Genomic DNA, 57,259 nt, shown 5'->3' with positions numbered 1-57,259 from the left:
TCGCCGCGGGACTGTCCCTGTTCGGCGCGGGCATGGGCGGGGGCGAGGTGGCGATCAACGTGGACGGCGCCGATGTGGAGCGCATCACCGGGACCGTGGTGCTGCCCACCCTGCACGGCTGCTTCAGCCTGGGCACGGTCATCGGGGGTTCGGCCGGAATGGCGGCCACCGCCGCCGCGATCCCCGTCCCCTGGCATATGGCGGTGGTCGCCCTGGTCGCTACGGGGATTCTGGTCCACGTCCTGCGTGCCGTTCCCGCGGGTACCGGCATCAGCGCCGCGCCGTCGACACCGGGTCCGGGTCCCGGTCCCGGTCCCGGTCCGGCGCAACGGTCCGGGCCTCAGGTGTGGAAGGACCGGAAGCTGCTGTTGATCGGTGCCATCGTGCTGGCCATGGCGCTGGCCGAGGGCGCCGCCAACGACTGGCTGCCGCTGCTCATGGTCGACGGCCACGGCCTTGACGCCGCGATGGGCTCGCTCGTCTTCGTGGGGTTCGCGGCGGCGATGACGCTGGGACGCTTCAGCGGCGGGTTCTTCCTCAGTCGTTTCGGGCGGCCCGCTGTCGTGCGCGCGAGCGCCGTCTCCGGTGCCGTCGGACTCCTCCTGGTCATCTTCTCCGACAATGCTGCGGTAGCCGCAACAGCCGTACTCTTCTGGGGACTTGGGGCATCCCTCGGTTTCCCGGTGGCCCTGTCGGCAGCGGGTGACTCGGGCCCCGACCAGACCGCCCGCGTCTCACTGGTCGCCATCATCGGCTACGTCGCCTTCCTCGTGGGGCCACCGGCCCTCGGGTTCCTGGGCGACCACTACGGGCTGCGCTCGGCAATGGTGGTGGTTCTGGTGTTCGTCGCCTCCGCCATCCTCATCGCTCCCGCCGCCGACACCCGTGACCGCACGCCCACCGCGGTGGACGCGGCCCCGCGCACGCCGCCCAGCACCGATCCCGCGGGGCAACACCAAAGAGACCGCTCATGAGCCCGTAGGAAGCGTTCGGCACGATCGGCGTCCTCCTCCCCCGCGACATCCCCCAGGCCGACCTCATCGCGTTCGCGCAGGAAGCGGACGACTACGGTTTCGGCGAACTGTGGGTCGTCGAAGACCTCAGTTACCGCGGAGGGCTCGTCCAGGCGCCACTGTGCTGGCCCGCACCCGCCGGATCCGTGTCGGACTCGGACTGCTGCCCGCCGCGGCCCGAAACGTCACCTTCGCCGCGATGGAAATGGCCACTCTCGCCCAGTTCCACCCCGGCCGCCTCGACATCGCGGTCGGACACGGCATGCCCGACTGGATGCGCAGCGCCGGAGCCTGGCGTTGGTCCGTGCGCATGCGCAGTGGGCGCTCGGCGCGCGCGGGTTCTCTGTCCACCACCTCACCCGCACCCCGCGCGGTACCCCGCCAACCCGACGTGGACCGGCGCCGCCCAGACGCTCGTGCTCTACCTCGCCGTCTACGCGGCGTGGGCGTACACCACCTGGGCGGTCACCCTCGTCCCGGCCGAGGACCCGCGGACCCGGCGGATGCTGCTGGCGGTCATGTTCGCGGGACTGTTCATGAACGCCGCGATCCCGCGGGCCTTCGGCGACGCCGGGTGGGTCTTCGTCGCCACCTTCCTGCTGATCCACATCGGCCGGACGGTATGGCTGCTCACGGTCGGCCTCGACCCTGTCAACCAGGAGCATTTCCGCCGCGTCCTGGTCTGGTTCGTCGCCCCCACCCCCTTGTGGGTGACCGGGGCCGCGGTCGACGGCGGCGCGCGGCTGGCGTGGTGGGCGGCGGCGATCCTGGTCGAGCTGGTGGGCACCTGGGCGGCGCATCCTCTGCCCGGCCGCAGACTGGACTCCCGGCAGGTCACCTTCGCCGGTGGGCACCTGCTGGAGCGCGGACGCCTGTTCGTGATCATCGCGTTCGGCGAGACGGTCATGACCACCGGCACCGCGCTCACCACCGCGCCGTACGAGCCGATGACCCTGCTGACCAGCGGTGTCGCGCTCACCGGCACGGTCGCGCTGTTCTGGCTGTTCTTCAGCCACTCCGAGCGCGTCGTACGGCACTACCAGAGGACCGAGGACCCGATGCGGGCCGGGCGCAGCGGCGTCATCAGCCTCATGGCCTCCGTCGCCGGGTTGATCGCCGTTGCCGTGGCCGACGAACGTGTCATCGCACATCCGGCGGAGCACGCCGGCATCACCACCAACCTGCTGCTGTTCGGCGGGCCGGCCCTCTACATCGGCGCGCAGACCTGGCACGGGGCAACCCTCTTCGACGACCTGCTCTGGTCACGGCTGCTCGCACTGTCCGCTCTGGTCATCGGCTGCGCCGTCACGACGCCAGCCCCGGCATACCTGGCCGCCGTCATCGCCGCCGCGATCGTCGTCGCCCTGGCGGTGTTCGAAGAGCGCCGTCCGGCGAGTGACGAGCGTGCGAGGCCGATCCCATCAGGCCCCCGGACCGCTGACAGGAACACCTGCCCTACGGCACCCGCGGCCGGCCTGCCCGTCGGCAGGGAGCATCGGCAGGCCGTTCGGTGAGACCAGCGCGCCTTTCTCATTCGCCCTGTTCACCCATTCGCCGGGAGGATTTCGTGACTCCTCCCCCGGCTGAAGCCGGGGGCTTCTCGCTATGCCGGGTTGGCGTTGCGACGGACCAGCCCGGCCCGTAGAACGTTGGTGGCTGCCACGGTGTCGGCGTGTGCGGTGTGCCCGCAGGCGACGCAGTGGAACTTTTCCTGGGTGGGCCGGTTCTCCTTCGCGGTGTGCCCGCATTCGGGGCAGGTGCGGGAGGTGTTGCGGGGGTCCACGGCGATCACTTCCCGTCCGGCGCTTTCAGCCTTGGCGTGCAGGATCGTCAGGAACACCCCCCAACCGGCATCGCTGATCGACGTGTTGAGCCCGGCCTTCGCCACTGCTCCGTTGGGCAGGAACGCGCCTGCCCGGTCGGGGTCGGGCTTCGGTGCGGGGGCCTTGCTCATGTTGCGGATCCTGAGGTCTTCGTGCGCGATGACATCGTGCGCGCGGACCAGGCCGAGGGCCGTCTTGTGGGCGTGGTCGAGGCGCTGGCGCCGCACCTTTGCGTGCAGCTGGGCGACTTTTCCCACGGCGCGCCGGTGGTTGGCGGTGCGCTTGTCCCGGCGGACACGCGGGAACCGGGACAGGGCCTGCTGCGCGGCTTGCAGTTTCGCGGCGGCCTGACGCCCGCAGCGCGGGTTGGGGACGAACTCGCCGTTCGAGTCGGCGAGGAAGTTCGCGATGCCCAGGTCGATGCCGGCCACGCTGCCGGTCGGCGGCAGCGGCTGCGGCTGGTCCTGTTCGACGGTCACCACGACGAACCACCGACGGCCCTCGCGCTTGACCGATACAGTCTTGACTCGGCCGGCCACGGCGCGGTGCTGGTTGACCTTCACATGCCCGACGCCCTGGAAGCGGACGCGGGTAGTCGCATCGTGCGGGGTGGAGTTCCACCGGCAGCCGTCGCCGTCCTTGGGGAAGTCCACCGTGTCGAACCAGTTCACCCCACGAAAACGCGGATAGCCGGGCGTGTCACCGGACTTGACCCGGCGGAAGAACGCGGCGAACGCCTTGTCCAGGCGGCGCAGGGTGGCCTGCTGCGAGCTGAAGGACCAGCGGCCCTGACGCTCCGGGTCGAACGCCCGGATGTCCTTGAGCTGCCCGGACTGCATGCCGTACTTGACGCTGGTCTTCGACGGGTGCCGCCAGGCGTCACGGCGTTCCTGCAGGGCCGCGTTGTAGAGGGAGCAATGATCCCGCAGCATCTCGCCGAGTGCCTGGGCCTGGCGGACGGTGGGCCGCAGGAGGAACTTGTATGCACGGATCATCCAGCCCACCCCCTCCGTCGAGTTCACTCGATCCTACTACACTTGGTGTATGTCACCGCGCTGGGAACCAGATCCCGATGTCCGAAGAGGAAATCATGTCGTTTTCAACCTCCACGCACACTTGGTGTTTGTCACGAAGTACCGGCGTGAGGTCTTCAACGACGAGATGCTGACGCGCTGCGAGGAGATCATGCGCGAGGTGTGTGAGAGCTTCGGCGCGGAGCTGCGGGAGTTCAACGGCGAAGACGACCACGTCCACCTGCTCGTGAACTACCCGCCGAAGATCGCCCTGTCCAAACTCGTCAACAGCCTCAAGGGCGTCAGCTCCCGCTACCTGCGCGCGGAGTACACCGACCGGATCAACCGGACCGGGACGGGATCCGTCTTCTGGTCCCCGTCCTACTTCGCGGGATCCTGCGGCGGCGCACCACTGAGCACCGTCAAGGACTACATCGACAACCAGAAGCGACCGACCTGAGCCTCACCCCGTAGACGCAGAGAACTCCGGCGCTACGCGCCTCCGCCCCGAGGATCGCATTCCCGCCCGGCCTGAAGGCCGGGATTCCCTGCGAAGAACAAGGGATGGCACGTTTCGCAGATCGAGTGGTCATCGTGACCGGGGCCGGCGCCCCTGACGGAATCGGTGCCGCGGTGGCCAGGGGCTGGTCGCGGAGGGTGCGTGCGTCGTGTTGGGCGCGACGTCCGAGCGGGTGCACCAGCGAGCGGCCGAGCTGGGGCCCGCCGCCGTCGGTGTGATCGCCGACCTCACCGTCGACGGGGCCTCGGACGCCCTGGTGCAGGCCGCGCTGGACCGCTGGGGCCGCGTCGACGTGCTGGTGAACAACGCCGGCATGACGTCCGTGGCATCGGGCTGGGACGCGGGCGACGACGTCGCCGATCTGTCTCTGGCCGACTGGGAAACGGCGCTGTCCCGCAACCTGACCACCGCTTTTCTGATGTGCAGGGCCGTGGTGCCGATCATGCGGGCTGCCCAGTACGGCCGTATCGTCTCGATCGGCTCCACCACCGGCACGGTCAGCGCGATGCCGGGGCAGGCCACGTACACGGCCGCGAAGGCGGGGCTGCTGGGGCTGTCCCGGGCGCTCGCTCTTGAGGTGGTGTCGTACGGCGTCACCGTGAACGTCGTGGCCCCCTGTCGCGACCGGCTCCCAGCTGGAGTTCGAGGCAGCGGCCGCCGCGGCGGGCCCGATCGGACGCAGTGCCACACCGGACGAGATCGCGGCTTGTGCCATGTTTCTGGCGCACGAATCGGCGTCGTTCATCACCGGATCGGTACTCGTGGCCGATGGCGGGCACGGCCTTCCGGAGACGTGGCCGCGGCCGTGAGCCTCGTGGGCTTGGCTGCCGAAAACCTCTGAACGATCGATTCGATCGTCTTGGAAAATGAAATCGATGGCGATGGGAGCATATTGCGCGTGAATCAATCGCGTGCTTAGCTGTTTGCGCACCTAGGAGGTGACGTCTTGGACGACATCGATCGGGCCATCCTGCGCGAGCTGCAGACCGACGGTCGCATTCCCTACGCCGATCTCGGCCCGAAGGTCGGCCTGTCGGCGTCGGCCGCTCGGCAACGGCTGCAGCGGCTGATCGACACCAAGGCGGTGCAGGTCGTCGGTGTCACCGACCCGATGGCCATGGGCGGGCAGGCCATGGCGCTACTCGGGCTCAGCGTCGACGGCGATCCGCGAGCGGTGGCCGACGAGCTCTCACGCCATGACGAGGTCGTCTACACCGTCCTGACCGCCGGCACCTTCGACTTGTTCGCAGAGGCCGTCTGCCGGCATCCGCGTGACCTGCTGGACTTCGTGAACGACGTCGTGCGTCCCATCGAGGGCGTGACAAGGGTGGAGAACTTCCCCTACTTCGGGATTCACACGCACCGGTTCTTCTGGAACGTCGGCTGAGGGCCGGTCGGCGAATCATCCCCTCCTCGTACGAGCCACCTGGCCCGACCAGGCCCGTACGCATCGCCTCCGTCACAGGCTGCCGAAGCTCACGACGGGGATGACCCCACCACCTGCGGACTGCGGGCAGCCGCGTCATGCGCACCGCCTCGGCCACTCCACCGCACCCTCCATCCCCCCGACTGCCGAGGACGGACGTCATGACGCACCATCAGCCACGCACCGTCGACTTCTTCACCCGCGAGGCCCTCGCCGCCCCTCAGGTGACACCGGACCAGGCCCGGCGCATCGCGGCCGCGAGCTTCGGGATCACCGCGCGCACCGAGTCGCTGGGCAGCCAGCAGGACGCCAACTTCCTGCTGCTTCAGGACGACGGAACGCCCGCCGCGGTCCTCAAGATCGCGAACCCGGCGTTCAGCGCCACCGAGATCGACGCCCAGGACACCGCCGCCGACCTGATCGCCGCCGCCCACCCGGACCTGCGCCTGGCCACGGTCCTGCGTACGCCGGACGGCGCCCCGCAGACCGCCACCGTGCACACCGACGGCGGCCCGGCGACTGCGCGGTTGCTGCGCTATCTGCACGGCGGGACCCTGTCGGGGCCGCGCCACCTCTCCCCGCCCACGGTCGCCGCCATGGGACGCGTCGCCGGCCGTGTCAGCACCGCGCTGCACGCCTTCCACCATCCCGGGCTGGAGCGTGTGCTGCAGTGGGACCTGCGGTACGCCGACCGCGTCGTCGGCCTGCTCCTGGAGCACATCCCGGAAGCGGCGCGCCGCACCGCTGTCCTGGCGGCGACGGCCGAGGCGTGGACAGAGGTGGGGAAGGTCGGTGACCAGCTCCCGCGGCAGGCCGTGCACCTGGACCTCACCGACGACAACCTGGTCCGCTCACCCGACAGTCGTCTCCCCCTGCCCGACGGGATCATCGACTTCGGGGACGTGACGGCGAGTTGGGCGGTGGGTGAACTCGCGGTGACCCTGTCCTCGATGCTGCACCACGACGGCATGGAACCCCACCAGGTGCTGCCCGCCGTCCGCGCCTTTCACGAGGTCCGCCCGCTGTCCGCCGAGGAGGCTGCGGCCCTGTGGCCGCTCACCGTGCTCCGGGCCGCCACCCTCGTCGTGAGCGGTCGGCACCAGGCCGCGGTCGACGCGGACAACGCCTATGTGCTCGCCAATCTCGACCAGGAGTGGCGGATCTTCGAGCAGGCCACCGCCGTGCCGTCCGCGGTGATGACCGGCCTCATCAACGAGACCCTCGGCCTGGCCGAGCGCCGCCGGACTCCCGCCCCGCCGCCGGTCAAACCCCTGGTGGCAGGGCCGACACTCGACGATGTCGCCATCCTCGACCTCTCCACCGAGGCCGAGACAATGGACCACGGAGCCTGGCTGGAGGAGAACACCGCGGACCGCATCGCCGCCTCTCTCCTCGCCCAGGGCACTGATGCGGTGGCCACCGAGTACGCCCAGGCACAGCTCAGCGCAGCCACGGTGCTGTCCCACAGCTCACCCGCGACCATCGCCACCGGCATCGACCTCTGGCTCCTGCGGCCGACCGTCCTGCAGGCGCCCTGCGACGGCGAACTGCTGCACGCCGGACCCGGCCACGCGGTACTGACCTGCCGGCCGCACGTACTCCACCTGAGCTTCACCGACGCCGTTCAGCCCAGCCTGCCCGCAGGAACATCGATACGCGCAGGCGACCAGCTGGTCTCCCTGCCCGCGGGCGCACACGTCCACGTCTCCCTGCGCCAGCCCGCCGCCCCGGCCGTTCCGGCGCTGGTCAGGCCCGAGTACGCAGCCGGCTGGCTCGCACTCACCGCCGATCCCTCCCCGCTCATCGGCGCGCCCGCCACCGGCACCCCGGCGCAGCCGGACCTGCTCGCCCGACGCGACGCCGCCTTCGCCACCGTCCAGGAGCACTACTACGACAACCCGCCCCGCATCGAACGCGGTTGGCGGCACCACCTGCTGTCCACCGACGGACGGTCCTACCTGGACGTGGTCAACAACGTCACCCCCCTCGGCCACGCACACCCCCGCGTGGAACAGGCGGTCTCACGGCAGTTGCGCAGGCTCAACACCAACTCGCGCTTCCACTACGCGGCCGTCGTGGAGTTCACCGAACGGCTGGCCGCGCTGCTGCCCGACCCACTGGACACCGTCTTCCTCGTCAACTCCGGCTCCGAAGCGGTCGACCTGGCGATCCGCCTGGCCGTCGGCGCCACCGGTCACCCGGATGTCCTCGCCCTCCGTGAGGCGTACCACGGCTGGACCTACGCCTCCGACGCCGTCTCCACCTCCGTCGCCGACAACCCCAACGCCCTTGCCACCCGGCCGAGTTGGGTCCACACGGTGGACTCGCCCAACTCCTACCGGGGACACCACCGCGGCGAGAAGGCGTCCGCCTACGCGCCCGAGGCCGTCCAGGCCATCGACGACCTCGCCGCAGCGGGCCGGCCGCCGGGCGCCTTCATCAGCGAGTCCTACTACGGCAACGCGGGCGGCGTCGCCCTGCCCGACGGATACCTGGACCAGGTGTACAAGGCGGTGCGCCGCCACGGCGGCCTGGCCGTCGCCGACGAGATCCAAGTCGGCTACGGCCGTCTGGGCACCTGGTTCTGGGGATTCGAGCAACAGCAGGTCGTCCCCGACATCGTGTGCGTCGCGAAAGCCATGGGCAACGGTCACCCCCTCGGCGCCGTGATCACGTCCAAGGCCATCGCCGCCAGATACCGCGACCAGGGGTACTTCTTCTCCTCCACCGGCGGCAGCCCCGTCTCCAGCATCGCCGGTCTCACCGTCCTCGACACCCTCCGTGACGAAGACCTCCAAGGCAACGCCGTACGCAACGGCCTCCGCCTCAAGAGCAGGCTGCAGACCCTCGCGCACCGCCACCGCGTCATCGGCGCCGTTCACGGCTCCGGCCTCTATCTCGGCGTCGAACTGGTCCGCGACCGGGCCACATTGGAACCCGCGACGGAGGAGACAGGCGAGATCTGCGACCGCATGCTCGAACTCGGCGTCATCGTTCAGCCCACCGGCGACCACCTCAACATCCTCAAGATCAAGCCGCCGCTGTGCATCGACTCCACCGCCGTCGACTTCTTCACCGACACCTTCGACCGCGCCCTCACCGAACTGGGCCACCACGACGGAAGCGATCACGCCCACTGATCACCACCGGCGCCGTACGAAACGCACCCCGGTAGGCCGGCGGGGGCGCCCCGATCGCCGTGCGCAGACGCTGCCGCAGGGGGTCCCCGTCGCGAAGCCCACCCAGCCCGCGACCGGGCCACGGACAGATCGCCGGACTCGAGCAACTGCCGTGCCCAGTAGGCCCGTTGCCGACTGAGCCGACGTCCGGCACTGCTGCCGACCTCCTCCTTCAAGCGGGTGCGAAGGTCCGTACGCTCATCTCGCGCGTGCCCGGCCAGATCCGCGGGCGTCAGCGGCTCGTCGAGGCACTCCAGGGCCGGCCTGGAGGCAGACGTCCAGTCCGGACGCGGCCCTGCTTGCCGGCCCAGCGGCTCCCTCGTCCAGGACACGCCGGCCGCCGAGATGCTCGGGCGCCGTCGCTCCCCTCACCGACAAACGCCTCGACGTACTGACCGATCGCGAGCGTGAGGTGTTGGCTCTGGTCGCCCGCGGGCTGAACAACACGCGGACCGGTTCGTCCTGGCGGATGACCCCGTCGGGCGCTCGGGATGGTTTCCGACGACACAGCCGCTGCCTAGGTTCTGCACATGTCGATCATGCGCGAGTTCCTTCGCCGCCCCCGACTCACCGGAGCCGTCGCCCCAGTTCCGCCACGCTCGCGCAGGCCATGACGGTCGGCCCGGAACTGGAACAGGCGGACGTCGTGGTGGAGTTGGGGTCCGGCACCGGCGCGATCACCGAAGCGATCGTGCGACGGCTGGCTCCCGGGGCGCGGCTGGTCGCGGTGGAACTCAATCCGGTATTCGCCCGCCGGCTCGCGGACCGGTACCGGGACAGCACCGTCGAGGTGGTCCACGGTTCCGCCGAGGACCTGGCGGCACTCTCCCCGTGCCCGGTCGACGTCATCGTCTCCGGTCTGCCGTGGACCGTCATGCCGCACGAACAGCACTGCCGGATCCTCGACGCGGTGGCCGGCGTACTGCGTGAGAACGGCCGGTTCAGCACCTTTGCCTACGTACACGCGGCCTGGACACCCCCCGCCCGCCGGTTCGCCGAAGAGCTGACGGCGCGGTTCTCCAGCGTGGAGCGCAGCCGGGTCGTATGGCCGAATCTCCCGCCTGCGTACGTGCACCGCGCGGCCCACCCGATCCACACACCACATCCCACCCCTGCTCGAATGCCGGCCCCCACTCGAACCCTTCAGCACCGGAGCACACCATGACGCAGCACAGCATGTTCAGCATCGAGACCGTGGCGCCGAAGATCCGCAGGGTGACCTTCACGAATCCGCCGGTGAACGTCGTCGGCGCGGACACTGTCGTCCAACTGATCGACGTCGTCGACGAGTTGAGCCGGGACGAGGAGATCCAGGTCGTCGTCTTCGACAGCGGCACGCCCGGATACTTCTTCAACCACGCCGATCTCGGCCAGGTGCCCGAACTCCTGGCGCTGAACGCCGCGGACGGGACTCCGACGTGGGTCGAGCTCGTCACCCGCCTGACCAGTGCCCCGTTCATCAGCATCGCCTCCATCCGTGGGCGCACCCGGGGCGGAGGCGACGAGATCACCCTGGCTTTCGACCTGCGCTACGCCAGCCGTGAGGAAGCCTTCTTCTGCCAGCCCGAGGTCGCGATCGGCATCGTCCCGGGCGGTGGCGGCAGCGACCGCCTGGCCCGGCTGCTGGGCCGGGACCGCGCACTCGAAGCGATCCTCACCAGCGAGGACTACGACGCCGAGCGCGCCGAACAGTACGGCTGGGTGACCCGGGCCGTCCCCGACGCCGAACTCGATGACCTCGTCAACGGTGTCGGGGCACGTATCGCGTCCTTCGACAAGGCGTCCGTGCTGGGCGCGAAGGCGCAGATCAACCGGTCGACACTGCCGCCGGTGGCCGATCTGCGCGCGTCCTGGGCGGAGTTCGCGGAGTCCGTCAACTGGCCGGGATTCCAGGCACGCGTGCCGCAGCTCGGGAAGGCCATCGCCGAGATCGGTCTCGACGAGATCGAGCGGAACCTCGGCCACTACGCAGCCCTCATCAACCAGCAGGGCTAGGCACCGGGGAAGCGGCCGGGCGCAGCTGCGCCCGGCATGTCCCGCAACCGACTCCCTCCACACATCCTCGGGGAACGAGGAAGGACCTTGTCTGGTCGCCGTCGCCGCGGTCTTCTCCGCCGCCGCTGTGCTCGCCCTGACCTCCGTGCACAACCGCCCCCACCAGGACGACCTGCCTGATCTTCCCGGCCGCCTGACCTGCGGCTGAACCACGTCCAGGCACGGAACACCCACCCCCGATCCGATCAGCAGCCACCCCTCCCCCGCACTCAAGGCAACAGGGATTCTCATGGACCTCTCCACCAGCACTGTTCTCGTCACCGGAGCCAACCGTGGCCTCGGCCGCGCCCTCGCCGCAGAGCTGCTCAGCCGCGGCGCCACCGTCTACGCCGGTGCCCGCAACCCCGACCAGGTCGACCTGCCGGGCGTGCGGCCGATCGCGCTCGACATCACCGACCCCGCCTCCGTGGCGGCCGCCGCCAAGGCTGCCGGTGACGTCACCGTCCTGATCAACAACGCAGGCATATCCACCGGCGGCGACCTGCTCGCCGGGGACCCGGACAACATCCGCCGGGACATGGACACCAACTTCTACGGCACCCTCTCCGTGGTCCGGGCCTTCGCACCGCAGATCGAGGCCAACGGCGGCGGCGCGATCCTCAACGTCCTGTCCGTCCTGTCCTGGTTCACCTTCCCGGAACTCGGCTCCTACTGCGCCGCCAAGTCCGCCCAGTGGGCGCTCACCAACGCCCTGCGCGTACAGCTCGCCGACCAGGGCATCCGGGTGGCCGGACTGCACGTCGCCGGCATGGACACCGACATGTCCCGGGACCTCGACGGACCCAAGACCGCCCCCGCCGATGTCGCCCGGCTCGCCGCAGACGGCCTCGCCGAGGGCGCCTACGAGATCGTCGTGGACGACATCAGCCGCCAGGTGCAGGGCGGGCTGGCCGGAGGGGTCGCCGCTCTGTACCCGCAGCTGCCCTGACCGACAGCCGACCCGCATGCCGATGAGTGAGACCACCGAACGTTCATCGCCACGACGACCGCCGTCGGTGGCGCCGTGAGGGACTCAGCCGAACAGGGCCAGACCCGCTGAAGCCAGGCGAAGTGCGAGCGCGACGTTGACGATGTCGGTGATCCGGTTGGTGCAGCGGAGTTTCCACAGCAGCCACCAGGCCTTGAAGACGGCCATGGCCTGCTCGCCCAGCGGAGCGGATGCGGGCAGCGTCCGGCCCTCGCCAGGTTCATCGAATCCGTGGCAGGCAGGCCATCTGAGTGGATCTGCGGCCGCAGCCGAAAAGGGTTTCCATGGCCGGGTACGGACTTACACATGATGTGACATTTGGCGCCGATGGAAGAATGCCTACTTGCAGGAGCGGAGTGGCCATGCCCGACCACACGCAGTTTCGGCGGGCGACCGCCTGGATGAGGAAAACTGCCGTCGAGGAAGTCGCCACCTCCCGCGCCTCGGCTGCCCTGGACGACACATCCGGCCTCTCCCCGTTGGAGCATGACATCGCCGGCGACGGCTGCGGACCCGGCTCCTCTGCGCTGGAGCCGGGGCAGCTGTACCGCAGGATCAGCGGCAGGGATGACCGGGCGCGGCCCGTCAGCGATGAGGAACTGGCGGCGCTCGGCGACCCGATGGCGGTCGAGTTCTTCCGCGTGGGCACGTTTCCGAGCACAGTGCAGGAACTGCTGTCCAAACTCCCCGCGACGGCCGCCGCCTCACGCAAGGTGTATCTGGTCAGCGAGGCCGGACAGATCCCGCCGGATGCCATCGCCGAGCGTGACATGCGGTTCGTGATCACCACCGCCGTGGCAGGCAGCCAGGTCGATCTTCTGGTCAGCGCCCAGGCTGGGGGCGACCCTGGGGAGGGATTCCTGCAGGTTGCGGCGTGGGATCCCGGGGCGAGGGTCTTCAACTTCTATGCCCGGTTCGACTCCAGCTGGGTGTGGGCGGGCAACTCCTGGCACGCACTGGAACCGGACTCACGGGGCAAGGGCTGCTTCGACAGCCACGTCAACGGCAGCGTCGTGATGAAGGAGCTGAGGATTCCCTGGATCAACTGGCAGTCCGAACGGGCCACGATCCGGCACGCCGAGGATGACCCGCTGCACCGTGACCACCTGTTCCAGCAGGTCATCGGAGCCCAGCAACTGGAACTGACCGTCAGGTCCCTCGTCACCCGGTGGACGGCGGCCCGTCTGGCCACGGTCACCGCGAACGGCGTTGTGGACCACCCCGACCGGCTGCTGCGCCACCTGTTCACCAGCACCACGGTCAACCTCACCAGCACCGACAGACAGAGCAGCAACATCACGGCGGACGGTCCCGACCTGATGCCGCCCACGGGCTTCTGGCTGAACCAGGACGTCCTGTTCGACGACCTTCTCCTGTTTACGCAGGCCGCTCCGCCCAGGGCAGCGGCCGCCCGGTACGTCGCCAGCCTGACCCAGTTCGGCTTCGGGCTGGAGGAAACGCCCAGCTCCTTCTCCCAGCCAGGCGACACGTTCTTCGCCTTCGTGGTCCCCGAGGCCGCCCACGAGGACAACGAGGTGGTCCGGCAGATGGTCCGCAAGGGGCTCGTCTCGGCGAAGTTCGCCGCTTGCGCGCTGATGGTGGACTTCCCCAACCCGGTATTCAGCCCTGCCCGCAGTCACCTCATGCGATACGTGCCTACCGCGCCAACCCAGACGGTGGAGTTGTGCGACAAGGTCGCCCAGGCCATCTCGGACGCCGCGCAAACCCTGCCCGCCGACAGTCCCGAAGGCCGCTTCGACGCGCACTGGCGCGTACCCGACGACGCCTGGCGGACGGTGTTCGGACAGAGGGTGGACGCGTATCTGCGCGAGGTCACCGAGCGAATCCGCACCGAATCCGGCTTCGACGACTACGTCCGGCTGGCCGAGTCCCGCCGTCGACAGTTCCGCCTCATGAAGCTGAATGAGTTCGAGCTCACCCTGCCGGTCACCAACATTCCCCTCGGCGCCCCGCCGCTGGCGATGCGCGAGGACGCCACCGTCGCTGAGCTGAGCTGACGCCATCCCCTCACGAGCAAGGACAACGCCATGGCCAGACTGGATGCCTACGGACCTCCCGGCAACCTCGACGATCTGGACGACTTCGGCCGCAAGGCCTGGAACACGTTCATCTCCGACACGGTCGACGAGGCCGTTGAGGGCCCCGATCCCCAAGAGGTACTGAACAACAGTCCAAGACCGCAGTTCTACAACCTGACCAGCACGGACACGGCCGCGGATTTCGAGCGCGCCCCCATCAGATGGACCGCGTTCCCCCGCATCATCAAGATCACCTCCATTTCCGACCTCCAGCGCTGGCAGCGCGCCGACGCCAGCCGTGACGTCCAGGACGAGTACTGCGAGTGGAGCGTCACCCGCGACGGCTCAGGAAAGATCACCCAGGTCATGTTCACCTGCGAAGGCCCCGAGTACTGGGAGATCCTGGCGCAGACCGACCCGGACAAGACGCTCACCCTCTACCGGAAATACATCAGTCCGGACGTGCGCAAGGAGGACCTGTTCTCGCCCAGCGGCCAGTACCAGCCACGCAACAAGTGGAACAACTCCACCAGCCACGGCGCCATGCACTTGATTCAGCCGAGCAACACCCTGGGCGCAGAGATCGAGCTGGCGGCGGCGGCCACCATCCGGCGCGTCATCAACGGCCAGGAACTGATCGCCGACCAGGAGCTCATCACCTGCAGCAAGTACGGCGCCGCGGAGCGCAACAGCGATCCGCACATCGGCGCAGGAGTCAACGCCCTGGCCCGCCGGAAGGCCGACATCAGCCTCGCCGACCCAGTGGGCCTGTACTTCGACGACCTGTCCACGGATGGCTGGGAGACCCCGGACGGCTCCGACCCCAGGAGCTACTGGACCTATTTGAGAGGCGACTCGGAGCACCGTGTCCGCGCCGTCTACGAAGTGCCCCCGGACAAGGGCTTTGGCGTCGGGGACATCACCATCGGCGGAAGGCCCATCGAGTTCGGAGCCCAGATCGCCGACTTCATCACCATCAGGCTCACCGGCATCGCCTGCCGGTTCGGCGACTCCACGGCCCAGCCACAGACCGCCTGTACTGAGTACCCCGCGGTTGACATGCGGGAAGAGGGCTTCAACGCAGCCGCGTTCTCCGCCTCCGGCCGCTTCCTGGATCCCCGTCCCACCCTCTCCCACCGCTCTTCCCGCGTCACCTGACAGGTTCCATCGCGAAGCGCGACGAGAGTGCCTGAAGCCGTTCGACGCGTCGCAAGATCCAGTAACGACGTGTTCGTCGACCTGCTTTGTTTCCTCGTCACCTTGCGAGGGTGACGTTGTTCAGGCGGGCGAAGGTGTGCTCGACGCGGGCAGCGCGGACTTTGTGGTGGGAGGCGTTGTGTTTCTCTTTCCAGGCTGGGAGTTCACTCTGACCGGGTTCGCGGCGTTGCGGAATGACCAGGCCATGCCGCGATAGCCATGGACCCTGGCCGCAGGCTGTCGATCAGTTTGCGGCCACCGCGACGACGGCGATGATGCGTCCGCGCCGCTCGGCGATGCCGGCGCGGGTGGTGGTGAGCCGGCCGCGGCGGCATGGGGTCGGCCCAGCCCACGAGCATGGCGATGGTCATCGGGCCGACGCTGCCCGGCACGGGTGTGATGCGTCCGGCGATGCCGTCGAGGCCGGCGGTGCCGACGTCGCCGTCGAGGCCGGACGGCGTGCGGTGGATGCCGACGTCGACGACTTTCCTCAGCGACACCGAAGCGACACCGAAGATCCCACGATCGGTGCAGCGTTGACCTGCTTGATCCCCACCGCTCACGGGCGCAGCCGGCCGGGCGAGCCCCGGCCGGCTGTGGGTCCTGAGTCCTGACGACGTGGCCTAGCAGATGCCGGTGAGCTTGGTGTCGCTGTATGGGGTGCTGTCGGAGGAGGTGGTGACGATGTGGCAGCCGGGCTGGACGTCGTCGACGCGCAGGAAACCGTTGTCGTAGGTGGCGGCGACGCTGCTGCCGTCCATGAAGACGCTGGTCGTACCCTCCGTGCCGCCGGGCAGGTACACCGAGGAACTGGTGTTGGCCGGGATGTTCACGCTGATGTCGACGCGACCGCCGCTGGTGGTGTCGAAGGCCGCGCCGATGGTGCCGTGGCCGGTGGGCACCGTGACGTCGGCCCAGGTGACCGAGGTGGGCTGGGGCTTGATCTGGAAGGTCGCGAAGCCCGGTGCGGTGGCCCGGATGCCGAACATGTCCTGGGGGATGTTGAAGGCGGGGGCCGCCGCCCAGGGGTGTGAGTAGGTGGTGTTGGACTTCTGCGACAGGGTCCAGGCCTCCATGGTGGCGCCCGCCCCCGCGTTGATCATGTTCATCCAGCTGTTGGTCCCGGTCGAGGTCAGCAGGGTGTACGCGAGATCGGGCCGGTTGCCCTCGTACATGGCCTGGATGAGGAAGCCGGCGCAGTAGACGCTGCACGCCATGCCGCGGGTGCCCAGGTAGGTGGCCACCTGCCCGGCCTGCGAGGAGCTGGCGAGGCCGAACGCGGTGGCGAAGGCGCTGGCCTGGACGGCGTAGTGGTTGATCACGGTGCCGTCGTTGTTCAGTCCGTCACGGTAGGCGCCCTTGGACGAGTCCCACATGTTCGCGTTGACCGCGGTCTTGATGGCGGCGGCCTTGGCCGTGTACGTAGCGGCGTCCGAGGTCTTGCCCAGTGCGGTGGCGATGTCGGCCATGTCCGCGTAGGAGCGGTAGGCGATGGCGTTGATGACGGTGTTGTAGGAGGTGAAGACGTAGCCGTCGCGCTGCGAGGAGGGCCAGTCGACGATGTCGCAGTCGTTGCAACTGCTCGCGCCGCTGCTGCCGGTGGTCTTGTGGATCAGGCCGGTCGAGGAGTCGTACCACTCGTCGGGGAGCTTGCCCTGAAGGGTGGTGTAGGCGGCGGACAGCGGCGCGGTACTGCCGGTGGCCTCGTAGCTGTCGTGCAGGGCCAGGATCGTGTACATCGGCCACTCGGTGGGCCAGGTCCGGTTGGAGAGCAGGAGGCTCAACGAGTAGTCGCCGAGCGCCGAGTCGCCGCCGGTGTAGAGGTTGCCCAGAAGCTGGAGGTAGGAGTCGGCCTCGTAGTAACCGCGCTCACGCTCCCAGGAGTCGACGTAGAGGTTCTGGTTGCCGGTCTCGATGGTGTTGCGGGACAGCGCCCAGACCTTGTTGAGGGCGCTGTCGGAGGAGTTGAAGACGCCCGCCGACTCGTCGAACGGGTACAGGTACGCCTCCGCGGTGAAGTCGGCGGCGGTCAGGCCGGTGGGGGCGCCGATGACCTGGACGTACCGGAAGACACGCGGGCCCCAGGTCTCCAGTTGCTGACTGCCCGCCTTCAGGACCCACTTGTCCTGGTAGGTGTTGCCGGCCGCGGTCTGGTACTTGACGGTGTTGGTGCCGGAGGTGACCTGGCCGTAGCGGATGTCCACCACCTGTCCGGCGGTGCCGCTCAGGGTCAGGGAGAGGCCGCCGATCCAGGTGCGGCCGTAGTCGATGAAGTAGTTGCCGCTGGAGTACTCGGTGACCGAGGCGGGGGTCTGGGATGTCTGTCTGACCTTGGCGGTCGGCGTGGGCTGCAGGTTACTGAAGGAGCCCTTGGTGACCGCCGACGGCCAGGCGGCGGCGTTGAAGGCGGCCGTGGCGAAGCCGAACGGGTAGCGGCGGGCGTCGAAGTTCTCCTTGGGCGCCGTGTAGTAGCTGGTGCCGATGGAGCCGACGTTCGGCAGGATCCGCGTGCCGTCCAGGGCCTTCCAGCCGGCTCCGGTGCCGTAGGTCTTGCTGGTGCCGTCGGTGTACCGGACCACCAGCTGTGCCAGGAATCGCTGGTCGCTGGTGGTGTAGGCGAGTGCGCCGATGGTGTTGGCGGCGCCCGCGTTCAGCAGGGAGGTCACGTCGTAACCGTCGTAGCGGGTCTCGGAGCCGACCGGCCGGGTGGGGCCGACGCCGACGTAACTGCCGTTGACCCACAGCTTGTAGACGAACTGACGTGCCGGGGTGGTGGAGGCTCCGGTGGCGTACAGGTGGGCCCAGGCGATGGACTTGCCGGAGGCCAGGTTCGTGGTGCCGCGCAGGAACGTCCAGCTGGGTACGGTCAGCAGTCCGGTGCCGCAGTTCTTGCTGGTGCCGATGACCAGGGCGGCGCTGGTGATGGTGCCGCAGCTGAAGTCGGCGTTGGACGAGTCGCTGAAGTCGTTGCTGTACAGGGAGCTGCCGTTGGGGTCGGTGACGGTGATGTCGTCGAAGGTGGCCTGCTCGGTGCTGCCGGTACGGAACCCGATGCCACCGGAGGAGTAGGTGGCGTCGGTGGTGGTGTCGACGAGGGTCCAGGTGGTGTCGGCGGCGGCCTTCAGATACGTGGTGAAGGTCGAACCGGAGGCCACGATCCGGAAGTTGTAGGTCGAGCCGGTGGTCAGGGCGATCGGCAGCGCCACGGCGGTCTTGAGGGCCGTATACGTTCCGCTCTTCTGGACCTGCGGGGCGAGGGTGTTCACACCGTTGCCCTTGAACTGCCACAGGTAGAAGTTGCTGGTGTCCTTCTCACGGAAGGTGACGCTGGCGATGTTGGCGGTGATGACGAAGCTGCCCTGGAAGGTGTAGTCCGTCCAGGCGGTGGGCAGCCCGGTGACGCAGTTCTTGCTCTTGTCGACGAACAGGGCGCCGCCGGTGATGGTGCCGCAGCCGAAGTCGGCGTTGTCCAAGGCGCTGAAGTCATTGCTGTAGAGGGAGTTGGCGCTGGAGTCGGTCACGGTGATGTCGTCGAAGGTGGCCTGCTCGGTCAGACCCGTGCGGAAGCCGATGCCGCCTGAGTTGAAGGTGGCGTCGGTGGTGGTGTCGACGAGGGTCCAGGTGGTGTCGGCGGCAGCCTTCAGATACGTGGTGAAGGTCGAACCGGAGGCCACGATCCGGAAGTTGTAGGCCGAGCCGGTGGTCAAAGCGAACGGCAGCGCCACAGCAGTCTTGAGGGCCGTGAACGTTCCATTCTTCTGGACCTGCGGGGCGAGCGTGTTCACACCGCCGCCCTTGAACTGCCACAGGTAGTAGTTACTGGTGTCCTGCGCGCGGAAGGTGACGCTGGCGTACTTGGCGTTGATGACAAAGCTGCCCTGGAAGGTGTAGTCCGTCCAGGCAGTGGGCGCGCCGCTCCAGATGGGGGTCGCCGCGGACCAGGTGGTGCCGGGCCCCGTACCGAAGGCTGCGGTGGCCGACCAGGCGGAGGCGGCACCCGAGGAGTCCCAGGTGCGGACCCGCCAGTAGTAGCCGGAGGAGGCGGTGAGGGTCGCGCCGGCATACGTCACGTTGCTGTCGGTGGTGGAGGTGACCTGGCCCGAGTCCCACACGTCCGGCGTCCCGGTCAGAGCCGAGGACGTGGTGGCGACCTGTATCTGGTAGGCACTCTGCCGGTCACCGCCGACATGCCAGCCGAGGAGCGGCGCGGACCCGGGGGCGACGTCTGCGGGAGCAGCCAGTCCGCCGACGGTCAGGACCGTGGGCGCGGCGGTGGCGGCCTGCGCCGAGGGCATCAGTACCGTCACTCCGCCGACGAGAGCGAGCAACGTGGTGAGCAGGGCCATGAGCGAAAAGCGCCGACCTCTGGCTCTTCGGTGGGACGGTGCGACGGGCATGGGCGCAGTCCTTGATACGTTTCAATCACGGAGCCGGGCCTCCCCGGCAAAGGGGGATGTGAGGTGGCCGACATACTGAAACGGGACATCCGGACCTGTCAACACTTCCGTAACGTGGCCTTCATCGTCGGTCCACCCGCGACGACCAGGCCACGCTCACGTGCGACCCGCTCAGCGATGCTCGGACAGGAAGGCGGCCGTCAGTGACTGCTACCCTTCCGGACCTGAGGGGCGGCCTGATCGAGCGAACCCGGTCCGACACCCTGCCCACAGACCACGCATACCTCTGGTGCTCCCACCCCAAGGCCCCAAGAGATGCCAAGGCTCCAACCAGCGACCTCAGGGCGGCTCGCTCCACCGGAGCTTGTGCTGTTCGGGAACTTCAGGTCCCGGGTGACGTGCCAGTTGTCGGAGGCGGGGCCTGGGCGGCGATCCTGTGGTGTTCGTGCTCAGCCAATTCGGACAGGGCGAGGGTCCCGCAGGCAGCCGCCAGGGCTTTCACCTGTTCCAACTCGGCGAGTGCTTCGGCGTGGCGGCCGGAGGCGGACAGTGCGGTGCCGGCGGTCAGCCGGGCCGTGGCCTCGTTGAGGGGCATCCGGGCCGCGCGAAACTCGGCAGCGGCCCGTAACGCGGTGGGACCCGCCGCCGGGTTCTGCCGGGCGAGCTGTACCTCGGCGCGGGCCAGCAACGCGAAACCGCGCCGGCCGATCGGCAGCTCCAGGGCCGCGGCAGCGGCGGCGCGGTCGGCCCACATTTCGGCAGCTGTCACGTCACCCAGGGCCAGTTCCGCGACAGCCAGCACCCGGAACCACATCGGGCGGACCGGGGCTTCGAACCCGAGCAGGTGCGGGCCGCCGCCCGCTTCGAGCACCTTGCTGACACAGCCCTCCGGATCGCCGTTGAGCAGCAGCGTCTGGCCGAGCATCCCGACCATCGCCGACCGGTGCGCGCCCAGTGCCGGGCTGGTCTCAGAGACTGACTCCTCACAGATCTTCAGTGCTCCGGCGAAGTCTCCCCGCCACATCAGGACTGCCGCGCTCACCACCTCGGCCAACGAGCGCGGCTCGCTGCTGCCGACGAGTGACGCCGCCTCCAGCGCGTCGTCGGCGTAGGCCGCCGCCTCGTCCAGGCGTCCGAGCCACAGGTAGGCGTGGCGGAGGCGGCGAAGAGATCGGCGAGCACGAGGCTCTGGCCGGTGCGGCGGGACACTTCCAGGCCTCGGCGGAGACGGCGTAGTGCGGGGTCGTAGCGTCCGTGGAGCATCTCCGTCCAGCCCGTCATGACGAGCGTGTCCATCTGCCCGGCCAGTTCCTGGTCGTCGGTGCCGTGGGGACGGGCGTGTCGGCATCCCTTCATCAGCTCGGGAGAAGTCTCGAACTCGTCCGCAGCGGATCGACCTTCCAACGCGGAGAGGCTCCGCCTCCGGTGATCCGGCGGGACCTATCTACTGAGCGTCTCCCAGGACCAGGCCGCGATGCCCACGCGGTTGCGTACCTTCAACTTGGCCTGGATGTTGGCTATGTGCGTCTTCGCCGTGCCGGAGGAGATGAACAGGCGCGCGCCTATCTCGGCATTTGTCAGGCCCTCGGCCACCAGGCGGGCGATCTCCTCCTCGCGCGACGTGAGGGGTGAGGGCTCGTGGGGTCGCGGCTTGGTGGGGGTGGACAGGGACTGGAGGAGGCGGACCGTGACCTGGGGACTGATGAGGATGTCGCCTGCCATGGCCGCCCGTACCCCCTCGATCAGCAGGCCGGGGCCCGACCGTTTCAGGAGGAAGCCGCAGGCGCCGTCGCGAAGGGCGGTGCGGACGTAGTCGTCGTGGTCGAAGGTGGTGACCACGAGGACGCGGGTCGGGTCGAGAGCGGCCGGACCCGCCAGGCGGCGGGTCACCTCCAAGCCGTCGAGGACCGGCATACGGATGTCCGCGACGACCAGGTCGGGCCGAAGCTCACGGGCCAGGTCGACGGCCGTGGAGCCGTCCGCCGCCTCGCCCACAACCGTCATGTCCGGCTGGGACTCGAGGATCAAGCGGAACCCGCTGCGCACCGCGTCCTGGTCATCGGCCAGGAGGATGCGGGTCAGGGCGGGTGCGTTGATCATGGAGGTCACTTCGGCTCCTTTGCGAGGGCGGCTTGCATGGAAGGATCGCTGTGAGCCGCCAGCCGCCCTCGTGCGGGCCCGCCGTGAGTGTGCCGCCCAGTGCCTCGGCGTGTTCGGTGAGGGCCGGGAGGCCGAGGCCGCCGTGGCGGCGCAGAACGGTGGAGCGACGGTCGGGGGATGCGCGCGGTGCGTCGTTGGTTACCTGTAGTTCCACGCCTGCGAGGGTGGCGGTGAAGCGGACTTCCGCACGCAGGGCCTCGGGCGCGTGTCTACGGATGTTCGTGAGCGCCTCGACCACGATCCGGTACGCCGCCGCGCCGGCCTCCCGCGCATGAATGAGGGCGTCCGCCGTCTCGGGCGGCAGGTGGAGATGGGCCTCCGTGCTGCCTGCGGCCGTGAAGTCGTCTACTAGCGCTGCGAGTTGGGTCACTCCTGGCGGAAGACACTCCGCGCCCGATGCCTCCTGGTCGCTGTCCAGCATGCGGACCGTGCGGTCCATCGCTTCCAGAGCGTTCAGGCCCGCCTTCTCGATCCGCTCCAGAGCCAGGACCGCCTGGCCCGGATCGGTCGCGGCCACGAAGCGGGCTGCCTGGGCCTGCACGACAATGCCGCTGACGTCATGGGCCACGAAGTCGTGCAGATCACGGGAGAGCTGCAGCCGCTGGGCGCGCCGGGCCTCACTGACCGCGGCGCGTCGGCGCTGGTCCACGCGGCGCGGATACGCGCCGACCGCCGCCGCGGTGAGTGCGGGGATCAACCAGAACGACGCCGCGCCCGTACGTTCCAAGAAGCCGCCGTCGATCAGCGGTAAGGGCCAGGTTGCCACCGCGAGGGCTGCGAGGGGCACCGCGATCCGCACCTCCCGCACAGGCGACCAGCGCGTCACCGCCGCGATGAGGAGCAGCAGCAGGGCGGCCTCCGCGAGCTTCCAGTAGGAGTTCGAATCCGTGGTGAGGGTCACGGTGGTCGTCAACGACAGCAGCGCGCAGGCAGCCGACGGGCGGGCCAGGCGCGTATGGGCGGTGGTGCGGTGGCCGGCCAGGGACCACACCACGGTGGCTGCCGCCGCGAGTACCGGGACGCCGCCAAGTACCAGGTTTAACAGCGGAGTTGCGGCTGTTGTCGTCTCCCCCATGGTCATCAGCGTACGAGGATGCAGTCATCCAGCGCGGGGCCTCCCAGTGATCTCTGCCGAACGGCATAGCCGAGCCGTGGACAGCGTGGATCTCTGTGCCGAACGGCGTATGGGCGGGGGCGGGGGGTGCGGGCGAGGCTGGTGCTCGTTCGGCAGCACAAACCGAGCAGTGGCCGATCATCCGTCCAGGAAAGGGAGTTCGTCATGCGTTTCACCTCTCTCGGCGCCGTAGGCGTCGCCGCTGTGCTCGCCGGAATCGCCGCGGCGGGGCCCTCGCCTGCCGCCCCGCACACTGCGGCGTCCCTCGCGAAGAAGCCCACCGATGTCGCGAGCGTTCACGGGTCGGCGCGCGTCTCGTACGCCTACGCACCGGACGACGACATCCGCTTCACCGTCGACGCGGAGGCAGTGCCCTTCGCACGCCCCATGCCGGGGTCGCCACTCCCTCCTCTGCCCACCCACGCCGAGGGCACCGTGACCGTCAAGCACTACTCACCGGCCCGCAACAGCACAGGCTGGTCGAAGGCGAAGGTGGACTGCCTGGTCACCGGGGTCGGCATCGCAACGCTCACCGCGGTCGTGGAGGAGTCGAACGTCTGGGAGCCTGGCAAGCGGTTCGGCCTCAGCGTCCAGCGGGGACGCGGCGGCGACCAGGACCACCTCGGCTTCGGCTGGGACATCGTGAACCTCGAGCCCCGGGCCACAGAGGTGAAGGACGTGGAGACGCCCACCGGCACCTGCATGGCTCCGGCGCCATTCGCCCCCGTGATCAAGGGCGGGTTCACGGTGAAGCACACGGATCTGCCGCCGTTGCCGGCTGCGCCCAAGGCGGCAGGGAAGTCGGAGAAGCGGTCGGGAACGCGCCGTGAGTAACAGCCTCGCGGCCCGGGCAGCTGCCCGGCCGCCGGCACCAGCTCAAACCCAGCACCGACATCCGGCCGCAAGGGCACCGCCACCGACGGGAGACGAGCGCCAGGTCCAGAAGTGTCCGTTCGGAGTTCCCCGCAACGCGTTCGCCGCAAGGCCGTCGGCGGTCCGGCATTGGAACCGGCCGGGCCCGGCAGAACACGTCCGGCCCGTCGCATCGACCGTTCTGCGCGGGCTGACCGACGTGCGGGCGGCCGAGGTGGTGCGGGCCCTGCCGTCTTCCGGCCATCGCCAGGACGCCCCCTCGCCGTGGCCCCCGCACCACGCCACGGACGGTCCCACAGACAATTCGTGGACTTCCCCACACCTGTGTCCCGCCGCCGAATTCACAGTTCCGGCTGACCGAGCGACGGCTCCGACGTCAAGAGGCGAGCTTGCCCCCGGGACTGCGCATGAACCTGGGTCACAGCTTGCCGATCGGGTCAGCCGAGGACGTAGGTCTCGTCGCCGAAGTCAGCGACGATCTTCAGCTTGCCGCCGAGCGCCTTGACGTAGGCAGCGAGGGTGTCGACCTCACTGCGCTCCAGTTGCCCCTTCTCGATGCGTGAGACGCGGGCCTGGGTCACGCCCATGGCTTCGGCAACCTGGACCTGTGTGGTGTGCTGCCGCTTCCGCAACTCGGCGAGGCGGTGCACACGGGAGGCCAGGACCATCGCCTGCGCCCCCTTCTGGGCCTGGTCCTTTTCGGCATCGGTGAGGGCGAAAACCCCGGTCAGGTCTCCCCAGGAGACGGCTTGCGGGTCCTTGAGGTGATCAGTCATCGTGCCCCGTCCTCTCCATCGATTCGCTTCAGATGCTCCGCGTATGCCTGCTCTGCTCGGGACACCGCGACGCGGTACCAGCCGGACCAGTTGCCCGCCTTGTCACCACCGACCAGGATCCCTTGATCGTGTCCACCAGGGGCCGACCCAGCGCAGGTCCTTCCTCCTGAAGGGCAGTGACAGCCTGGCTGACCTGAATCAGCGTGTCGCGGTCAGTGCGGCACAGTCCGTGAAGCCACGAAAGAGCCGGCTCGACCACGACGATCTCCCAGCAATACACACGCCGCCATCTGCAATTTATTACACTGCCAACATACACCACTGACGTCATAACGGTAAGTGGCTGCGGTTCTCGCAGTCACCTCCGCGCTCGACGCCCCACCCCGAAGGCAAGAATCGTCGCCACATGCGGCCGGGCAGTGCTGGGATCCGGCGCGAGGGCCCTCGCGGAGAGCTCGTCCGCACAGGATTCGCGGCACCGGCTGGAGCTGGAACCGGCCCGGCTACGTCGGATGCCGGCGCTATCGGGGGCGACGGGGTTGGTGATGCCGATGGCGCCCTGTTCGCCGACTGCTCGGCCCCGGGGGCTCAGCCGGTAAATTCGTTGACGCCGAGGGCGAAGTCCCAGTGGCCAACCCCGTTGCCTGCGAGGCCCATCGTGACCAGGCCCATTCCTTCCAGCCAGTGCGCCATTTTCAGGCCGCCGACGTCCAGCGGGCGCAGCCCGAGGCTCTCGATGAATGCCGCCACGCCCGCCTTGGCCTGCGCATTGTCGCCAGCGATGAAGACGTCGGGCCGACCCTTCTCCAGGACATTACGGAAGATGGTGTTGAACGCCTTCACCACACTGGCGCCGGCCGGGGCCACCTTGGCGACTTCCTGCGCGATCGAGGTCTCCTCGCTGTGGGCCAGTCCGTCGAACGTGGCGTTGAAGGGGTTGCTGATGTCGACGATGACCTTGCCCGCGAGGGCGTCTCCGTACTCGGCGACGACCGGAACGACACCGTCGTACAACAGGGCCGTGATGACGATGTCCCCGGCCGGGACGGCGCCCCACTTGCCCATCGTCGCGCCGCCGCCCAGAGCCTTGGCGAGGTCATCGGCCTTGGACTGATCGCGTCCCATGACCTCGACGGTGTTGCCGCCCGCCACCGCGAGCGTGCCGATGGTACGGGCCATGTTCCCCGTACCGATGAGGGTGATGCTGCTCATGAGGTGTGCTCTCTTCCTGTTCTTGAGATGTCGCTCTGTCTCGTTCGTGCCGGGTCAGGCGCAGGGCGTCGGCCGCGACGTTTCGGGGCCAACTGCCGTGCCTTTCCCGGTACTTCCGGCTTGTCAGCACGCGGATTCGGCGCCCGCGCAACACTTCGGCGTGTTGCGGATGTCCGCGTTCGAGACCGGTTTGTTGTGGCGCCCGGGTTGTTGTGGGGTGTGCCCGCGGCATTCCTGGTGTGTGGTTCAGATGGCGGTGGTGCCGCCGTCGGTGACGAGTTCCAGGCCGTTGACGTAGCTGGAGTCGCCGGAGGCGAGGAACAGGGCGACGGTGGCGATTTCTTGGGGGCGGCCCATCTTTCCGCGGGGGATGAGGGACTCGAATGCGGCCCTGGTTGCCTCGTCGAACAGTTCTTCCTGTTTGGCGGTGGCGACCTGGCCGGGGGTCAGGACGTTGACCCGGATCTTGCGGTCGCGCAGTTCGTTGAGCCAGACGCGGGCCCAGGCCTGCTGGACGGCTTTGCTTCCCGCGTAGAGGCTCCAGCCGGGGAAGGCGCCGAGGGAGGCGTTGGATCCGGTCATGAAGATCGAGCCGTTGTCGTTGATCAGCGGCAGTGCCTTCTGCACGGTGAACAGGGTGCCGCGCGCGTTGAGCCAGAAGGCGCGGTGGAACTGTTCCTCGGTGATCTCGCCGAGGACGGCGGGTTCGCCCATCCCGGCGCTGGCCCACAGCACGTCGATCGAGCCCTTTTCCCGCTTGACGGTGTCGTACAAGCGGTCCAGGTCGTCCAGTTCGGCCGCGTCACCCTGGACGGCGGTGACGTTGCGGCCGATCAGCTTGACGGCGTCGTCCAGTGCTTCCTGCCGCCGGGCCTGGATGAAGACGTGCGCTCCTTCCTCGACGAACAGTTTGGCGCCGGCCAGTGCCATTCCGGTGGATCCGCCGGTGATCACCGCTACCTTGCCATCGAGCTTTCCCACGATCACTCCGTTGAATTGATGGGCATCCGAAACAGTGTGCTCATTCTGGGCCTGGGCCCTGCTATCAAGTTCCGATGTCGAATTCTTGTGCCGAATTCGCGTCGGCCCCAATAGGTACCTATTCAGGTTGCCATTGGCCTGAGTGGGTGTCCAAGACCTCTTTTAGCCCTGGTGATACCCTGAAGGCATCACCGGGCTGGGAGACGCCATGGATCTGGACCTGCGCAAATTGCGTTACTTCACCGCCGTGGCCGACCAGTTGCACTTCGGCCGCGCCGCCGAAGAGCTGCATATCGCGCAGCCGGTGCTCAGCCGGCAGATCCGCGCGCTCGAGCAGGATCTCGGCGCCTCGCTGTTCACCAGGGATCGCCACGGCGTAGCGCTGACCGACGCGGGCCGACAACTGCTGGCCGACGCCGGTCCGCTGCTCGCCTCCGCGCACGCGGTCCGCCGCCGGGTGTCCGCGGCGGCCCGCGGCAGCCGGCGGCTGATGGTCGGTTTCCGGGCCGGCATCCCGGTCATCCCGGCGACGCGGGCGTTCGAGGCCCGGCACCCGGACGTGGTCGTGGACGTGCAGCGGATCGAAGGGGACGACCAGGCCCCGATGCTGCTCGACGGCCGCATCGACGTCGGCTATGTGCGGCTGCCCATCGACGAGGCCGGCCTGCGCGTCACCCCGCTGTACACCGAGCCGCGGGTGGCGGTGCTGCCCGCCGGCCACCGGTTGGCCGGCAAGGAGGAGGTCACCGAGGCCGACCTGGCCGGTGAACCGCTGGTCTGGCATGCCGACCCGGGCACGCAGCCCACCAGGCGCCCGCACCCCAACGCCGGGTACCTGGTGCGCGGGGTGGACGAGACGCTCGAGCATGTCGCGGCCGGCCGGGGTATCTCGTTCCTGGCCCGTTCGGCGGCCGTGTTCTACTCACATCCGGATGTCATCTATGTGCCCATCCCGGATCTGGCGCCCGACCAGGTGTGCCTCGCGGTGGCGGCATCGCGCACCTCGCCAGTGGTCGATGACTTCATCACCGCGGCTCAGGCGACGGCCGAGATCACGGCAGAATGCGGGAACCATGAAATGTGGCAGCTTGGCGGCGATGCCGTGCCAAAGCACGGTTGAGCAGTCCGCCTGACAAAGACAGCGCCAACAGGGGGCACAGGACCACAGTAATGGCGAAGGCATTGCGCTCGGGAACGGAGGCGATGTTGGCGCACAGTGAGAATCGACAATCTCGCGGCCGCTTCTGGAATGATGAAAATCATGATCTCGTTGAATTCATCAAAGGCATTGTCGATGATGGTCGGCCTGCCCGGCGACCGATTCACTCGTCTGCGGTGTGCTCATGGCGTGCGCAAGGCGCAGGCCGTGCGGCCAATGGCCCAAGCAGCCGGCCAGAAAGCGACCTCTGAAGGAAGCCACCCGTCTCCGACCGGACCGGCGGCTCGCCCTGCGAGATCCGTCCGTCCCGGTTCACCGACGCGGCGGTTACGACGATCAACAGGAGAGAATGATATGTGAGGGGGAATGTAAGGACAAGGGGGCAACTGTGGGAGCGGACGGGGTAGTTGGGGACAGCGGGAACGGGGCTCCGTTGCTGGGCCGCTCCGTCGAACTGGCCCGGTTCGACGCGCTGCTCGACCGTGCGGCAGACGGCGCGCGCGCCACAGCACGGGGCGAGGAGTTCCCTGACAGCGGCCGTTCCCGGCTCGTCGACATCACCGGTGAGGCCGGCATCGGCAAGAGTCGGCTGCTCAGCGAGGTCTGCGCGCGGGCGCGCAGACGCGGAATGACGGTACTGCGCGGCAGAGCCACGGAGTACGAGCGGCAGGTGCCGTTCCAGGTGTTCACCGACGCGCTCGCCCACCTCGACCCGCACGCCCTGGACGGCTTCCAGGAGACCGACGCGGTGGCGCCCCTTCTCCAGCGGAGCGGCGCGGTCGACCGTTTCGGACTGCACCGGTCCACGGCCGTCCTGCTCGCCCGGCTCGCCGCCCCATCCGGGCTGCTGCTGGCCCTCGACGACCTGCACTGGGCGGACCCGGCGTCACTGGAGTTGCTGGACCATCTCGTACGCCATCCCGTCCACGCCCCCGTCGTCCTGGCCGTGACACGCCGTGACCGCCAGAGTCCCGAGTCCCTTGCCGCCAGGCTCACCCGAGAACTCGACACCGGCACGGTCGTCCGACTCGGTCTGAGACCGCTGAGCGCAATCAACTGCGCCGAACTGGCCGGCCCCGGCCTGCCGCCCGCCGAGACCGCCGCGCTGTACGCCGCGAGCGAGGGCAACCCGTTCTACTTCCTGACCCTCCTTCAGGCCCACCGCGGGGGTACGACACCCGAGTCCTCGGCGCCGCCCGGACTCGGCACCCTGCTGCTGGACGAACTGACCGCGCTCGCCCCCTCCCGGCGCGGCATCGTCGACGCCGTGGCGGTACTGGGCGAGCACGCCACCCCGGCGATGGTGAGCCGGGTGACCGGCCGCTCCGGCACCGCGTTCACCGCCGACGTCCACGCTCTCACCCGACGCGACCTGTTGCGCTCCGCCCCGCAGGGCCTGCTGACCCTGCGGCATCCGGTCGTGCGAACCCTCGTCCACGAAAGCACACCCTTCTTGAGGCGCGTCGAGATGCACCGGCTCGCCGCGCAGGAACTGGCCCGCGCGGGTGCCTCCGCCGCCGAGCGGGCCCACCATGTGGAACAGTCGCTGACCGCCTGGGACCCGGCAGCGGTGGCCGTGCTCGACGAGGCCGCCGCACGAACCGCCCGAACGGCCCCGGCGAGCTGCGCCCACTGGCTCGATGTGGCACTCCGCCACCTTCCGCACACTCCCGAACACACTGCCCGGCGGCGTGAGTTGGTCCTGAGGCGGGCCCGCGCCCTGGCCGCGTGCGGTGGCCTGCGCGAGAGCCGCGACCTGCTCCAAGAGCTGATCGCCACCCCGCGGCGGTCACCCGGTGGCCCGGCCGTCCGCGAGAAACAGGACCGCCTCAGAGTGCGCGCGGTCGTCCTGTGCGCAGTTGTGGAGCGTCATCTGGGGCGCTGCACCGAGGCAGTCGCCCTGTTGCGCCGCGAGCTGGCTCGCGGGCCCGCCCCGGCCGACGTCGTCCGGCTCGGCCTGGAGCTGGGCTCGGCCGCGCCCCAGGACAGCGACACCTCGTACGCCCAGGTGCGCACCGAGGTCGAGGTGGCGCTCGCGGCGGCCCGGTCCACGGGGGACGAGGTCGGGGAGGCGGGCGTCCTCGCCGTCGCCGCCTTGGGAGAGGCGTACGAGGGCAACATGACCGCCGCGCACGGATTCGCCCGGCAGGCCGCCGCCCTGGTCGACTCCCTGCCCGACAACGACCTCACCGCGCTGTGCGAACCACTGGCCCGGCTCGGCTGGGCGGAGGCTTTCCTGGAGCACTACCCGGACGCGGAGCGGCACACGGAGCGCGGCCTCGACATCGCCCGCCGCAGCGGCCAGCTCTATGTCGTGCCCCATCTGCTGCTGTGCCTGTCCCATGTCCGGGTCCAGACCTGCCGGGTCTCCTCGGCGCTGGAACTCGCCGACCAGGCCGAGGACATCGCCCGCGGGATCGGCAGCGACCAGTTGCTCGCGTTCGTACTGGCGAGCAAGGCCGCGGCACTCGTCGCCGCCTGCCCGCCGGGCGATCCGCGCCCTCTCGCCGTCGCCGAGGAGGCGGTGGCCGCGGCCGGTACCGGGGTCGACTGGTGGGCCTCCACGGCCTGGTGCATCTTCGGTTGGGCCGCGCTCATGGCTGGCGATCCGGTCCGGGCCCGGGACGCGATGCTCCAGGCGGGCGGCCCCGAACTGCAGCGGCTCCAGCCCTCGATGCGGCCGCTCTACCTGGAGGTCCTGGTCACGTCCGCCCTGGTGACGGGCAGGTCCGAGGAGGCCCGCGGCTGGGCCGAGCGGGCGCGTAAGGAGGCGGAACAACTGGGGCTGCCGATGCAGCGGGCGTCCGCGCTGCGCAGCATCGCCCATCTGCCGCTGGCGCAGGGGGACACGGCAGCGGCGGCGGACCTGTTCGCGGAGGCCGCGGCGGAGAGCGCCCGCTGCGGCGCGGTCTTCTGGGAGGCCCACTCCCTGCTGCTCGGCGCCCCGCTGGAAGCGGCGGCGGGCCATGGCCGGGGCGGCACGCGCGCCTGGCTCAGGGGGCGCCGGCTCGCCGAGGCGGGCGGCAGCGGACTGCTGGTCGGCCTCGCCGACGCCACCCGTCCGCCAGGTGGCGGCTCCGAGGCTCCGTACGATTCCCCGGACCGCGCCGAACTCACCCAGCGGCTGGCCACCCTGACCGCCCGGGAGCTGGAGATAGCCGAACTGGTGGCGCAGGGGCTCACCAGCCAGGCCATCGCGGACCGGCTCTACGTCAGCCGGCGTACCGTCGAGACCCATGTCTCCCGTGCCTTCCGCAAGACCGGGGTCTCCTCACGTACCGCCCTGGCCACACTGATGGCCCGCCGCCGCACCGGGAGCCGTTTCGGGGACGCCCACCCGGAGCAGGACTGAGCCTGCTCCAGGTGCCCTCGGCGGTGACCGGTGAGCCTCTGCGAACCGGCCACCGCGGTCTCGGCCGGGAAGCTGCCTACCTGACGTCGATGAAGTCGTGGGGCGCCGTCGCGGAGCCGGTCGTGAAGGTGCCGGCGAACACGAAGCGGTAGAAGCCGTCGGAGCCGGCCTTGGTGGTGGTGCTCAAGGCGCCGGTTCTGCTGGTCCTGACCGTCTTGAGGGTGGTGTAGGTGCTGGTGCCATTCTTGCGGAACTGCAACTTCACCGGCTGGTTCCCGTACCCCGAGGACTTCCCCGTGGTCCAGTCGGCGCGAGTCAGTTTGCCGGTGACCGTGATGGTCTTGCCCTTCTTCACCGGCTCCGGGGAGGCATTGACGGTCAGCGCGGCGGCACGCTTGATGCTGGTCCTGGCGACGTCGTCGTCGTAACTGGCGTTCGCGTAGAGGTCGTAGGCGCCCAGGAAGAGCTTCCAGACCCCCGCGGTGCCGTTGCCGTCCTTGAAGTCGACCGCGGGGTCGATGGTGAAGACCGTCTTGCAGCTGTAGCTGTAGCCGTCCTGGACCGTCGTCTCCGTGCAGACGGGGTAGTTGTCCGACTCCAGGCCGCCGGTGATGGTGTCCGTGCTCGAACTGTCGGTGCCCTGCCACAGGAACGCCTGGGTGATGGCTACGCCTTCCTCGTCGAAGGCGGTGAACGTGACGGGAACGGCCTTCTTGCCCGTTACGCCGAGAACGATGTCTTTGCCCTTGTTGACGACTCCGTTCTTGAATGTGGTGCCGCCCAGCGCGTCCTGCGGCTGGACGCTCCGCGAGGCGAAGGCTCTGAGATCCGTCGCCGCCCCAGGGTGCTCCGCTGCCTGGGCTGCGCCCGGAAGAACGAGCGCCGAGAGTACGACGGCGCAGGAAAGGACGGTGGGCGCAGTGTGTATACGCATGTGATTCCCCCAAGGTGAGGTCGGGCGGCCCTGCGAACCGGACTTGCGGCAGGGCCCGTTGATGTGGTGAAGAGGTCGATGCACGCCCGGACCCGGCGAAGGGACTCAGGGCGTGGGAGAGCTGAAGATGTCGTCGAGGTCGAAGCTGTGGTCGGGCGTCGGGTTGAGGTTTGTCGGGTAGATGTCCGTCGGCTGGGAGCCCGGTGCGCCCACGGCGAGGGCCGCGACGACAGACACGACGGAGTCCTTCCGCCCGGGTATGCGCCTCGGTACGTATCTCATCGGTCGAACCAGTTCCTGGCTTCCACGGTGCTGAAGCCCCGCAGCACGGCGAGGGCGAAGACGATGCCCGGGAGAACCGAGACGCCGCCTCCCTGAAGCAGGCCCAGCACACCGATCAGCAGGCTCAGCGTCTCGATGACGACGACCGTGACACGTATCCCGTTCGACCGCCGGCCCGCGAAAACGCCGCACAGCAGAAGCGCCCCGGCGATCAGCAGCGACAGCACGGCCAGGAACCGGAGCAGCCCGGCCCCTTCGTCCTGGCCGTGGTCCGCCGCGTCGTTCACGACGGCCAGCAACAAAAATCCCGCCGCCAGGTTCAGCACGGCCTGGACCCATACCCCCACCAACGCCAGCCTGACACTCTTCGGCATCCGCGCTTTCACGCTCGGTGTCGTCATGAATGCAAGAAAACGGCACGCGTGTCAGGGACACGTCGGTAGGAGTACGTAGTCCATGTACGTATATGCCATCGCCGCCCGGCCGCCGCGATCTCCTCCGCCGTCGCTTCGGCGCGCGGAAACACGCCTGTCTGCTCTCGGCGACGAGTGCACGGACGGCCCTCGCGGCAGTCGGCGTCCGCCACTAGAAGATCGCGCCGTTACCGCTGTTGCCGGAGTGGCACGACGTAGGGATCCAGACTCGTTCGCACTTCTGAATCGGATACCTCTCGATTGCCCCCTACGCCATTCCATCCCTCAAGTTGCCTAATCGCATGGACGGGGACCCCCAATCCATGGAAGAAGCAGCTGGCAAATGCGAAGAAGGTCGCGTCGCTCCCTAGTATTTCGCAGCCAGTCGGCGTCTTGCCCTCTCACGTTGTCCCGGTGCAGCTTCGCCGCATCGGCAGCCGCCTGCGGCTGCAACTCGGCCCAGCAGCGGGGTGATCCCCACCGTCGGCCGCCGCGGAGCAAGATGCGGCGAGTCCTTCAGCAGGTCGTCGGTCTTTAGTCTTTACCTGGAGTGCGGTCGCGAGAGAGTCCAACTCTGTTCTCACACGCTGACGTTGGACTCCCTCACCTCATGCGCGCAGCCGATCCCTCCGCGCCGAGGTGTTCGGCGAGCTTGAACGACGTGTACCAGGCAACGGCGCTGCAAGGGCGAGGACCGCGAAGGCGAGGACCGCGGCCGTCGTCCGGACAGCGTGGGCGATCTGCCAGCGGTCCCGTACGTCGGTCCAGTTGGAGGGCGGGGCCTGGGCGTTCCAGCGGAGCTGGTCGGAGTTGATGGGCAGGTTGACGATGAGCGTGAGACCGAGGACGAGGACCAGGAGGGCGAGTGCGGCCACGGTCAACCATCGGGTTTTCGTTCGGTAGGTCTGGTAGGCCAGTACCGCTGTGGCGATCAGCGCCGGCAGGAGTGTGGCGACGGCGAGTCTGTCGAGGGAGTCGAGTTCGACCAGCCGGACCTGGGTGTAGACGGTGCTGTCGAAGCTGCGCAGCGAGAGTTCCAGGACAAGGACCGAAGTGAGGAATCCGGCGAACAGCCCCGCGCATACGAGGCTGACGAAACGGGCGTACTTCGTCATGATCACGTTCTTTCGTGATGGATGACCCGGGCGGCGAAGGGGCGGGCGGGCCGGCCGAGGCATCTTCCTGACCTTGTTGGTTACCGTCGCGGGTCGTCGCCCGCTTCCCCACCCGCCGCCCGGGTCGTGTGCGTGGCCTGTATTCGTCAGTTCGCGATTCCGACGACCTGCTCGATGGTGTCCGGCTGGTTCACCATGGCGAGCATGTGGTGGGCGACGTCGGCGCGTGACACGGAGAACCCGCCCCGGATATTGCGGTTCCACGCGGTCCGGTACCTGCCGGTCAGGGGCTTGTCGGTGAGCTTGGGCGGGCGCGACACCGTCCATTCCAGTCCGCTGTCGCGCAGGGTCTGCTCGGTGACGGCGAGGTCGGCGTAATGCCGGCCGAACATTGCCCGGGTCAACGGGACTCCCAGGTAGCGCATGAAGAAGCCGTCGCCGGGATCGTGCCTGGGTGGCGTCGGCCGGCCAGGCACCGGCACCGGTCCGACGGGTGCGGCGCTGACGATGATGATCCGCCGGACGTGCTCGGCATGCATCGCCGCGACTATCGCGCGGGTGCCGTGCGAGGTGATGCCCGCGTCCGCGCGCGGGTTTCGCGGGCCGAGCGCGGACAGTACGGCGTCGGCGCCGCGTACCGCTTCGGCGAGCGTCCGCATGTCGGGTCGGGTGAGGTCGACGGCGACCGTCCGGACGCCGTCCGGCAGCTCACGTGGGCGGCGGGCCACGGCGGTGACGTCATGCCCGCCGGCTACTGCCTGCTCGACCAGGTGCCGTCCGATACCGCCGGTGGCGGCCACGATCGTGAGTTTCATCGGGGTCCTCCTGCGGTGAAGACGGCACGGTGGTCCTGCGCCCAGGTGGCGTACGTGCGTGCCGGGCGGCCCAGCAGCCGCCGCACGGTGTCGGTGGTGGGCCCGGCTTCGCGGGCGTAGTCGGCCAGCGAGCCGAGCAGCCGGTCGGGTACCTCGTCGGGCAGGCCGGCGGCGAGCATGCCGCGGCGGATCTCGTCCGGTGCGGCCTCGACGAACGACAGTGTCCGGTCGAGCGCCTCGCCGAGCGCGGCGACCTTCTCCGGCTGACTCAGCGACTGCTCTCCGGTGAGCAGGTACGTCTGACCGCTGTGCTGCGGGTGGGTCAGGGCGAGGGCGGCCACCGCGGCGATGTCACGCTCGTCGACGGTCGAGGTCCTCGCGTGCTGGTATGCCCCCCGCACGGTTCCGGTCGCCTGGATCTGCCCGGTCCAGGCCAGGGTGTTGGCGGCGAAATCGGCGCAGCGCAGGATCGTCCAGTCCAGGCCGCTCCCCTTGGCGATGTCCTCGACCGCGTGGAACTGCTGCCGGAAGCGTGCGTGCCCAGCCGGGTACCGCACGGTCACGGAGGACAGTACGACCACCCTTGCCGCGCCCGTCTCGCGGGCACGGGCCAACAGCTCGGCAGCGGCGGATCCGGCGGCACGCGGGCTGAGCAGAATGGCCTCCACGCCGTCGACGGTGGGAACCTTCGCGGGGTGGACGAGCTGTGTACCCGCAGGGAATTCGGCGTGCGGGTCGCGGGTGACAGCGGCGACCTTCGCTCCGGCCTCAACCAGGAGGCGGACGGTTTCGCGGCCGACGAGGCCGGTGGCCCCGGTGATCAGAATCATGACTGAACCCCCAGTACGTGTCATATGTGTGTCGGTAATCGATCTTGCGCGGTGGATGATCGCGGTTCGTATCGCGGGAAGACATCACGGGCGAGCCGTGCGCCAGGACCATCGGCATGCGGCCCCACGTCGGCTGCCGGTGCGTGGTTCAGGCGGACTGTTCGGCGGTGGCCACCGTCTCGCGGCGCTGCGCCCGCAGCAGTCGGCGGCCCTGCTCGCCCTTGACCCAGGTGTGCGAGCCGGGCTTGCGTGCCTCGTCCACCAGCTGCTTGACGGTGAGCCTGCACACGAGTTCCTTCACCTTCGCGCCTGTTCGGCCGCCGAGGTGGAGCCGCCTGGCGGTGTCGTCCTTGTGGGCGAACTGGAAGAAGCCCGCGCGGCGCCCCAGGCTGATGCACTGGCCGACGAACCCCAGGTCGATCGGTGCGGGCCGCTCGCTCGCGATGCGGCTGAGCACCGTGTCGGCGGCGTGTGCGCCCAGCGGGCCGGCGGCCTGGCAGCTCATCCGGAACGGCAGGTCCGAAGGTGCCGCCGAGTCCCCGGCCGCGACGATCCGCTCGTCGTCGACGCTCGTCAGGGTCTCGTCGGTGAGCAGGCGACCCAGGGCGTCGGTGCTGAGCCCGCTCCGGGCGGCCAGGTCCGGCACGCCGAACCCGGCGGTCCAGATGGTGACCTCGCTCGGCAGCTCACGGCCGTCGCCGAGCCGCACGGTGTCGCCGGTCACCTCCGTGACCTTCGTGCCGGGGCCCTGCAGCACGGTCACACCGAGGCCGGCCAGCCGCTCGGCGACCGAGCGGCGCCCGTTCGGGTGCAGGTAGGGCCCGAGCGGCCCGCCGCAGACCAGGGTCACGGTGCGGCCCGCCTCCGCCAGTTCGGCGGCGGTCTCGATGCCGGTCGGACCGGCGCCGACCACCAGCACAGGGGCCGTGGCGGGAGCGGCGTCGAGGACCGACCGCAGCCGCTGCGCCTCCTCGAACGTGGCGATCGGGTGGGCGAACTCGGCAGCTCCGGGCACGCCCGGGTCGGCGCTGCCGCTGCCCACCGCGTAGATCAGGTAGTCGTAGCCGGCCGTGTCGCCGCTCGCCAGTTCCACCCCGCGCCCCGTCGCGTCGATCCGGGTCACGGTGTCGACCACCAGCCGGACGCGCTCGCCCAGGACCTTCCGGTAGTCGCTGACGGCCTCGTGCGTCCCGCCCGCCAGCTGGTGCAGTCGGATCCGCTCGACGAAGTCCGGACGGCAGTTGATCAGCGTCACGGTCACGTCGTCGCGCTGCGTCAGCCGGTTGGCCGCCATGACCCCGGCGTAACCGCCGCCGATCACGACGACTTCGGTGTTCTCAGCCATGGTTTCTTTCCTCCGCTTTCAGGGATTGGCACGCAAGATGTCGACTTGGCACGCCGTGGCGGCCTGCGGGACGGATCAGCCGAGGCGCTCCGGCGCCGAGCCGCGGAGCGGGGTGGAGTCCAGGTACCGGACCTCGTAGACGCGTTCGCTGAACTTCCAGCCGTCGGTGGTTCGCTCGTAACGGTCGTGGTACAAGGCGTAGTTCAGGTGCGAGCTGCCGTCGCGCATCCGTCCGAACTCCTGGATGTACGCCCGGCCGGCCGCGGTGTCGCCGTCCAGCCGGATCACGCCCGGGTGGACGTTCTGCACGAAGAACTCCCAGAGCGACTGGCCCCACTCGATCCCCGCGCGGATCTCCTCGCGGCCGACGAACTCCTTGTCGATGTGCGGCCAGCGCATGGTGCCCTCGGGCGTGAACAGCGAGACGGCGCGGTCGAAGTCACGCATCATCACCGCGTCCGTGATCTCGGCTCGCAGCGCCTCTATCTCGACGCGATCGGCGATGGCCCGCATGTCGCCCATCGGATTCCTCCCCGTCCATGTGTGCGTCAGGCGTGTGCCGCCTGTCCGGTGGTGATGGATCCAGCATCGAGCGGGCGGGACAGCGGAACAATGCAAGGTTCCTTGGGCTATTCATAATGTGACGGTTATGCATGGATGGAGGTTGTGGATGGGGGCTGTGGATGGGGGCTGTGTATGGAGCTGCGTGACATCGAGATCTTCCTGGCCCTGGCCGAGGAGCTGCACTTCGGCCGCACCGCGGAGCGGCTTCATGTGTCCCAGGCCCGCGTCAGTCAGGCCATCGCCAAGCAGGAACGGCGCCTCGGCGTCGCCCTGTTCGACCGCACCAGCCGGCGCGTCGCCCTGACCCCGGTCGGCCGGCGTCTGCGCGAGGACCTCCAGCAGGCCGTCGACCTCCTCCGGGAAGGGCTCGCCCGCGCCGAAGCGGCCGGCGCGGGGACGACGCGGCAGACCCTGCATCTGGGTGTGTTCGGCCATGCCGGCCACGAACTGCGCCCCCTCATCGAGGCCTTCCGCTCCCGCCACCCCGGCAGCGATGTCCAGTTCGGCGAGATCAACGGCTGCGACCCGTTCGGCGCGCTGCGCACCGGAGAGCACGACGCGCACGTGCTGTGGCTTCCGGTGGCCGAACCGGACCTCACCGTCGGCCCGACCGTGCTGACCGGAGGCCGCGTACTCGCCGTGGCGGCAGACCATCCGCTGGCCGAGCGCGGCACCGCGTCACTGGAAGACCTCGGCGACAACCATGTTGTCGACTTCGGCCCCGACGCCCCCGAGTACTGGGTCACGACCATGGTCCCCACGCGTACGCCGCTCGGCCGCCGTATCCCGCGCGGGCCCGTCGCGCGGACTTTCCACGAGATCCTCTCTCTGGTCGCCTCCGGACAGTGCGTCCACCCGCTGGGCGAGATCGCCGCCCGCTACAACCGTCCCCCCGGCATCGTCTTCCTCCCCGTTCACGACGCCCCCACCATCCACTTTGCCCTCACGTGGCGATCCACCGCCGACGGCCCCACCCTCCGCGCACTGGCCCAGACCGCCGCTGACCTCGGTCCCATCTCCCTGTGACAGCCGAACACAGCTGCCGGCGGCCCGTAACCCAAGCAGTTGGACGAGACCCGTCTCAAACCGCCCCGCCGTCCCACCGTCCCGACCGCAACCACGGAGCACCACGCGCGAGGCAGTGTGACCGCTCGGGGCCGTTTCCTCTTGGGGCAGCTTCTGGCACCCACCGGCCGCTGTCCCGGCCCACACTCCCGACCCACACTCTCGCGTGCCGCGAACCCGGACGACCACCACGTCGAGCGCCTCGACCCAAATGCGCCGGCCGGGGTGCAGCCCCGTCGACAGCACTGTCCTCGTTACCAGCGGCCTCAGGGCGGCCTCAATTCCTGGCACTACCGCTGCACCAGCAGACCTGATCCGCCGGACAGGCCCTGGCTTGCCCCGGTACCCAGAGCCCTGGCGCGCCGGTCGTCGGCAGCCGCTCGGGCCGCCCCGGCCACCTCCCCGTCGGATCAGACCGTGAACTCCCGGATCACCACGTTCCGGAACACCGCCTGCCCGTCGATCGTGAACAGTGCCAGTGCGGTGTCGGACGGGTCGGGGAAGGCCTCGGTCGAGTGCACGTACCGGCCGTCGCCGACGAACATCTCGACGGATGTACGGTCGACGAGGATCCGCAGGCGGACCGTGCCGGCGGACAGGTCGAACGGCGTGCGGCTCTCCTGCCAGCGGCCGGAGGTGCAGGGGCTCACGGTGTAACCGCGGTTGACGAAGGCGTAGTCGCCGTAGACTCCCGCGTCGATGTGCCGCCCACCGTCCGACGACCGCCTCAACTGGAGGCCTGCGCCCACCAGTTGGTCCCAGGTGATCTCACAGGTCAGCTCGTACGCGGTACCCGTGTAGTCGAGCGGTCGGGTGCCGTCGACCGCGATGTCACCGAGGTCCACCGTGCGCGACACATGGTCGTCCAGGGCCGCCACCGGCTGGGACGCCAGGTAATACGTACCCGACGCGTGCTTCAGTCGTACCTCGCGGACGATCGAGTCGGTACCGTTGAAGCCGTCGCACTCGATGGTGGGCGTGGTGTTCGCGTAGTCCCAGTGGTTCATCCAGCCGATCGCATACCGCGCGTCAGGGTCCAGGACCCCGCTCGCGTCACGTTTGTCGAAGGTGACCGCCGCGTACCAGTCCCAGCCGTGGTCCAGCCACTGGGGATCGGACGCGTCGGCGGTGAAGGTCGTACCGTCGAAGGAACCCGTCCAGTACGCGAACGTGCTCGGCAGCCCGGAGCCCTTGCCGTTGGCGCTGACGCCCAGCACCCACTTCCGGGTCCCGTCGTCCGCCCTGATGCGGAACAGGTCGGGGCACTCCAGGACGCCGATGCCGCCCTTGATGAAGCCGCCGACGTACGTCCACGCCTTGAGGTCGGTGGAGTGGTAGAAGCCGACTTTGTCGTTCTCGGCAAGCGTCATCACCCACCGCCCGTGCTCCTCGTCGCGGATCACCTTGGGGTCGCGGAAGTCCCGTACGCCGGGGTTGGGGAGGACCGGGTCGGTGCCGTGGTTCGTGAAGGTGCGGCCGTCGTCCGTCGAGTAGTACAGGTACTGGGCCTGGGTGACCTCGTCGGGCGCCATGGTGGCGATGACGATCACCGCACCCGCGCCGAAGCCCGCCGTGTCGTCCGTGTCGACCACCGCCGAGCCGGACCAGACATCGCCGTTGGGCGTCGTGTCCTTCGGCACGGCGATGCCCCGGTCGGTGAAGGAGACGAGGTCGGTGCTGGTGGCCAGGCGCCAGGTGGTACCGGCCGTCGTGCCGCCCGTCGAGTAGTCGGGGTTGTAGAGGTAGTAGCAGTGGTACTCGCCGTCGATCCAGACCGGGCGCTGCGGGTCGTTCATCCACTGGTCGGGGACCGTGAAGTGGTACGCGGCGCGGTAGCTGCCCGCGCACGCGGCCGTCGCCTCGCGGGGCACCGCCACCGCCGGTCTCACGACGTCCGGCAGCAGAACACCGGCGGCGCCGACGGCCGAGGCCGTCAGCAGCGACCGCCTGGACAGTGTCTCCCCCGGGCCGAGCGAACTCCTCTTCATGCCACGCATCGTGCGGCTCCCTTCCCCGACGTCGTCGTCGGGACGCGGCTCATGTGGACCGGAACCGTATACCTAACTCGTTAAAGGTCAAGCCCTCGCGCACCGGCTGATTCGGTAACTTCCCATCCGCGCACATCCCTTGACAGAGCCGCAGCGGGGTTCTCATCATCGTGGAATCCAACTTCGGCTAACACGAGTTAGGCTCGCCGATGACCGACTCGCTCCTCTCCCGACGGGCCCTGATGCGCTACGGCGCGTACGGCGCCGGAGCCGCCGCTCTCGCCGGTGTCGCGGCCGGCTGGGACCGCCTCACCGCCGCCGACATCCCCGGCCGCGACGACGGCTCGCTCGTCGTCGCCACCCTGGGCTCCGCCTTCAACCCCGAGGCGCAGCGCGCCCTGCGCGACGGATTCCGCGAGGTCCACCCCGACATCAGGATCCGCATCAACCCCGTACAGGCCTACGACTGGTCGGACTTCTTCTCCAAGATCCTCACCCAGATCGCCGCGGGCACGGCACCCGACCTCGTGTACGTCGCCACCGAGGGCGTGCAGCTCTTCGCCCAGCGCCTCGGCGTACCGCTGGACAGGTGGGCGAAGCGGGACGCGGCCGAGCTGCGCACGTACTTCGCCGACGTCCATCCCTCGCTGGTCGAGTCGATGATGTACGAGGGGAGCCTCCACCAGCTGCCGGTCGAGTTCAACGCGGCCGACATGTATCTCAACAGCCGGGTCCTCGAACGCGCGGGTGCCGACCTCCCCGACGACGACTGGACCCACGACGACTTCACCACGCTGCTGCGGGCGATGAAACGCAGCAACGGCGACCGGTTCACCCCGTACTTCTGGACCAACCGGCTGTGGGGCGGAGTGGTCCCCTGGCTCTTCGCCAACGACACCAACCTCCTCACCGAGTCCAAGGCCCCCGGCGGCGACTGGCTCTGGAACTCCTTCTATCCCGAGGCACAGCGGCGCGGCCGGGGCGGCGGCTACCGGTGGACGACACCCCTGGCCGACTCCGACCGCGTCGCGGAGGTCTACGACTACCTCTCCTCCCTCATCCAGGAGGACCTGTGCACCCGGCCGGAGGGCGGCGACGGCCGCAACCTCGTCGGCGTCTTCTCCACCGGCCGCGTCGGTGTCACGCCCGCGGGCGGGTTCTGGGCGGGCGGCCTGCATGAGGCGGGCATGAAACCGGCCGACTACGACGTGCGGTACTTCCCGCGCCGGCGCACCCGGCGTCACCAGTTCGGCGCCGCCGGCTACGCGATGCTGCGCACGTCGAAGATGCGGGACGAGGCCTGGGAGTTCATCAAGTACACCGCCCGCAAGGACGTGATGACCCAGCTCTTCGCGGCCAACCAGACCACTCCGGCCCGCCGCTCCATGGTCGACGAGGCCCGCTACCGGGAGACAGGACCGGCCCACTGGCAGGTCTTCTACGACACCCTCGACAAGATCCCCACCACCGGCCCGATCCCGGCCCCTCCGCAGGTCAACGAGGTCGAGCAGCTGCTGATCAAGCACACCGGAACCGCCCTTGCGAGCCCCGGCGCGGTGCGTCCCGCGCTGCGCCGGCTGCAGGGGGACCTGGAGAAGGCCATGGAGCGTGAAGTGTGACGAACACCGAGATCAGGCCCGTGGGGCCGGAGCCCGCCCGCACCCGCAGGAGCCGCAGGAACCGCGGGAACCGCGGGACCGGTCCGACCCGTAAGGCATCCGAGTCCACGGCCGCCACCACCATCCGCACCCGGGGCACCCGCCTCCTCGCCGTACTGTTTCTCGCGCCCACCGTCGTCGGCATCGTCGTCTTCACGGTCGTACCGATCGTCGGCTCGGTCGTCCTCAGCTTCTTCCAGTGGGACGTGATCGACGACCCGCGGTGGGCCGGAGCGGCCAACTACCGGGAGATCCTGACCGATTCGACGGTCCTCGTCTCCTTCCGCAACACGCTCGTCTTCATGGTGCTCGCGGTGGCACTCCAGTTGCTGATCGCGCTCGTGCTGGCGATCGCGGTGAACGGCCGGATGCCCAAGTGGCTGCGGTCCGTGTTCCGTTCGGCGTTCTTCTTCCCGCTGGTACTGTCCGCCGCGTCCATCTCGGTGGTGATGAAGTACCTGTTCAACCAGGACTTCGGCCCCGTGAACTGGCTCCTCGGCACGGTCGGTATCCCCTCGGTCCCCTGGCTGACCTCGGAGAACGGGGCGATGGCGGCCGTGGTCCTGGCGTACGTCTGGCAGCAGTTCGGCTTCTCGTTCCTGCTGTTCGTCGGCGGCCTGAACAACATCCCGAAAGAGGTGCACGAGGCGGCTTCGCTGGACGGCGCGAGCGGGGTGCGCAAACACCTCGCCATCACCCTGCCGCTGCTGTCGCCCACGCTGCTGGTGGCGTCCGTGGTCGGCATCATCAACGCTCTCCAGGTCTTCGAGCAGCCGTACGTCCTCACGGCGGGCGGTCCCGGCGACTCGACGCGCACGGTCGTGATGGTCATCTACGAGACGGCCTTCGAGCAGCTCCGCTTCGGCGAGGCGTCCGCCGTGGGCGTCCTGCTCTTCGCCCTGATCATGGCGGTCACCGCACTCCAGTTCCGGCTCAGCCGGCGTTACGTCCACTACCAGTGAGCCGGGTGAGTCAGATGAGTACGAGTACCCTCTCGGGTTCGGTAACGGGTCCGGCATCGGGTCCGATGCCGGGTCCCCGCACGAGCCCCACCGCGTCACGCGTACGGCACGGCCTGGCGCCCTGGGGCCGGATCGCAGGCCTGGCGCTGTGCGCCCTGTTGACGCTCGGCCCGGTCATCTGGACGGTGTCGACGTCACTGCGCACGCCGGCGGAGTCCTTCGACCTGCCGCCGAAGATCATCCCCACGGACCCCACCGTCGACGCCTACCGCGGGGTCTTCGACCAGATCGACGTCTGGCTGTACGCACTGAACTCCACCCTGGTGACCGCGCTGATCGCGGCCGGCCAGATGATCACCGCGGGCCTGGCGGGCTATGCCTTCGCCCGCCTCGAATTCCGCTTCAAGAAGCCGCTGTTCGCGCTGGTCCTGGCCACGATGATGGTGCCGTTGCAGGTCACGATGGTCCCGGTCTTCCTGGAACTGAAGACGATGGGCATGACCGACACCCTGCTCGGCCTCATCGTCCCGGCCTTCCCGACGGCCTTCGGCACCTTCCTGATGCGCCAGTACTTCCTGGGCATGCCGAAGGACCTGGGCGAGGCGGCGATGATCGACGGCGCGGGTCCGTGGCGCGTCTTCCGGTCGGTGTACGCCCCCTTGGCGGCCCCCGGTCTCGCCATCGTCGGCGTGCTGGCCTTCAACTACCACTGGAACGAGTTCTTCCGGCCGCTGATCCTCGAAACCTCCACCGAGAACCTCACGCTGCCCCTGGGCCTGGTCTCCCTCCAGGGCAACCTCGGCACCGGCTCGATCTCCGTCGTCCTCGCCGGAGTCGTCCTCTCCATGATTCCCGCCGTCGTCGTGTTCGTCGTCGGCCAGCGCCCTCTGCGCGAGGGCATCACATCCGCAGGAGTCAATCGTTGAGTTCCGTGAGCCGGTCGACCGACGCCAACAGGCCGCGATTCAGGGTCCGCCCGCCGGCCAACTGGATGAACGACCCGAACGGCCCGTTCCGCTGGGGCGATCGATACCACCTCTTCTACCAGCACAACCCCGACGCCCCCGTGCACACGAACGTCCACTGGGGCCACGCCTCCAGCCCCGACCTCGCCCACTGGGACGACCACGGGATCGCCCTGCGCCCCACGCCCGACGGCCCGGACGAGGCGGGCTGCTGGTCCGGCTGCGTGGTGGACGACGGCGGTGTACCGACGGCGGTGTACTCCGGGATCGACCACGACCACCAGGGCCTGAGCGCGATCTGTCTCGCCGTCGCCGAGGACGACGGCCTCCAGAAGTGGAAGCAACTGCCGGTGCCGGTGGTCGCCGGCCCACCACCCGGCCTGGACGTGACGATGTTCCGGGACCCTTTCGTCTTCCGCTTCGCCGGACGCCGCTGGGCGCTGATGGGCGCCGGCCACGCCGACGGCACCCCGTCCGTCCTGGTGTACGACTGTGAGGACCTGTACGACTGGCGGTTCGCCGGGGTCCTGCTGGACGGCCGGGACCCGGCGGCGGCCCGCGCCTTCGGCAAGCGGGCGATCGGCTGGGAGTGCCCGCAGTTGTGGGCGACCCCCGGGGGCGACTGGGTGCTGGCGGTGGCCCTGTGGGACGGCGACCCGCTGAGCACCGCGTACGTCACGGGCCGTCTGGTGGAGCGGGCGGACGGTGGACCGAGGTTCGCGGCCGGTACGGGCGGCGGCCCGCTGGACCTCGGCCGTGACTTCTACGCCCCGTCCGTCCTCCAGGACACGGAGTCCGGCCGCGCCCTGCTCTGGGGCTGGTCCTGGGAGTCCCGCCCGCCCGAGGAGGTGGACCGCGCGGGCTGGTCCGGCGTCCTCACAGCACCCCGGGTGATGGACACCCACGAGGACGGCACGCTACGGGTCGTACCGGCTCCGGAGCTCGAACTACTGCGTGCGGCCGTCCCGTTCACGGCCGCACCAAGACCTCATCACCAACCACTCCCCCTCGCGTACGACCTGCTGGTGACCGCCCGTTCAGCGGCGACCGTGAGTCTGCTGCGGGCCGCGTCCGGGGCCGAACTGACCGTGCGACTCGACCCGGCGTCCGGCACGGTGACCCTGGACCGCACGGCCTGGCCGCGCTCCCGCCCGGACGGCACGGCCCCCCTGGTCCTGCCGACCCCGCCGGGCGAGACCCTCACCGTACGGATCCTCGTGGACGGCTCTCTGCTGGAACTGTTCGCGGGTGACCGGGCGACGGCCACGGAACGGGTGTACCGACGCGGCGACGACATCGCGGAGCTGACCGTGTCGGGGACGGACGTCGAGGTCACGGGCTGGGAGCTGGTCCCACCGAACCCCGCGTGACGACGGGGCACTCCAGCCGCCGGGTGGTGAGCGGCGGCGCGGTCCCGCTGTCGATGGCGTCCAGGAGCAGGCGGACGGCCGTCTCTCCCATCGCGCGATGGGGCAGAGCGACCGTGGTGAGGGGCGGGCTGAGGAAAGCCGCCATGTGTTCCTGGTCGTCATAGCCGACGACGGACAGCTCGGCGGGCACGTCGAGGCCCAGGCGCGCGGCGCCGTGCAGGACGCCCGCGGCGACCCGGTCGTTGTAACAGACGATCCCCGTGGGCCGCCGGTGGGCGGGAACACCGTCCAGCAGCCGCAGCGCGCCCTGGTACCCGGCGGAGATCTCCCCTCCCGTCCGCACGATCCAGTCCTTCTCTGCGGTCAGCCCCACCGTCCGCAGCGCGTCCCGGAAGCCGCGCAGCCGTTCCGTGGTCGCGATGTCGTCCAGACCGCCCACCAGGGCGACCCGGCGGTGGCCCGCGTCGAGAAGGACACGCGCGGCGCTGCGGCCACCGGCCCGCTCGGCGGGGATGACGGCCGGCAGGGAGCCGTCCTCGGGGAGACAGTTGGCGAGCACGGCGAACGTGTGGTGCAGCCCTTCCGGGACTCGGGCGCGGCGCAACGACAGTGCGGCGTAGATGATCCCGTCGACCCTCCGGTCGAGCAGTTCGGCGACAGCCGCGTCCTCGGCGACCGGGTCCTGCCGGGAGTCGACGGTGAGCACCAGGTGCTCACTGCTCCACGCCATGTCCATGGCCCCGCGCAGCAGCCGCCCGGCGAACGGCGAGGTGGCGATCTCGTCCGTGACCAGACCGATCACGGCGGTACGACGCCGGCGCAGGCCACGGGCGACCGCGTTCGGCCGGTAGCCGAGCTGTTCGGCCGCCTTGCGGATCTTCTCCTGCGTCTCGGTGGAGAGGTTGCCCTGGGCGCGCCCGTTGAAGACGAAGGACACGGCCGTGTGCGACACCCCGGCAAGCCGGGCGACATCCCGCGAGGTCGCCCGCTCGGCCCCGCCACCCCGCGTCTTCTCGACCCCGCCCATGCCTCGTCCCCGCCGACTTTGCCTGATCAGGCAGAGCCTACCCGCGGTAGGTGTCGCGGAGCCCGCCGCCGCAGACCGAATGGGACACCGGGGTGGAACAGCCGCTGACCTCGGCACGCCGGGGTGCAGGTGATGGACGGCGACCGGGATTCAGCGGCGAAGAGAAGGACGGAGCTACGCGGACACCGCGACCACGTGCTTGCCCACGACGCCACCACGCTCGAACGCTTCGTGCGCTTCGGCGATGTCCGCGAGCGGGTACACGCTGTGGACCACCGGGCGTAGCGCACTCGACGTGACGTGGTCGGTCAGGTCGCGCAGCACGGCGCTGTCCGGGTTGGCACTGAAGGTGCGGATTCGGCGGGAGCCGTACACGCTCGACGCGGCGATCGCGGCCAGGGCGCCGGCCGACAGGGCGACGGTCACCATCCGACCACCCTTGGCCAACCGGCTTCGGTAGCAGTGCAGTTCCGAGCCGACGGTGTCGACGATGACGTCGAACGGTCCGATCTGGTCCGAGGTGGTGGAGCCGTAGTCGAGGACTTCGTCGGCACCGAGGTCCGTGAGCAGTTGGGCGTCGCGGTCCCGGGCCAGCGCGGTGACGTGGCCGCCCAGCGCGTGTGCCAGTTGCACGGCGGCTGTGCCGACTCCGCCGGCCGCGCCCCGCACGAGTACCCGTTCCCCGCCCGCGAGGTGGACGCTGTCGCGCAGCGCGATCAGCGCCGTGGCGCCCGCCACGACCAGGGAGGCCGCGTCGACCGGCGAGATGCCCGCCGGGGCGGGCGCGATCCGGTCCGCGGGGACCACGACGTACTCGGCCGCCCCCGCGGTGGTGTGCCGCTGACGGGGATGCACCATGCCCCACACCCGGTCCCCGGCCCGGTAACCCTCGACATCGGCGCCGGTCTCGACGACGACGCCCGCGAAGTCCAGCCCCGCACCGATCGGGAAGCGGCGCCCCGACACCATCTTCAACTCCCCCGCGCGGACGATCACGTCGTGTCCGTTCACGCTGGACGCCTCGACCGACACCAGGACCTCGCCGACATCGGGAGCGGGGCGGTCGACATCGTTGATCCGCAGGACGTCCGGTGCACCGTAACTCGTCATCTGAGCGGCCTTCATGTCGCTGTCCTTCCGTGGTCGGCTGGTGTGGAACCGATACTGGTCCCTGCTCGCGACATCACGGTCGTTCGCCTTTTCCTGGGACTGACAGACCCACCCTCACAAGCGGCGAGCGAGACATACTGGCGCCGTGACCGACAACCCCACTGCGCTGACCGACGATCCCCGACGCGAACTCGCCGAATTCCTGCGGACCCGTCGGACCCGGCTGCGGCCGGAGGACGTCGGCCTCGAACCCGGCCCGAGGCGGCGTGTCGCCGGGCTGCGGCGTGAGGAACTGGCCCTGCTGGCGGGGGTGAGTTCGGACTACTACCAGCGCATGGAACAGGGACGCGACGTACGGCCCTCAGAACAGGTCCTGGATGCCCTCGCGCGCGCCCTCAACTTCTCCGCCGAGGAGTGTCGGCATCTGCACAGCCTCGCCGCCGCCGCGCGCACACCGGCGCGCGCCCCGCGCCGGTACGAACCGGAGGAAGTTCCGGACACCACACAGCGGTTGCTGCGCACGATGCCCTCGCCCGCGCTGGTCGTGGGACGCTACCTGGACGTACTGGCCTGGAGCCCGCTGGCCGGCGCACTGCTGGGCGAGTTCACCCGGCTCCCGGTGACGGAGCGAAATCTGCTCTCGCTCCTGCTGCACCCGGAGGCCGACCAGACCTGCCCGGAGCAGGCCGCCACCGTCGCCGAGCTGACCGCAACGCTGCGCGCACAGGTCGCCGCCGATCCGGGGCACCCGCGCGCCGTGGAGCTGGTCGGCGAACTCGCGGTCCGCAGCGACCAGTTCGCGACGCTGTGGGCCCGCCACGACGTGGAGGAGACGACGCGCGGCCGGATGCGCGTCAACCACCCCCTGGTCGGGGAGCTGAACCTGGACTGGGACGCCTACCCGCTGCCGGGCACTCCCGGCCCGATGCTGATCGTCTGCACCACCGTCGAGGGCGGCCCCGACTCGGAGCGGCTCCAACTCCTCGCCAGCCTGCTCAACGCCCGCTGACCAACGCAGAATCCACCCCGTGGGCTCTCCCGGATGGCGCGAATCCCGGACCTACCGGAAGACAGCCCCCATCGTCACGAGGCCGAGGCTCCTGAAACACGATGAGCTGCGGCGACGTCGCCGTACGTGAAGGACTCGACGGGGGTTTGGAGCTGCAGTGATGAGCAGGGGCATCGGACCGTCCAGGCCAGATTGGGTGTTCCTGGGCGTGCGGGAACCCGCCCCCGCATCCCCGGACCACGGACACGACAGGTGCCACCCGGACGCGGAGCGAACGCGGGCCACCAGAACGCCCAACACCGTCCGGGGCGTTCGGCCGAGCATGAGACCTGGCAACAGAACTCACTCCCGCTCAGTCCCTAGGAACGGTCTGACCACGCGAGAGCGCGCCCCACGGTATGACCGCCTTCACACCGGAGGCGGCCACCATCCCTCGCAGGGCATGAAGTCCCGTAGCCGGATGGCCGATCGGACCGGGAGTCTGGCCGGTCGGCCGTCGCGGTGTCGCTGGAGGCGCGCCTAGCGTTCGTCGTGACCAGGCAACCGCGCTCTGAGGGGAACACTGATGGGGCAGCAAGAGATGACCGGAGCCCACGCCGACGGCGGCACGGCCGTGACCGGGGCGGCCACGGAGTTCGAGCCGGACGTCATGGACCTGCTCGTGGAGACACTGAGCCGTGCGGTCAGGCAGGAGTTGTCGGCCGTGGGGACGGACACCCTGCTGGGGGCAATCGTGTTGGGGGACACGGACGCCGGTGAGGCGGTCGCCCCGGGGATGCGGAAGGCCGGTTCGCTCAGTGGTCTGATCGCCGGCCGGGCGGGCCTCGGCTGGGTGAGCGACGACGAGGTGTGCGGTGTGCCGGTCGCGGCCGGTGCCGATGAGGGAGCCCATCAGGAAGCCGATGAGAAGGAGGCCGATGCCGCCTGGCGTGAGGCTCGGTGGCGCTACGGCCTCGGTGTGCGCGGATCGGCCCCGGACAGTGGCCGGGTGCTGCCCGGGATGACCGGGGCGATGCGCGCGTGCCTGCTGCTCGCGCTCGGGTCGGCCCGCGCCGAGGGGTCGGTCTCGGTGCGCTGTCGGCATGTCGCCCGTGCCCTGCTGGAACTGCCGGACAGCAGGGCACGTGAGGCCATGGTGCTGGAGAGGCTGGATCTCTCCGCCGCGGCGAACGCGCTGGACGGATTGGACGCGTTGGACGGGTTGGACGGGTTGGACGGGTTGGACGGGTTGGACGGGTTGGACGGGTTGGACGCGAGCGCCTCGGCGCGGACCGAGGGACCGGAATCCCGCGGCGTCACCCTTCTTCGGCGAGCCGGAACGCTGGGCAGGAGCGGTAACCGCCTGACCCGTGCGCTGACTTCGTGGACCTCCGGGTCCGCGGTGAACGGCTCACCGGTGCTGTTCGCGGTGTCCGTCGAGGCTGCGCGGCAGGCGGTACGGAGCGGGCGCGCCGCGGTGGAGCCGGTGGATCTTCTGCTCGGGATACTGGCCCTGGACCGGGCCCTGTTCGTCGCCGGGCGCTCGCTTCCCGGGAGTCTGGCGAAGGCCAACTCCGCTCCGGCCCTGATGCGTCGGCACGGGGTACGGCAGTCTTCCCTGGTCTCTTCGGCTTCGGCGATCCCGTCCGCCGGTGTTCCCGACAGCGGCGAGGTGCGTCCGTCCGCCGCCGCCGACCGGGTCATGGCGGTGGCGCGGCTGTCCGCCGCCGAGCACGGTTCGCCCACGGTCGGCACGGTCCACCTGCTGGCCGCGCTGCTCGACGACTCGGCGACGGACACGGACGCCGACGCCATGGTCGTACGACTGCTGGCCGCCGACAGGGTGGATGTGGCCGCGCTGCGGGCGGAGTTGGGACTCAGGCTGGGTGCATGACACCCGGGGTCCTCCTCAAGGACACCGGTCCCGCCGACCTGATCCGCGCCGTAGGCGGTCGGAACGAACGTCACCGTCCAACCGCTCCGAAGGCCCACCCGGCGAACCAATCGGTCAGACCACTAGGCGGACACATATGTGAGTGCCGGATACACCTCCGGGTCGCCCTCGACACCGACCTCACGGAGGATCGGAATGAGGATCTCGGCGAAGCGGTTGAGGGCCTCCTCGGACTCCCAGACGTCGACGACGCGGAAGGTGCTCTCGCCCTGTCCCGCGATGTGTGCGAGCAAACCTTCTACGGGCCAGTCGGCTGGAGACTCCATCCGGTTCTTGCTCCCCGTCAACTTGCGGTTGGTCTCCTCGTACTGCTCCTGTGTGAACTCGGGGGAGATGAGGATGATCGGCATTTGGGTCCTTCCAGATCGCGGAGACGCGGCATGGGGCTGCCACGTCTGGGCCGGAATCAGGCGACGGCGGCGTCCGCCTGTTCACATAGCGATCCTGCGCCGCGTCGCATCATCGCGCATGACCTGCTGCTCCACACGAGACGGAGTCACGCCCGTCGAGAGGGCGAACGTTGCCTGATGCGGCACCAGAAGCGCGTCGGCCTGACGATCATGTCAGCAGGTGCCGCGTCATCGATGCCGGTTCGCGGCCGGCGGCGAGCCACGCGGTGGCTGCCGCGGCCACGGGGAGGCCGAGGAGGGTGAGCGCGAGCGGGATGTACGGAACGTGGGTGAGGGGGCTGCGGTCGTCGGCGTACGCCGCGAGCAGGATCGCGTACGCCCCGGCGGTGCCCAGCAGGACTCCGGCCAGGGCGAGGAATCCGGCGGTGACGGCCGTGAGGCTGCGGCGGATCGTGGTGGTCGCTCCTGTCGCGGTGCGGGTGCGCAGCTCGTCCGCGGCCTCGCCGCGGATCGTACCGACCGTCATCGCCAGGACGCCGAGGGCGAGCACGGCGCCGCCGGCCACGGACGCCCAGCGCAGCGTGGCGAGGCCGTCCTGCCGGTCGCCGGCCTGGGTGACGAGGCCGTTGGCGGCTGCCAGGTCGCGGGCCGCCGTGAGCTGCACTGCGGTGAGGTCGTGCGGGGCCTGTACGAACCAGCCGACGGTGATGGTGTGCCAGCCGAGCCGGTGCAGTGCGGCGGGGATCAGGAACGCGTTCGGCACGGAGCTGTAGGCCGAGCCCTGGACATGGCGGGTGCGGGCGACGAGGTCGCGCCGCGTGGTGCCCAGCAGCTCCAGCCGGGCCCGGAGCGGGGTGAGGACATCGGTGTCCGGTGCCGCTGTCGCCAGATCGAATCCGAAGCGGCGCTTCCTTGTATGGCCCTGACGTTGTTCAGCGGCCCCACCATGTTGGCTTCAGTCAGCCCGATTCGTGAAGACCGGCCCCGTCACGGACGGCTTGACCTGGCCCCACCCATCCACGACGCGTTGCCCGGCGGCGGGGTCAACTGGAACCGCCCGTACCGCTGCTTTCACAGGTGGTCCCGCCGCAAGTCGCCACGATGGGGCCGCGGGTAGACGTCACAGTCGGCCATCTGCCTGCTGAGCACTCCAGTTGCCAGACGGCACTGGAGTGCTCAGTCACGTGAATGACATTCAGTCGAGCCAGCGGGCCTTGTCCCCGATACGGACATGGCCGGGTTTCTCGACCGCCGCGTACACGCCGAGGGCGTTGCCGAGCTCGCGGGCGACCCAGCGCAGCACGGCGCGGTCATGCGGGACGGTCGGAGTCTCCTTGGTGATCATCACGCAGCGGTCGCACCCCCGGGTGAAGCGCAACCGCAACGTGCCGATGACCATTCGGCGGCCGATCCAATCATGCTCGGGGTACCCGGTCGCGTGGTCGTCGGGCACGTCGTCGAGCACCAGGTTGGGCCGGAACCGGCTGGCGTCTATCGCACTGTCCGGCAGCGTCGAGCCGAGGCTGCGCAGCGCCGTAGTTGTCAATACATGGAGCGCGGTGTCAGGCCGGTGCGGCTGGTGCTCGACCAGCGTGACCTTGGCCTGTACAGCCGCACTGAGCCGACTGGCAGCGTCAGGCGCATCGGAGCGGAACCGCCGGCCGTCCGGCAGGACGAGCTCGGCCACGCCCGGCCCGAGGGTGACCGCCCGCAATCGCATGAGCGCCGGAACAGCACCCGCCCAGGTGACCTCTTCCCGCTCGTTGTGGATGGCGATGCCCCGGTCACCCTCGATTCCGAGCACATCGACTGTGGCGGCGGTCAGTCGCTCACCACCCACCGACTTCACCGGATACCGCCACAGTTGGTCGACCCGCATCCATCGCCCCCTTCATCCCAGCGGTCCGGCGACCGTAGTCGACGGCTGCCCGGGCAAGCACAGTGACGATCACCGTACTGGGGGTCAGCGGCCCGTGGGGACGTCGGGATCGAGGCCGGTCATCACGGTCATGGGAGTGATGGCTGCTGCGGCCGACCAGGCTTGTGGTCGGCAGGCGGCCGGGAGGGGACCGGGGAGGGTGTGTCCGTGCGGGCGTCGCCGCCCCAGAGTTCCGGCAGCCGGTGGCCGAAGGCGGGTGCCGCGTCGAGGATGCCCTCGATGAGCTGGGCGGCGGCCTCGGGGTGGCCGCTGCGGGCGAGGCCGGTGGCGGCGATGGCGGTGTTGTGGGGCCAGACGGTGCCGCAGTGGTAGCTCAGAGGGCCGTAGCCGCTGGACTTCGACGACATCGTCGTTCGGTGCGGACATGACGGCGCTCCGCGTGGTGGTGTGGAAGCCGCACCACCACGCGGAGATCGTGACCCGAACCGCTGCGTCAGCTGACGGAGAACTGGCTGAAGTTCGCGGTGCCGATGGTTCCGGCGTGGGCCGTGGAGAACATGCCCGCGTCCAGGGTGCTGTTCGCCCCGGTCAGTGTCGCGGTGCCGACAGTGGTCCAGGTGGTGCCGTCGGCGGAGTAGGAGCCGGTGACCGACGTACCGCTCCTGACCAGGCGGAGCCAGATCGGGGCGACGGTGGCGCTTCCGGTCTTGAGGACGTTGGTGTCGAGGTAGCCGTCGCTGTTGGAGTCGTACGACAGGGCGATTCCGTTGCCGGGGGTGGTGGCGAGGACGAGGTACCCGGTGGACGAACCGGCGGAGGCAATGTTGTTGCGCAGCATCAGACCGGCCTTGGCCCAGCTGTTGGTCTTGTCCTGACTGGTGACGCGGACGGTGACGGTCGAGGAGGTTCCCGCGGCCCCCGTCTGGTAGGCGGCGGCATACTCGTCGTCGTACGACGTGCCGGAGCGCCATATGTCGATGCCCGCGTTGGTCAGGGAGGTCACTCCGCCGCTTTGGCCGACGGCGGCCGGAGTCGAACTGTATGCCTTGTAGGGAGAGGTGACGATCTGCAGGTTGCTGAAGGTCGCGCTGCCGGCGGTGGTGCTGTGCGCGGTGTGGATGACGCCGGCATCCTGGGTGGCCGCCATGGACGGCAGGGTCACCGTCGAGCCGATCTGGGTGAAGGTGGATCCGTCGGTGGAGTAGTAGGCGGACACCTGGGTGGCGGTGCGGGTGAGCCGCACCCAGACCGGCGCCTTGACGGTGGCAGCGGTGGAGGTGAGCTGGTCGAGGTAGCCGTCGGCGTTGGAGTCCCGCTGGAAGCTGACGCCGTTGTTCGGGGTCGCCACCACGGCCGCGTATCCGGCGGAGGAGCCGCTGCCTGTGAGGTCGTTGCGCAGGACGACGCCGGCCTTGGCCCAGCCGTTGGTGTTGTCCACGTTGTCGACCCGGGCGGTCACCGAGGTGCCGTTGACGGCCGAATCGGCCTGGTAGACGGTGCCGTAGGCGTCGTCGGTCTGTCCGCCGGCACCCCAGATGTCCGCGCCCGCGTCGGTGATGGTGAATCGGCCGCCGCCCTGACCGGTGTTGGCCGGAGTGGAGGAGTAGGCGCTGTAGGGCGAGCTGACCGGGTCGGTGGTCAGCGGACGGTACAGCGGCTGGATGCCGGCACTGTCCATGACCGTCTTGGCGCCCGACGGCCAGCTGCCGTTGCTGACGACGACGGTGCCGCTCACCACGTCACCGCGGCCGTTGGTGTTGGTGATGTTCGCGGAGCTGTTGTTCGTCCAGTTGTCGGTGAGGGTCAGGGCGCCGGTGTTGTTGGTCGAGCTGCTGTTCTCGTGGCCCCAACTGCCGGTGTTGCGGAAGACGTTGTTGGTGTCCGTGAAGTTCCGGGAGCCCTCGTCGTGGTAGAAGCCGAAGTAACCGCTGTTGCTGTGGCAGTAGTTGCGTTCGAAGGTGCTGCCCGGTGACGCCGACAGGGTGTACATACAGCCGCCGTCGGTCATCTGCTGCATGAGGTCGTGGATGTAGTTGTCGGTGACGTGGTTGTTCGCGGCGGTGGTCGCGGTCGTGTAGGTGGGCTGGTAGTTGTACAGGCCCCGGTTGACGTAGTCCTGGCTGCCGCCGATGTCGTTGACGCCCCAGCCGTAGCCGATGGTGAGGCCGGAGTAGGGCAGGTTGTACACCTCGTTGTGCGAGACGGTCGCGCCGTTCACGTAGGTGACGAGGATGGCCGACATGTCGCGGTACTCCAACGCCACGTCGTGGATGAGGTTGTTGCTGAGCGTGATGTTCTGGTTGGTCATCCGGCTGTCACTGGGGTGGTGCGCGTCCGCCTGAAGGCCGCCGACGACGATGCCGCCGCCCGCGTCCTGGGTGAAGACATTGCCGGTCGCGGTGATGGTGTCTGCGCCGAGTCCCACGCCGGTGGTGTGGGCGTTGGCGTCGTTGCCGATGCCGAGGCCGCTCTGTCCGAGCTGGGTGAACCGGTTGCCGGTGAACGTGATGTGGTCGGCGGCCGACACCTGGACGGCGGAGGGCATCTGCTCCCAGTGCGGGCGTGTCGCCTCGAAGAGCCGGCAACCGCTCTGGCAGGAGGTCAGCGCGTCCGACGGGCGGTCCCAGGTACCGGTGAGGTATGCGCCGGTCTGCTGGCTGGCGTAGCCGTCGGTGGTGGGATCCAGCCAGCTGGTGCCCGAGAACTGCAGCCCTGAGAAGGCGATGTGGGTGGCAGGGGACGAGTACGTCCCTCCCACGCCGATGAGCGACTCCAGCTTCGGCACCTCGACGTCGGCCGTGCTCATGTCCTGCCCTGAGAGCGGCTTGTAGTACAGGGTGCCGGTGGTGGTGTCGAGGTACCACTCGCCCCCCGTGTCGAGCAGTTCGTACGCGTTCTCGATGTAGAGGGGGCCGGCCCGGAAGGGGCTCGTCAGGGTGTCGTAGCCGAACGTGTTGTTGTTCCACGAGGGCTGGGCCATGGTGATGGTGCCGCTGCTGATGCCGGTCACCGGGGCATAGCGGTCGGTGAAGGATCCGATGCCGTGGATCTCGGTCCGGCCGGGCTGCGCGAGGCTGTTGAGGTAGCTCAGCGAGCTGTTGGTGAACGTATAGCCGCTGGTGGTCGCGGTCAGGTAGGAGCGGGTGATCGCGGCGCGGGCCCTGGTGGCCAGGACGCCGTCGACGGACAGATGGCGTGTGTCGAAGCCGGTGCCGACGTTGCTCTTCCAGATGTTCTTGGCCGAGTCCTGCACCGTCCAGCCGGTGGCTTTCTGCGCGCCGGTGACGACGGGGCGGGCGCCCTGCGCGGCCTTCCAGTTCACCGTGTAGCCGCCTGTGCCGGAGTCCGCCGAGGTGAAGGCGAGCGGCGCGGAGAGCCGGTAGGTGCCGTCGGCGAGCTCGACGGTGATGTCGGCCGTCATGGAGCTGTTGATCGCCCGCACGTTGGTCTTGGCCTGGGTGATGGAGCACGGCTGGCTCGCGGAGCAGGCGGTGCCGGAGCCGCTCGGCGAGGCGTAGAGCGTCGTGCCGGCCGCGAAGGCGGGGCCGGCCTGGACGAGGACCGCGGCGGTCGAGGCGGTGAGCACGGCGGCTGTGGCCAGCCATGATCTGAGCCGGTTGGGAACCGCGGGACGGATGCGGGTTGTTCGCACGTGACACCTTCCGGGAGGTTCAGAGGGTCCGGGGGTGCTCTTGGCGGGCAGGGGAGAGCCCGACAACAAGAGGGGAAGGGGTAATAGCGATGTAACATTAGACGTCATACGAATTTCGTCAATAGGTCGAACGCCGTCGACCCGGCCGGCCCTGGACATGCGAATGCCCCCGGCCTGTTCAGCTCGGGGGCGAGTCGGTGCGGGTGCTCTCAGGAGGCGGGCGAGCCGACGTTCGGCAGGCGGCGTCGGCTCCAGGCGGTCTGAATATGTGCCGCCATGGCCTGGGCGGCCCCGTCGGGGTCCCGGGCCAGTAGCCGCTCGGCGACTGCGCGGTGCTCCGCGTTGGCCCGCTCGCACAGGGTCGTGTCCGGTGTGCCGTTGTACAGATAGGTCGTGCGCGCCTGGGCGTGGAGGATCCGGATGATGGAACGGCCGAGCCTGTTGTGGGACGCCTGCAGGATCCGGTCATGGAAGGCCACATCGGTCTCGATGAAGCGTGCCGGGACGGCGGTCTCCTCGTCGAGCCGGGCGAGCAGCCGCTCGATGGCTCGCAGGTCGTCGTCGGTGGCCAGCTCCGCGGCCTGGGCCGCCATCTGGGCCTCAAGCGTCGACCGGATGTCGACCAACTGGTCGAGGACGACGAGCTGGTCGTCGTGCTGGACGGTAGCGGCGAGCACGACGGGGTCGAGGAGGTTCCATTCCTCGGGCGGGGTGACGGTGGTGCCGTAGCCCTGCCG

General features: G+C 69.4%; 49 protein-coding genes and 4 pseudogenes (2 of these 53 running past the window's edge). 23 read left to right on the top strand and 30 right to left on the bottom strand.

The window, feature by feature from the left end; genetic code table 11:
* The 3 genes and pseudogenes from OG734_RS34020 to OG734_RS34010 all read left to right on the top strand — a co-directional run.
* Window positions 1-974 carry the 3' portion of an MFS transporter gene (locus OG734_RS34020; RefSeq protein WP_330291249.1) on the top strand. Its footprint begins 304 nt before the window's first position, so only the last 974 of its 1,278 coding nucleotides appear in the window; the start codon falls outside the window, past its left edge; the stop codon is at window positions 972-974.
* Window positions 886-1,230: pseudogene (locus tag OG734_RS34015) on the top strand (hypothetical protein); the annotation flags it as partial. The gene OG734_RS34020 and the pseudogene OG734_RS34015, both read left to right, overlap by 89 nt.
* Window positions 1,231-1,330: 100 nt before the next feature.
* A complete protein-coding gene (locus tag OG734_RS34010) occupies window positions 1,331-2,527 on the top strand; it encodes a low temperature requirement protein A (protein ID WP_330291248.1) in 1,197 nt (398 codons plus the stop codon).
* Window positions 2,528-2,616: 89 nt separating this feature from the next.
* Here the strand turns inward: OG734_RS34010 and OG734_RS34005 are convergent, their stop codons facing one another.
* Window positions 2,617-3,831 (bottom strand): RNA-guided endonuclease InsQ/TnpB family protein, encoded by a 1,215-nt coding sequence (locus tag OG734_RS34005; RefSeq protein ID WP_330291247.1) that lies wholly within the window; start codon window positions 3,829-3,831, stop codon window positions 2,617-2,619.
* 49 nt (window positions 3,832-3,880) lie between these two features.
* On the opposite strand from OG734_RS34005, the gene tnpA reads away from it, so the two are divergent.
* From tnpA to OG734_RS33970, 7 genes are all read left to right on the top strand, one after another.
* On the top strand, window positions 3,881-4,309 hold the full coding sequence (gene tnpA / locus OG734_RS34000) for an IS200/IS605 family transposase (RefSeq protein WP_330291246.1): 429 nt from the start codon (window positions 3,881-3,883) through the stop codon (window positions 4,307-4,309).
* Window positions 4,310-4,493: 184 nt separating this feature from the next.
* Complete coding sequence (locus tag OG734_RS33995; protein WP_330293899.1) at window positions 4,494-5,210, top strand: SDR family NAD(P)-dependent oxidoreductase; 717 nt, start codon at window positions 4,494-4,496, stop codon at window positions 5,208-5,210.
* 105 nt (window positions 5,211-5,315) lie between these two features.
* Window positions 5,316-5,756: an Lrp/AsnC family transcriptional regulator gene (locus OG734_RS33990; protein WP_330291245.1), complete on the top strand. Its 441-nt coding sequence runs from the start codon at window positions 5,316-5,318 to the stop codon at window positions 5,754-5,756.
* A gap of 200 nt (window positions 5,757-5,956) precedes the next feature.
* A complete protein-coding gene (locus OG734_RS33985) occupies window positions 5,957-8,935 on the top strand; it encodes an aminotransferase (protein WP_330291244.1) in 2,979 nt (992 codons plus the stop codon).
* 649 nt (window positions 8,936-9,584) lie between these two features.
* Window positions 9,585-10,139, top strand: coding sequence for a class I SAM-dependent methyltransferase (locus tag OG734_RS33980; protein WP_330291243.1), 555 nt, complete (start codon window positions 9,585-9,587; stop codon window positions 10,137-10,139).
* Window positions 10,136-10,969: an enoyl-CoA hydratase/isomerase family protein gene (locus OG734_RS33975; RefSeq protein WP_330291242.1), complete on the top strand. Its 834-nt coding sequence runs from the start codon at window positions 10,136-10,138 to the stop codon at window positions 10,967-10,969. Before OG734_RS33980 ends, OG734_RS33975 begins: the two co-directional genes overlap by 4 nt.
* A gap of 289 nt (window positions 10,970-11,258) precedes the next feature.
* Window positions 11,259-11,957 carry an SDR family oxidoreductase gene (locus OG734_RS33970; protein WP_330291241.1) on the top strand — a complete coding sequence of 233 codons (699 nt, stop codon included), beginning with the start codon at window positions 11,259-11,261 and terminating at the stop codon, window positions 11,955-11,957.
* A gap of 84 nt (window positions 11,958-12,041) precedes the next feature.
* Here the strand turns inward: OG734_RS33970 and OG734_RS33965 are convergent, their stop codons facing one another.
* Complete coding sequence (locus OG734_RS33965; RefSeq protein WP_330291240.1) at window positions 12,042-12,164, bottom strand: hypothetical protein; 123 nt, start codon at window positions 12,162-12,164, stop codon at window positions 12,042-12,044.
* A 194-nt stretch (window positions 12,165-12,358) separates the two neighbouring features.
* On the opposite strand from OG734_RS33965, the gene OG734_RS33960 reads away from it, so the two are divergent.
* Entirely contained in the window at window positions 12,359-14,014 is a 1,656-nt protein-coding gene (locus tag OG734_RS33960) for a hypothetical protein (RefSeq protein WP_330291239.1), read from the top strand.
* Window positions 14,015-14,044: 30 nt separating this feature from the next.
* Window positions 14,045-15,193: a hypothetical protein gene (locus OG734_RS33955; RefSeq protein WP_330291238.1), complete on the top strand. Its 1,149-nt coding sequence runs from the start codon at window positions 14,045-14,047 to the stop codon at window positions 15,191-15,193.
* 100 nt (window positions 15,194-15,293) lie between these two features.
* On the opposite strand, the pseudogene OG734_RS33950 reads toward OG734_RS33955, so the two are convergent.
* From OG734_RS33950 to OG734_RS33920, 7 genes and pseudogenes are all read right to left on the bottom strand, one after another.
* Window positions 15,294-15,437: pseudogene (locus OG734_RS33950) on the bottom strand (IS5/IS1182 family transposase); the annotation flags it as partial.
* Window positions 15,397-15,732 (bottom strand): hypothetical protein, encoded by a 336-nt coding sequence (locus OG734_RS33945; protein WP_330293898.1) that lies wholly within the window; start codon window positions 15,730-15,732, stop codon window positions 15,397-15,399. The gene OG734_RS33945 and the pseudogene OG734_RS33950, both read right to left, overlap by 41 nt.
* 123 nt (window positions 15,733-15,855) lie before the next feature.
* Window positions 15,856-19,578 (bottom strand): family 78 glycoside hydrolase catalytic domain, encoded by a 3,723-nt coding sequence (locus tag OG734_RS33940; protein ID WP_330291237.1) that lies wholly within the window; start codon window positions 19,576-19,578, stop codon window positions 15,856-15,858.
* A gap of 433 nt (window positions 19,579-20,011) precedes the next feature.
* Window positions 20,012-20,671: a hypothetical protein gene (locus OG734_RS33935; RefSeq protein ID WP_330291236.1), complete on the bottom strand. Its 660-nt coding sequence runs from the start codon at window positions 20,669-20,671 to the stop codon at window positions 20,012-20,014.
* Window positions 20,668-21,033 carry a hypothetical protein gene (locus tag OG734_RS33930; protein WP_330291235.1) on the bottom strand — a complete coding sequence of 122 codons (366 nt, stop codon included), beginning with the start codon at window positions 21,031-21,033 and terminating at the stop codon, window positions 20,668-20,670. The genes OG734_RS33935 and OG734_RS33930 overlap by 4 nt, the downstream gene beginning before the upstream one ends.
* Window positions 21,034-21,069: 36 nt before the next feature.
* Entirely contained in the window at window positions 21,070-21,729 is a 660-nt protein-coding gene (locus tag OG734_RS33925; protein WP_330293897.1) for a response regulator transcription factor, read from the bottom strand.
* Complete coding sequence (locus OG734_RS33920; RefSeq protein ID WP_330291234.1) at window positions 21,686-22,864, bottom strand: sensor histidine kinase; 1,179 nt, start codon at window positions 22,862-22,864, stop codon at window positions 21,686-21,688. The genes OG734_RS33925 and OG734_RS33920 overlap by 44 nt, the downstream gene beginning before the upstream one ends.
* Window positions 22,865-23,068: 204 nt before the next feature.
* Here OG734_RS33920 and OG734_RS33915 point away from each other — a divergent pair, with 204 nt between their 5' ends.
* Entirely contained in the window at window positions 23,069-23,737 is a 669-nt protein-coding gene (locus tag OG734_RS33915; protein WP_330291233.1) for a hypothetical protein, read from the top strand.
* Between the two features lie 476 nt (window positions 23,738-24,213).
* Here the strand turns inward: OG734_RS33915 and OG734_RS33910 are convergent, their stop codons facing one another.
* The 3 genes from OG734_RS33910 to OG734_RS33895 all read right to left on the bottom strand — a co-directional run bounded on the left by OG734_RS33910 (window position 24,214) and on the right by OG734_RS33895 (window position 26,745).
* Complete coding sequence (locus OG734_RS33910) at window positions 24,214-24,552, bottom strand: helix-turn-helix domain-containing protein (protein ID WP_330291232.1); 339 nt, start codon at window positions 24,550-24,552, stop codon at window positions 24,214-24,216.
* 588 nt (window positions 24,553-25,140) lie between these two features.
* Window positions 25,141-25,764, bottom strand: a complete 624-nt coding sequence (locus OG734_RS33900; RefSeq protein ID WP_330291231.1) for an NADPH-dependent F420 reductase — start codon at window positions 25,762-25,764, stop codon at window positions 25,141-25,143.
* A 246-nt stretch (window positions 25,765-26,010) separates the two neighbouring features.
* Window positions 26,011-26,745, bottom strand: coding sequence for an SDR family NAD(P)-dependent oxidoreductase (locus OG734_RS33895; protein WP_330291230.1), 735 nt, complete (start codon window positions 26,743-26,745; stop codon window positions 26,011-26,013).
* A gap of 208 nt (window positions 26,746-26,953) precedes the next feature.
* Here OG734_RS33895 and OG734_RS33890 point away from each other — a divergent pair, with 208 nt between their 5' ends.
* On the top strand, window positions 26,954-27,865 hold the full coding sequence (locus OG734_RS33890; RefSeq protein WP_330291229.1) for a LysR family transcriptional regulator: 912 nt from the start codon (window positions 26,954-26,956) through the stop codon (window positions 27,863-27,865).
* Between the two features lie 472 nt (window positions 27,866-28,337).
* A complete protein-coding gene (locus OG734_RS33885) occupies window positions 28,338-31,256 on the top strand; it encodes a helix-turn-helix transcriptional regulator (RefSeq protein WP_330293896.1) in 2,919 nt (972 codons plus the stop codon).
* A gap of 76 nt (window positions 31,257-31,332) precedes the next feature.
* On the opposite strand, the gene OG734_RS33880 is transcribed toward OG734_RS33885, so the two are convergent.
* From OG734_RS33880 to OG734_RS33845, 9 genes and pseudogenes are all read right to left on the bottom strand, one after another.
* Window positions 31,333-32,190, bottom strand: coding sequence for a hypothetical protein (locus tag OG734_RS33880; protein ID WP_330291228.1), 858 nt, complete (start codon window positions 32,188-32,190; stop codon window positions 31,333-31,335).
* Between the two features lie 105 nt (window positions 32,191-32,295).
* The gene (locus OG734_RS33875) at window positions 32,296-32,427 is read right to left on the bottom strand and encodes a hypothetical protein (protein ID WP_330291227.1); all 132 of its coding nucleotides are present in this window, start codon (window positions 32,425-32,427) and stop codon (window positions 32,296-32,298) included.
* A gap of 41 nt (window positions 32,428-32,468) precedes the next feature.
* Entirely contained in the window at window positions 32,469-32,873 is a 405-nt protein-coding gene (locus OG734_RS33870) for a hypothetical protein (protein WP_330291226.1), read from the bottom strand.
* 472 nt (window positions 32,874-33,345) lie between these two features.
* Window positions 33,346-33,469 (bottom strand): annotated as a pseudogene (locus OG734_RS48105) (IS982 family transposase); the annotation flags it as partial.
* Window positions 33,470-33,493: 24 nt separating this feature from the next.
* Window positions 33,494-34,000 (bottom strand): anthrone oxygenase family protein, encoded by a 507-nt coding sequence (locus tag OG734_RS33865; protein ID WP_330291225.1) that lies wholly within the window; start codon window positions 33,998-34,000, stop codon window positions 33,494-33,496.
* A 146-nt stretch (window positions 34,001-34,146) separates the two neighbouring features.
* On the bottom strand, window positions 34,147-34,815 hold the full coding sequence (locus OG734_RS33860) for an NAD(P)-dependent oxidoreductase (protein ID WP_330291224.1): 669 nt from the start codon (window positions 34,813-34,815) through the stop codon (window positions 34,147-34,149).
* Window positions 34,812-35,645 (bottom strand): NAD(P)H-binding protein, encoded by an 834-nt coding sequence (locus OG734_RS33855; protein ID WP_330291223.1) that lies wholly within the window; start codon window positions 35,643-35,645, stop codon window positions 34,812-34,814. Before OG734_RS33855 ends, OG734_RS33860 begins: the two co-directional genes overlap by 4 nt.
* 148 nt (window positions 35,646-35,793) lie before the next feature.
* Window positions 35,794-36,990: an NAD(P)/FAD-dependent oxidoreductase gene (locus OG734_RS33850; protein WP_330291222.1), complete on the bottom strand. Its 1,197-nt coding sequence runs from the start codon at window positions 36,988-36,990 to the stop codon at window positions 35,794-35,796.
* A 75-nt stretch (window positions 36,991-37,065) separates the two neighbouring features.
* On the bottom strand, window positions 37,066-37,512 hold the full coding sequence (locus tag OG734_RS33845) for a nuclear transport factor 2 family protein (RefSeq protein ID WP_330291221.1): 447 nt from the start codon (window positions 37,510-37,512) through the stop codon (window positions 37,066-37,068).
* A gap of 174 nt (window positions 37,513-37,686) precedes the next feature.
* Here OG734_RS33845 and OG734_RS33840 point away from each other — a divergent pair, with 174 nt between their 5' ends.
* Window positions 37,687-38,580, top strand: a complete 894-nt coding sequence (locus tag OG734_RS33840; RefSeq protein WP_330291220.1) for a LysR family transcriptional regulator — start codon at window positions 37,687-37,689, stop codon at window positions 38,578-38,580.
* 449 nt (window positions 38,581-39,029) lie between these two features.
* On the opposite strand, the gene OG734_RS33835 is transcribed toward OG734_RS33840, so the two are convergent.
* Window positions 39,030-40,607 (bottom strand): glycoside hydrolase family 32 protein, encoded by a 1,578-nt coding sequence (locus OG734_RS33835; RefSeq protein WP_330291219.1) that lies wholly within the window; start codon window positions 40,605-40,607, stop codon window positions 39,030-39,032.
* 209 nt (window positions 40,608-40,816) lie between these two features.
* On the opposite strand from OG734_RS33835, the gene OG734_RS33830 reads away from it, so the two are divergent.
* The 4 genes from OG734_RS33830 (at window position 40,817) to OG734_RS33815 (ending at window position 45,562) form a co-directional block, all read left to right on the top strand.
* Entirely contained in the window at window positions 40,817-42,226 is a 1,410-nt protein-coding gene (locus tag OG734_RS33830) for an ABC transporter substrate-binding protein (protein WP_330291218.1), read from the top strand.
* Window positions 42,223-43,227, top strand: a complete 1,005-nt coding sequence (locus OG734_RS33825; protein ID WP_330291217.1) for a carbohydrate ABC transporter permease — start codon at window positions 42,223-42,225, stop codon at window positions 43,225-43,227. The genes OG734_RS33830 and OG734_RS33825 overlap by 4 nt, the downstream gene beginning before the upstream one ends.
* Window positions 43,228-43,292: 65 nt before the next feature.
* Entirely contained in the window at window positions 43,293-44,153 is an 861-nt protein-coding gene (locus tag OG734_RS33820; protein ID WP_330293895.1) for a carbohydrate ABC transporter permease, read from the top strand.
* A 5-nt stretch (window positions 44,154-44,158) separates the two neighbouring features.
* Window positions 44,159-45,562 carry a glycoside hydrolase family 32 protein gene (locus OG734_RS33815; protein WP_330293894.1) on the top strand — a complete coding sequence of 468 codons (1,404 nt, stop codon included), beginning with the start codon at window positions 44,159-44,161 and terminating at the stop codon, window positions 45,560-45,562.
* Here the strand turns inward: OG734_RS33815 and OG734_RS33810 are convergent.
* Window positions 45,525-46,589 (bottom strand): LacI family DNA-binding transcriptional regulator, encoded by a 1,065-nt coding sequence (locus OG734_RS33810; protein ID WP_330291216.1) that lies wholly within the window; start codon window positions 46,587-46,589, stop codon window positions 45,525-45,527. The genes OG734_RS33815 and OG734_RS33810 overlap by 38 nt on opposite strands.
* A 174-nt stretch (window positions 46,590-46,763) precedes the next feature.
* Window positions 46,764-47,714 (bottom strand): NADP-dependent oxidoreductase, encoded by a 951-nt coding sequence (locus tag OG734_RS33805; protein ID WP_330291215.1) that lies wholly within the window; start codon window positions 47,712-47,714, stop codon window positions 46,764-46,766.
* A 130-nt stretch (window positions 47,715-47,844) separates the two neighbouring features.
* Here OG734_RS33805 and OG734_RS33800 point away from each other — a divergent pair, with 130 nt between their 5' ends.
* The 3 genes and pseudogenes from OG734_RS33800 to OG734_RS33790 all read left to right on the top strand — a co-directional run bounded on the left by OG734_RS33800 (window position 47,845) and on the right by OG734_RS33790 (window position 50,581).
* Window positions 47,845-48,708 carry a helix-turn-helix transcriptional regulator gene (locus OG734_RS33800; RefSeq protein WP_330291214.1) on the top strand — a complete coding sequence of 288 codons (864 nt, stop codon included), beginning with the start codon at window positions 47,845-47,847 and terminating at the stop codon, window positions 48,706-48,708.
* A 156-nt stretch (window positions 48,709-48,864) separates the two neighbouring features.
* Window positions 48,865-49,071 (top strand): annotated as a pseudogene (locus OG734_RS33795) (IS200/IS605 family accessory protein TnpB-related protein); the annotation flags it as partial.
* Window positions 49,072-49,273: 202 nt separating this feature from the next.
* On the top strand, window positions 49,274-50,581 hold the full coding sequence (locus OG734_RS33790; RefSeq protein WP_330291213.1) for a hypothetical protein: 1,308 nt from the start codon (window positions 49,274-49,276) through the stop codon (window positions 50,579-50,581).
* 122 nt (window positions 50,582-50,703) lie between these two features.
* On the opposite strand, the gene OG734_RS33785 is transcribed toward OG734_RS33790, so the two are convergent.
* The 6 genes from OG734_RS33785 to OG734_RS33760 form a co-directional block, all read right to left on the bottom strand.
* Window positions 50,704-50,991 (bottom strand): hypothetical protein, encoded by a 288-nt coding sequence (locus tag OG734_RS33785; protein WP_330291212.1) that lies wholly within the window; start codon window positions 50,989-50,991, stop codon window positions 50,704-50,706.
* A gap of 208 nt (window positions 50,992-51,199) precedes the next feature.
* The gene (locus OG734_RS33780) at window positions 51,200-51,754 is read right to left on the bottom strand and encodes a hypothetical protein (protein WP_330291211.1); all 555 of its coding nucleotides are present in this window, start codon (window positions 51,752-51,754) and stop codon (window positions 51,200-51,202) included.
* Window positions 51,755-52,186: 432 nt separating this feature from the next.
* Window positions 52,187-52,870, bottom strand: a complete 684-nt coding sequence (locus tag OG734_RS33775) for an MOSC domain-containing protein (protein WP_330291210.1) — start codon at window positions 52,868-52,870, stop codon at window positions 52,187-52,189.
* A gap of 128 nt (window positions 52,871-52,998) precedes the next feature.
* On the bottom strand, window positions 52,999-53,277 hold the full coding sequence (locus tag OG734_RS33770; RefSeq protein ID WP_330291209.1) for a hypothetical protein: 279 nt from the start codon (window positions 53,275-53,277) through the stop codon (window positions 52,999-53,001).
* 86 nt (window positions 53,278-53,363) lie between these two features.
* A complete protein-coding gene (locus OG734_RS33765; RefSeq protein ID WP_330291208.1) occupies window positions 53,364-56,522 on the bottom strand; it encodes a DUF1349 domain-containing protein in 3,159 nt (1,052 codons plus the stop codon).
* Window positions 56,523-56,731: 209 nt separating this feature from the next.
* On the bottom strand, window positions 56,732-57,259 hold the 3' portion of the coding sequence (locus OG734_RS33760) for a FadR/GntR family transcriptional regulator (RefSeq protein WP_330291207.1). 240 nt of this gene lie beyond the right edge of the window; the window shows 528 of its 768 coding nt (coding positions 241-768); its start codon lies off the right edge, out of view; its stop codon occupies window positions 56,732-56,734.

Source organism: Streptomyces sp. NBC_00576, assembly GCF_036345175.1.
GTDB lineage: Bacteria > Actinomycetota > Actinomycetes > Streptomycetales > Streptomycetaceae > Streptomyces.
This window is presented reverse-complemented; position numbering and strand designations above follow the sequence as displayed.

What these genes read in the sequence shown, in the direction of transcription:
- OG734_RS33785 (WP_330291212.1), bottom strand. Translation starts at nt 50,991, where the DNA reads ATGCCGATCATCCTCATCTCCCCCGAGTTCACACAGGAGCAGTACGAG.
- OG734_RS33850 (WP_330291222.1), bottom strand. Translation starts at nt 36,990, where the DNA reads ATGGCTGAGAACACCGAAGTCGTCGTGATCGGCGGCGGTTACGCCGGG.
- OG734_RS33805 (WP_330291215.1), bottom strand. Translation starts at nt 47,714, where the DNA reads ATGAAGGCCGCTCAGATGACGAGTTACGGTGCACCGGACGTCCTGCGG.
- OG734_RS33860 (WP_330291224.1), bottom strand. Translation starts at nt 34,815, where the DNA reads ATGAAACTCACGATCGTGGCCGCCACCGGCGGTATCGGACGGCACCTG.
- OG734_RS33970 (WP_330291241.1), top strand. Translation starts at nt 11,259, where the DNA reads ATGGACCTCTCCACCAGCACTGTTCTCGTCACCGGAGCCAACCGTGGC.
- OG734_RS33975 (WP_330291242.1), top strand. Translation starts at nt 10,136, where the DNA reads ATGACGCAGCACAGCATGTTCAGCATCGAGACCGTGGCGCCGAAGATC.
- OG734_RS34005 (WP_330291247.1), bottom strand. Translation starts at nt 3,831, where the DNA reads ATGATCCGTGCATACAAGTTCCTCCTGCGGCCCACCGTCCGCCAGGCC.
- OG734_RS33915 (WP_330291233.1), top strand. Translation starts at nt 23,069, where the DNA reads ATGCGTTTCACCTCTCTCGGCGCCGTAGGCGTCGCCGCTGTGCTCGCC.
- OG734_RS33880 (WP_330291228.1), bottom strand. Translation starts at nt 32,190, where the DNA reads ATGCGTATACACACTGCGCCCACCGTCCTTTCCTGCGCCGTCGTACTC.
- OG734_RS33920 (WP_330291234.1), bottom strand. Translation starts at nt 22,864, where the DNA reads ATGGGGGAGACGACAACAGCCGCAACTCCGCTGTTAAACCTGGTACTT.
- OG734_RS33775 (WP_330291210.1), bottom strand. Translation starts at nt 52,870, where the DNA reads ATGCGGGTCGACCAACTGTGGCGGTATCCGGTGAAGTCGGTGGGTGGT.
- OG734_RS33960 (WP_330291239.1), top strand. Translation starts at nt 12,359, where the DNA reads ATGCCCGACCACACGCAGTTTCGGCGGGCGACCGCCTGGATGAGGAAA.
- OG734_RS33790 (WP_330291213.1), top strand. Translation starts at nt 49,274, where the DNA reads ATGGGGCAGCAAGAGATGACCGGAGCCCACGCCGACGGCGGCACGGCC.
- OG734_RS33940 (WP_330291237.1), bottom strand. Translation starts at nt 19,578, where the DNA reads ATGGCCCTGCTCACCACGTTGCTCGCTCTCGTCGGCGGAGTGACGGTA.
- OG734_RS33845 (WP_330291221.1), bottom strand. Translation starts at nt 37,512, where the DNA reads ATGGGCGACATGCGGGCCATCGCCGATCGCGTCGAGATAGAGGCGCTG.
- OG734_RS33835 (WP_330291219.1), bottom strand. Translation starts at nt 40,607, where the DNA reads ATGAAGAGGAGTTCGCTCGGCCCGGGGGAGACACTGTCCAGGCGGTCG.
- OG734_RS33900 (WP_330291231.1), bottom strand. Translation starts at nt 25,764, where the DNA reads ATGAGCAGCATCACCCTCATCGGTACGGGGAACATGGCCCGTACCATC.
- OG734_RS33870 (WP_330291226.1), bottom strand. Translation starts at nt 32,873, where the DNA reads ATGACGACACCGAGCGTGAAAGCGCGGATGCCGAAGAGTGTCAGGCTG.
- tnpA (WP_330291246.1), top strand. Translation starts at nt 3,881, where the DNA reads ATGTCACCGCGCTGGGAACCAGATCCCGATGTCCGAAGAGGAAATCAT.
- OG734_RS33965 (WP_330291240.1), bottom strand. Translation starts at nt 12,164, where the DNA reads ATGGCCGTCTTCAAGGCCTGGTGGCTGCTGTGGAAACTCCGCTGCACC.
- OG734_RS33820 (WP_330293895.1), top strand. Translation starts at nt 43,293, where the DNA reads ATGCCGGGTCCCCGCACGAGCCCCACCGCGTCACGCGTACGGCACGGC.
- OG734_RS33865 (WP_330291225.1), bottom strand. Translation starts at nt 34,000, where the DNA reads ATGACGAAGTACGCCCGTTTCGTCAGCCTCGTATGCGCGGGGCTGTTC.
- OG734_RS33840 (WP_330291220.1), top strand. Translation starts at nt 37,687, where the DNA reads ATGGAGCTGCGTGACATCGAGATCTTCCTGGCCCTGGCCGAGGAGCTG.
- OG734_RS33910 (WP_330291232.1), bottom strand. Translation starts at nt 24,552, where the DNA reads ATGACTGATCACCTCAAGGACCCGCAAGCCGTCTCCTGGGGAGACCTG.
- OG734_RS33855 (WP_330291223.1), bottom strand. Translation starts at nt 35,645, where the DNA reads ATGATTCTGATCACCGGGGCCACCGGCCTCGTCGGCCGCGAAACCGTC.
- OG734_RS33830 (WP_330291218.1), top strand. Translation starts at nt 40,817, where the DNA reads ATGACCGACTCGCTCCTCTCCCGACGGGCCCTGATGCGCTACGGCGCG.
- OG734_RS33985 (WP_330291244.1), top strand. Translation starts at nt 5,957, where the DNA reads ATGACGCACCATCAGCCACGCACCGTCGACTTCTTCACCCGCGAGGCC.
- OG734_RS33955 (WP_330291238.1), top strand. Translation starts at nt 14,045, where the DNA reads ATGGCCAGACTGGATGCCTACGGACCTCCCGGCAACCTCGACGATCTG.
- OG734_RS33980 (WP_330291243.1), top strand. Translation starts at nt 9,585, where the DNA reads ATGACGGTCGGCCCGGAACTGGAACAGGCGGACGTCGTGGTGGAGTTG.
- OG734_RS33770 (WP_330291209.1), bottom strand. Translation starts at nt 53,277, where the DNA reads ATGTCGTCGAAGTCCAGCGGCTACGGCCCTCTGAGCTACCACTGCGGC.
- OG734_RS33925 (WP_330293897.1), bottom strand. Translation starts at nt 21,729, where the DNA reads ATGATCAACGCACCCGCCCTGACCCGCATCCTCCTGGCCGATGACCAG.
- OG734_RS33890 (WP_330291229.1), top strand. Translation starts at nt 26,954, where the DNA reads ATGGATCTGGACCTGCGCAAATTGCGTTACTTCACCGCCGTGGCCGAC.
- OG734_RS33810 (WP_330291216.1), bottom strand. Translation starts at nt 46,589, where the DNA reads ATGGGCGGGGTCGAGAAGACGCGGGGTGGCGGGGCCGAGCGGGCGACC.